This is a genomic window from Bacillus sp. MHSD_36, from assembly GCF_030757775.1.
Taxonomy (GTDB): domain Bacteria; phylum Bacillota; class Bacilli; order Bacillales; family Bacillaceae_G; genus Bacillus_A.
This window is the reverse complement of record NZ_JAVBIS010000010.1, coordinates 1-56,751: the sequence shown is the minus strand read 5'-3', so window position 1 is coordinate 56,751 and position 56,751 is coordinate 1. Positions and strand designations below refer to the sequence as shown.

The following is a 56,751-nucleotide window of genomic DNA, read 5'->3' as shown; positions in this document are numbered from 1 at the left end:
ATTTGGCTGAAAATTTTTATGAAACACTACTAGAAGAGCCAGTAAATCTGCAATTTGAAGAGATAGAGAAGTAAGGAGAAAAAGATATGCTCAAATATGCAAAACTAATAAGTATGAGTTTAGTAATATCGTCTTGTATTATGGGAATTAATTATTTCATTAGCTATCTGTGGTCAGGACATATACCTTCTTTGACATGGAGAACATATTTGATGTTTGTGTTTATATTTATGATGAGTTTTGGTTCAATGCAAAAAGAAGGAAAAGAGGATTATTGACAATTATTAGAAAAGTTATATAATCTATATGTAAGTGATCACTTGCATGAGGAAGAGAGGGTTTTATGGCGCGCTCAAAGACAGCAGAAAAAATTATTCAAGCGGCAATTGAATTAGTGAAAGAAAAAGGATATACAGCAGCGACAACGAAAGAAATTGCAATGCGTGCTGGTGTTAATGAAGTAACGATATTCCGCAATTTTAAAAGTAAGAAGGGTGTTATTGAAGCGGCTGTTGCGGAATTTTCGTATGTACCGCATTTAAAACAGTTTTTGCAAACAGAGATTGTATGGGAATTAGAAACAGATTTAAAAAACTTAGCAAGGCATTATCATAAATTTTTAGATAGTATAAAAGATATTATTGCTATCGGTATACGTGAGGCAAGAGAATTTCCTGAATTAGATGAGGAAATCTCCAAAATTCCAAAAGGATTAAAAGAGGAATTAATAATTTATTTTGCTAAGATGCAGGAGCAGGAAAAGGTTATTCATACAAACATTGAAGCGCAAGTAATGAATTTTATATGGATTAATTTTGGTTACTTTCTATCTAAATTGCGTTTTGAAAACCGACTTATGGAAATCGATGATGAGAAATTTATCGAGAATAATATAGTTTTATATGCTAGGGCTTTGAGACCCTAGTATTTATTTGAAATAAAATGCAAGTAAGCACTTGCTTGCTAAGTGGGAGAGCGGAAAGATGGATAATTTAAAACAGTTTTTAAAAAGACCAGGTACGTATGTAGGAATGGTCGTAGCGTTATCATTCCAACTTATTTTCTTTTGCGTGTGGTTAACGGCGTATGATGGAGTGAATGAAAGAGCTGATCAAATGCGTATCGCTATTGTGAATGAAGATGTAAATATAGGTAGTAAAATAGCGGAAGGATTACAGAGAAATTTACCATTTCAAGTGAAAGCAGAACGGTCTGTGGAAAAAGCAAACAAAGAAATGAATAACCATGTGTACGATATGATCATTGAAATTCCTGCTTCTTTTTCAAAAGATATAAATGAAACAGGAAAATCAAATTTAAACTTCCACATTAATCAAGCGAATGCCATGATGGCAAAGCAAATGATGGAAGGCGCTGCAAAACAAATTCGAGATAATGTAAATAAAGAGGTAGCAAGTTATAAGAAACAAGCGATTGTTGGAAAGCTACAAGCTGTAGGACCTGAGAATGTAGAAGTGATAAAAGGGTTAACTGAAGATTCAATTGGTTTTACAGTTCATAAAGTAAATGATGCAAAAGGATTTTCAGTGAATATGGTACCGCTAATGATCGTATTAGCTTCATTTGTAGGAGCAATGATAATGAGTATGGAATTATCAAAAGTTGCAAAGGAAGTAAGGGACGGTTGGAGTAATTTCTTATCAAGACAAATTATAAACGGTACAGCATCGATTTTACTTGCATGTATTACAATTGGTTTAATGAAAGGATTTCAAATTGAAATGCATGAAACAGTATGGAATGTATGGATATTTCAAGCGATAGTTTTCTTTGCATTTCTTTCATTAACACAAATGTTTCTAGCTGTGTTTGGAAATGCAGGTATGATTTTTAATATTATCTCACTATCGTTACAACTTGTAAGTTCCGGTGTAATTGTCCCACATGAGATGCTTTCTAAAACATATCAAACAATCGGTGAACTATTTCCCGCAACATATGCAGCGAATGGCTATTATACAATAATATTTGGAGGAGTTAGTTTAGAGAGAAGTATTATTTCATTATTAGTTATTGTATTGGTTACACAATCAGTAGCAGTGATGACTTTAGCTATAAAAGGAATGGTAAAGGGAAGAAGCTCTGTAGTTAAAGAAGCATAAAATAAAAAGGTATCCTCAATTGGATACCTTTTTATTAGCACTTATTATTTTGCAACTTCTGTCCACTTGTAGTTAAACTCACCACCGAAGTCAGTTGTTACAAGTCCTTTAATAAATCCGCGTTGTAAGTAAGAACGACCTTGTTGGTATAAAGGAGCGACAGCACCGTCTTGTAATAGAATTTTTTCAGCTTGCTTCATTGCTTCCCAGCGAGCTTTTTCATCACCAGCTAAATCTGTTTTCACTTTATGGATTAGCTCATCGTACTCTTTGTTAGAGTATTTATCGAAGTTATACGCACTATCTGTTGTAAATAAATCTAAGAATGTAATTGGGTCAGCGAAGTCAGGGCCCCAGCCATCAATACCGATTTCATAGTCACCACTTAATAGTAGTTTTAACTGTTGTTTACGTGGTTGTGGTTTTAAATTCACTGTTAATCCATCTAAGTTCTTTTCTAGTTCACCTTTTAAATATTCACCAGTCTTTTTAGCTAAAGCGTTATCACTTGTTAAGAGTTCAATTGTTACTTTGTCAGTACCAAGTTCTTGCTTCGCTTTTTTCCAGTTTTCTTTCGCTGTTTTTACATCATCTTTCACTAGATTTCCATTTTCTTTACGGAAGTCGTTGCCTTCAGGGCTTTTTGCAAATTTCGCAGGAATCATTCCTTCAGCTGGAACAGCGCCGTTATTTAAAATTGTTTCTACGTATGCCTTTTTATTCATTGCACCGTTAATAGCAAGGCGTGCATGTTGATTTTTTAATGTTTCATTTTTTTGATTGAGTCGTAAAAATTGAATGCCAACTTCAGCGCGGTCTTTGAAATTTGGATCGCTCTTATATTTATCAACAAACTCCGCAGTTAAAGCAACGCGATCAATTTGTCCTGAATCATATAAGTTAACTTCTGTAGACTTATCTTTAACGACATTGAAGTTGATTTCTTCTAATTTTACGGTTTTAGCATCCCAATAGTTAGGGTTCTTCTTCAATTGGAAGCCTTGCTCGTGCTTCCAGTTATCCAATGTGAAAGCACCGTTGTAAATTAAATGATTTGTTTCTAAACCATATTTATCGCCTTGAGATTTTAAGTAATCTTCGTTAATTGGTAAGAACGTTGAGAACGTCGTTAAACTTAAGAAGTAGGGAACAGGACGGTCTAGTTGTACTTCTAACGTTTTATCATCAAGAGCTTTGACTCCTAGTTGATCAATTGGCAATTGTTTTTGGTTTATTTGTTTCGCATTCTGTATATCAAAGAATAAGAATGCGTATTCAGCTGCTGTATCTGGATTTACGGCACGTTGCCAAGCAAAGACGAAGTCTTTTGCTGTAACAGGAGTACCGTTTGACCATTTTGAATCACGCAGGTGGAATGTATATTTTGTCTTATCGGGACTAACGTCAACTGACTCAGCAACACCAGGAATCGGTTTATTATCTTCTCCCATCGCATATAAACCTTCAAAAACATTTCGCATTACGTTCATGGATTCCCCATCCGTTGCTTTTGCAACATCCATTGTTGGAATTTCTGAAGCGAATGATAAGTTAATTGCCTGTTTATCAGGTGCTTTATCATTTGCTTTCGCTCCGCTTGCGTTATCTTTATTCCCTCCGCAAGCAGTTAGTAATAGACTTGCCCCTAAAACAGATGCAACAACAGGTACAACTTTTTTCTTCATTGTTCGTTCCTCCCAAAATGTGTTGTTCGTAATGTCATAATATCCATGTCTTGAAGCGTAGCTATAGAAGAAGAGAAAACCTATTATATATGTGCATATAGGTAATCTGGTGTTCTATATGTATATACATGTTGAACTATAATCTATCGTTATATATTCCAACGTAAAAGACATTATATTTTGATGGTTAAATATTTCGTTTCTTTGATTATTTAGAATATTAACACTGGAAAGAACTATATGTCAATAATAAAAATAGATTGTTAATTTCTTAGAATAATATATTAAAAAAGCAGGTTTCCCCATGATGGAGAACCTGCTTTTCATATGTTTTACTAAAAAAACAATTGATGTGAACTAATAATCAGTGGGGATGAAGAAAGCCTCGCTAATTAAAGTTTCACCTTATTTTTCAATTTTTGCCCACTTGAAGTTTAATTGACCCGCAAAGTCTACTTGCACAATTCCTTTCACATAAGAACGTTCTAAATAAGATTCCCCCTTTTGGTAAAGAGGAGCAATAACAGAGTCTTTAAATAATATTTTCTCGGATGCTAGTAATGCCTCCCAACGAGCTTTTTCATCACCGGCTAAAGTTGTTTTTACTTTTGCTATTGTTTCATCGAACTCCTTATTAGAGTAATGATCTAAGTTGTAAGGGTTATTCGTTGTAAATAGCTCAAGGAATGTAATTGGATCAGCAAAGTCAGGGCTCCAGCCGTCAATTCCAATTTCATAGTCACCTTTTAATAAAAGTGAAACTTGTTGTTTACGTGGTTGCGGCTTTATCTTCACTGTTAAGCCATCTAAATTCTTTTCTAGTTGTCCTTTTAAGAATTCACCAGTTTTCTTCTCAAGGTCACCGTCACTTGTTAATAGTTCTAACGTTATTTTTTCAGACCCAAGCTCTTGTTTAGCTTTTTTCCATAGTTCTTGTGCAGATTTTGTATCAACCTTTGTTAAATCGCCATTTGCAGCACGGAAGTCTGTTCCGTCAGGTCCTTTTGCAAAGTTTTTCGGCACGAGACTAGAGGTTGGTGCAGAGCCGTCATTTAATAACGTATTTACAAAGGATTTTCGATCAATTGTTTGATCGATTGCTTGGCGTGCAGAAACGTTTTGGAGTATTTTGTTTTGTTGATTCATACGTAAAAACTGTACCCCTACGTTTGGACGTTCTTTAAAGTTAGCATCCTTTTTATATTTATCAACGAAGTCAGATGTTAGTTTTATACGGTCTAATTGTTTTGACTCGAATAAATTTACTTCTGTAGACTTTTCTTTTACGATGTTAAAGTTGATTTCTTCTAGTTTGACAGTATCTTTATCCCAATAGGTAGGATTTTTCTTGAATTTAAAGCTTTGTTCGTGCTTCCAATCGCTTAGTGTAAAAGCTCCATTGTACAAGATTGTATTGTCTTCTAAGGCATACTTATCACCTTGTGCTTTAAAGAATTCCTCGTTAATTGGTAGAAATGTTGGGAACGCTGTTAAGCTAATAAAGTAAGGAACAGGGCGTTCTAATTCTACCTCAAACGTATGGTCATCAATTGCTTTTACACCAAGTTGATCGGCTGGAAGTTCTTTGTTGTTAATTTTTGTTGCATTTTTAATATCAAAGAATAGAAATGCATATTCAGAGGCTGTTGCTGGATCTACAGCTCTTTGCCAAGCGAAGACAAAATCTTTCGCTGTAACGGGAGTGCCATTTGACCATTTTGAATCTCGCAGGTGGAATGTGTATTTCGTTTTATCACCACTTACTTCATGAGATTTTGCAACACCAGGGACAGGGTTGTTACCTTCACCAAGATTATACAAACCTTCAAATACGTTTCTCATTACTTGACCAGAATCAGTATCTGTAGCACGAGCTGTATCCATTGTTCGTATCTCAGTAGGTGAAGATAAGTTTAAAACCTGTTTACTAGGCGCCTCGTCTTTTGCATTTGCTCCACTTGCTTCGTTTTTATAACTACCGCAACCAGTTAATAAAATACTTACTCCTACAACTGATGCAATACCGGGTACAAACTTCTTTTTCATTTGATTTTCCTCCTAAATAATTAAGTTTGGATGATGATGAGGGAAATGAAAAATAAAAAATCCCTCTTTTCATATTGAGAAAGAGGGATTTTTACGTACAAGTTATGCACCCGTATATAAACGAAGTCCCTCATTCTATCTTTCAAGCATAAAGCTTGCAGGAAGTGGCACAGTATTCAAAATGAACCTGTTGCCGAGGTTTCAAAGGGCCAGTCCCTCCACCTCTCTTGATACAATGAGTAAACGAATAAACTTTATTAATTTTTGTGTTTCTTTGATAATTCAAAATCTTACACCTTTGATAATAAAGTGTCAACCGGATGGTGTATAGTTTAAATTTTCAGTTTTATTAAACGGAAAAACCACTGCTGTATGCAGTGGTTTTTCTATTAGAAGTTAAAGTTATCTGGATCTGGACCAACGCGACGATCCTCATTTAGAGCTTGAATTGCTTTCATGTCATCAGCGCTTAATTCAAAATCAAATATATTTGCATTTTCAATAATGCGATGTTCTTTAATAGATTTAGGGATTGTTACAACTTCATTTTGTAAATCCCAGCGTAAAATAATTTGTGCAGTTGATTTATTATGTTTTGTTGCAATGTCTTGTAATGTTGGGTTGTCTAGCAGTTGGCCTTGCATTAATGGTGACCAAGCTTCAAGTTGGATGTTATGTTCTTTACAGAAAGCATGCAGCTCTTCTTGTGCTAAACGTGGGTGATATTCCACTTGGTTGACCATTGGCTTAATTTCAGCAATTTCAAATACGTCTTGTAAGTGGTGAATGTGGAAATTACTCACGCCAATTGCACGAACACGGCCGTCTTTATAAAGTTTTTCTAACGCTTTCCATGATTCAGTATATTTCCCTTTTACAGGCCAATGTACTAAATATAAATCTAAATACTCTAGGCCTAATTTTTCTAATGTAGTTTCAAATGCTTGAAGTGTTGTTTCATATCCTTGATCGCTATTCCATACTTTTGATGTAATAAATAATTCTTCACGTGAAACACCTGATTCACGGATTGCTTGGCCAACGCCTTCTTCATTTTGATAAATTGCGGCAGTATCAATGCTGCGGTAGCCATTTTTAATTGCTGCTTTTACAGACTCAATTACTTCTGAACCATCTTCTACTTTAAAAACACCTAAACCAAACCAAGGCATTTTTACACCGTTATGTAATGTTGTATAGTCTTTTAAACTTGTTAAACTCATATTAGTTCCCCCTAGCTTTTTTGTTTGTTGCTTCTACTGCTTTTTGAATTGCCTCTGAAAAATTATATTCATATAAAGCTTTGAGACCTTCAGCTGTGGAACCACCTGGTGTTGTTACTTGTTCGCGGAGGTTAGCTGGGTCTTGTATTTGTTCAAGCATAGAAGCAGAGCCAGAAATCATTTGAATGACAAGGTGTTTGGCAGTGGCTTCATCGACCCCATAACTTTTTGTTGCTTCAATTAAGCTTTCAGCAAAGTAATAAAGGAAAGCTGGTGCACTTCCAGTAACGGCAGTAAGCTGATGAACTTCCTCTTCAGTGCAAAGTTGCGAAGTACCAATGCCTCTTAAAAGTAGTTGCAAGGTTTCCTGATGCATCTCGGTTACTGATTGTCCCATTGTATATAAGGAGATAGACTTTCCGATTTCAGCAGCTGTATTTGGCATAATCCAAGCAACAGGTGTCCCCTGAGGAAGTCTTTCTTCTAAATAAGATGGACCAATGCCAGCAGCTACCGTTACGACAAGTTGATTCGATAGTAATGGAGATAATTCTGCTAATAATTCTTCATGTGCAGAAGGCGGCATTGCTAAAACAATCGTATCAACAGATGTAATATGCTGCTTCCAATCCGTTGTAGTAGACACATTATATTGCCCTTGTAATTGCTTTAGCTTTTTTACGTTGCTTCGGTTAGAAATAATAATTTCTTCGATGTATTCTTTGCTTGTTTTAAGTAATCCGGAAAATATAGCTTCTGCCATACGACCAGCACCAATAAATAAAATTCGATGTTTAGTTAGCATATCCTCTATTCCTTTCTAGTGGAGGTATATTATAAAAACGATACCATTTTTAAGAGAATTTTGTAAAAAGAAAAGACTTCCTGTAAGTGGAATGGATAATGAAAATCAGGGAATTCATGGTAAATGTAAGGGCTATTCCTTATACTGGTGATAGGGAATTTATTATACATCTGGGGAGAGATGATCATGATTAGAAGTCCGCTATTTTTAGTTGTTTCTAGTATCATTTGCGTATTGGTTGGATTATATATTCAATCGAGTTATATTGAAATTTTTGCATCGGTTATGGGGATTATTAATGTTTGGTTATTAGCGAGGGAAAAGGTATCTAATTTTTTGTTTGGCATGATTACGGTTGCGGTATTTCTATATATTTTCATTACACAAGGTTTATATGCAATGGCAGTATTAGCAGCCTTTCAATTTATATTTAATATATATGGTTGGTATCATTGGATTGCACGTAGTGGGGAGGAAGAGGTAAAGGCAACAGTTCGTTTAAATATAAAAGGATGGACGATTTATATAATCTTCATGTTATTTGCTTGGGTTGGTTGGGGCTATTATCAAATCCGTTATTTAGAATCAACAAGTCCATATTTAGACGCTTTAAATGCTGTATTAGGATTAGTAGCTCAATTTATGTTAAGTCGAAAAATTTTAGAGAACTGGTATTTATGGATTTTGTATAACGTGATTAGCATTGTGATTTATATTTCCACAGGTTTATACGTCATGCTAATATTAGCTGTTATTAATCTCTTTATATGTATAGCTGGTTTACTAGAGTGGAAGAGCAATTATAAAAGACAAGGGCATGTAAACAATTATATTTAGAAAGTAATTGGACGAGAAAAACCCCTGAAGCATATATGCTTCAGGGGTTTATTAATAGAATATAAGTTTATGCTTTTGTCATACCTAGTAATACAGCGCCGCCGATAATTAAAACACTACCTAGTGCAATAAAGATCAATTGACGTTTTGTTTTCTTTTCACCTAAGAAGACAATCGCACCGAATGTTGAGATAACGATTCCAGTTTGAGATAAGGGGAAGCTTGTTGCTACTCCGACACGTGGTAATGAAAGAAGTAAGAATAAGTTTCCAGTTCCCCATAGTAAACCAGATAAAGCATTACGGATTGCATATTTGTTAAATGGTTTATGTTTAGACGTCAGTACAACCGCACCGACAAACATACCAACTGCTTGTGGTAAAATAGCAGACCAACCATCGATATTATACCAACGAATAATAATTACATATACAAGGTAGCCGAAAGTAGAAACAATTAAAGTAAGAAGTCCTTTTTTCAATTGTCCTGGTGGCTGAGCATTTTCTTTATCATCTAATGATGTGAATACAACACCAACTACGATTAATAGGATTGCAATCGTTCCCAGAATGATTGTTGTTGTAGTAGTCCACTCACGGAAAGCGATAACTCCAAAGATAGAAGTTGCAACAAGTTGCATACCAGTAGAAATCGTTACAGTAGTAGAAACACCTAACTTTTCAACTGTTTTTAATTGGTTTACTTGTCCTAAAGCCCAGAATAAACCTGAAATAAAACCAACAATCAAGATTGTCATTGTTAAAGCTGGTTGAGTAAATACATACATAATTGTTGCGAAGAATAGAGCACCGATTGTCATACCTACCGTTTGGCTATATGCACCACCGCCCATTTTTACGCTTACTAATAAGATGTTTCCCCATGCAATTGCAGGAAGAAGCGCTAATAAAATGTCCATTACAAGACTCCCTTCGGTTTGCTATACCAATATAATTACATATCGTTCTAACGATCGGTAATGCTCCACTGATAGAGTAGAAGATTACCGATCGCTAAAACGGGATGAAGAATTCACGATATAAATGCGTTTTCATTTCTTCCTTTTTTCAAACACCTACATATAATAACAGGAAATTGCCTATTTTAGAAAGTAAATTCAAATAGAATGTATATTTAAATAAAAGATAAAATTCAGTTATTTCCCGATAGCCTATTTTATTTCCTGAGAAATAAAGAAGCAGCTTCGAAAAAAGCTGCTTTAAGAGTTGGTAATTCTTTTGTTAATAAGCTGAATACATAGTAGAAATAGGAGTGACATACTAATAGTGATAACGACAAGTGTCCAGGCGAGCTGCATATTACTTGCATCAATCGCCATATAAATTGCAGTTGGGATTGTTTGTGTTTTACCGGGGATGTTCCCAGCAAACATGAGTGTAGCACCAAACTCACCGAGCGCACGAACAAAACTCAAAATCATTCCGCTTAGTAAAGCAGGAAATGCAAGCGGAAGTGTGACGTGTAGAAAAACTTGATATTCACTTGCGCCAAGGTCACGAGCACTTTCTTCAATTTGTACATTCGTAATAGAAAATCCTGTTTTTGCTGATTGGTACATGAGCGGAAATGCAACAACTGTAGAAGCAATGATCGCAGCAGTAGATGTGAACATAATAGACTGCTGAAATATTGATTCTATCCACGTTCCAATGGGACTATTATTTCCAAAAATGATAATGAGAAAAAAGCCGATTACAGTTGGCGGAAGTACCATTGGTAATAAGAAAATCGTTTCTAGTATTACTTTATATCTCGATGAGGAGCGTGCTAGCGCTCGCCCGATTATCGTTCCTAAAATGGTAACGATAATGGTGGCACATGCGGCTACTCGTAAAGATAGAAAGATTGGTGACAAAATAGCATCAAAGCTCATGGCGATTATGATAGGACTGTAAATCCATATTTCTTAAAGATAGATTGTGCATCTTTTGACTGCAAATACTCATAAAATGAATTCGCCTCTTTCTTATGCTTAGATTCTTTTATAACACCTAAAGGATAGTGAATTGGCTCATGAGAAGTCGTCGCTGCTGTCTCACCAATCTTTACTTTGTCTGAAATAAGAGCATCTGTTTTGTATACAATACCAGCATCTACATTACCTGTTTCTACATATGTTAACACTTGCCGAACATCTTTTGTAAATACGATTTTATTTTGAACGTCATTCCATAGATTTTCATTTGTAAGAGAAGCCTTTGCATATTTTCCTGCAGGTACTGATTCAGGTGTACCAAGTGCGATTTTCTTAATTTTTTCATCTTTTAAATCTTGAATTTTTGTAAGAGAACTATCTTTTGGGACGACTAAAACGAGTTCATTTCCAAGAAGATTCTTCCCTTCCTTTTCATTAATGAATCCTTTTTTTACAAGAGTTTGGAATTTATCTTCGGCTGCTGAGAAGAATAAATCAGCAGGTGCGCCCTGTTCGATTTGTTGTTGAAGTGCACCAGAAGCACCGAAGTTAAAAGAAAGTTTAATATTAGGTTCTTGTTCTTTATATTTTGTTTCAATTTCTTTTAATGCATCTTGTAAGCTTGCAGCTGCGGATATAGTAAGTTCAACTGTTTTTCCTTCTTTAGCAGTTGATTTCTCTTTCTTATCTCCGTTTGTACATGCAACGCTAAATATAAGAAGAAAAGAAAGTATAAGCGCCCCTATGGATCGTAATATAAACTTGTTCATAAGAAAATCCCCTTTCGTTTTGACATATTCAATTATAACTAATTATAACTAAATATAACTAGTTATAATTGAATATAATTTGAACGATGTAGTTGCTCTTAAAATATAGGAGAAATATTCTTTTCTTTGTTACAATGAAGGAAGAAAGTGAGGAATCGTCTATGGATCATCATTCCTACACAACGGAAGAAGTAGCGAAGCGATTAAAAGTATCAAAATTAACAGTATACGATTTAATTAAAAAAGGAGAACTGCCTTCCTATAGAATTGGTAGACAGATGCGCATCGATGCAACGGATTTAGAACAATATATAAAACAAATGAAAACAGGGAAAATACAAGGTACTTCTGTAAAGAGCGAAGATAGTAGAGGCTTGGATACATGTATTATTAGTGGACAAGAACTAACGTTAGATATGTTGGCAAAACGTATAGAAAATCGCCTGCCAAGTTCAAATATATTAAGAGCATATCAAGGTAGTTTAACGAGCTTAGTAAAAATGTATCAAGGAGAAGGAAGTATCGTTAGCTTGCATTTGTTTGATGGCGAAACGGGTACATATAATGTTCCTTACGTAAAACGTATTTTAGTTGGACAACCATGTACGATGATTAATTTATTAGCAAGGAACGTTGGGTTTTATGTGCAAAAGGGAAATCCAAAAAACATAAAAACATGGGCTGATTTATCTCAGTCATCTATACGATTTGTAAATCGAGAAAAGGGCTCTGGTATTAGGGTGTTAGTCGATGAACAATTGCGCATTCAAAAGTTAAATAAAGAACGTATAAGTGGATATGAATGGGAAGAATCAAACCATCTTGGTGTTGCCACGCAGGTCGCAAATGGAAAAGCTGATGTGGGGGTAGGATCAGAAAAGTTTTCGCAAATTGTAAATGTAGACTTTATTCCAATCATGAAAGAACAGTATGATTTAGTGATTTTGAAGAATAAAGAGAATGAAGAGTTGATTGAAGTCGTGAAAGACATTCTGCAATCGGAAGAATTTCATAATGAATTAAAAGTAATTGGCGGATACGATATGACGAAAACAGGTCAAATTATATATGAAATAAAGTGAAACTTTAATCAGTGGGGGTTTTCTTCATCCCTCACTGATTATTAGCCCTCACCAATCGGACTTTTATGGGCAGTTGATCCCCCACCAAACTTCTTTGCTTTCGCTGAATTTTGAGGTGGAGGTCTTACTGCCCATTAAAGCGGGATAAACTAAAAAGCTGCTTGTCTATAAGACGAGCAGCTTTTTCTATATATAAAGGGGTTTGGGGAAACAAAGTGTTAAACAAGACCTTGAGCAAGTGTGTAAATGAAAGCTGTAAGAAGAGTCGCTCCACTTGCAAGTCCGAAGAAATCTGATTTGTTAAATGTAATGTTGTTCATTATAATCTCTCCTTATTTGTTTAATGTAGTTGCAACAGCTTTTGCATCGACAAGTGCGGATAGCACCATGCCCATTGTATTTAAAAATTTGTTTGATTTCATTTTGTTCATCATGCGTATCCGCTCCTTTTCGAATTGTTGTTGCCCTGCTTTATATCTTAATTATAGGAAATATGATTGCCTGCAACTATCGAATTAGCTTACGAAAGACTTACACTTTTGTAAGAAAAAAAGACATCCGTGTAAGAATGTCTTTTAAAGCATGTTGATGTGATGATGCTCTTCAATTGTTTTTAAAAAACTACGCATTGAATTCGTCATATAGCTATCTTTACGGCGTATGAAAACTGTTGAAATACTGCCGTATTTTTCAGGGATTGCATGACAATGTACTTTCCCCGCTTTAGAAAGATGGTGGACAGCAGACTGTGGTACGAGTGTAATTCCAAGGCCAAGTGCCACACTATTTAATATTGTCTCTAATATATTAAACTCCATAATTCTTTTTGGCAGCAAACCTTCGTCTTTCAGCCATCGTTCTAGTTTAGAACGGTATCCACATCCTTGGTTAAAAACGAGTAGAGGCGTTGTTGTAAATTCTTCTATATGAAAAGCTTTATTTTGTGTTACAAGCATTAACTTTTCTGTACTAACATCGTATTGTTCAATTAGTGGATGTTTAATAGGCCCTGATATAAAAGCACCATCTAATTGGTGATCCAGTACTTCTCTAATTAATTCTTCTGTTAGGCCTGCTTGTAATGATAAATCGACATTCGGATAGCTTTTATAGTAAGAAGATAAAATGGTAGGTAATGTACTTACTGTTTCGACAGTACCGATTTTTAATATGCCAGAGGGTGTTTCACTATCTAAAAAAACTTGCTTTAGCTCATCGACATCTTGCAAAATTTTATTAACATAAACAAGCATTTTTCTTCCTTCAGCTGTTAGAGTCATGCCTCGTTTATGACGGTAAAAGAGGGGCGTTTTTAGCTCATTTTCTAGTTGTTTAATGCGTGCTGTTACATTTGATTGTACGTAATTTAATTCCTTTGCTGCGCCGCTTACACTGCCTTGATCGGCAACGCTTTGGAAGATTTGTAAGTCTCTTAATTCCATTTTATGCTCCTCCTTGATGTTAACTATCATTATAAATGATAGTTAACATCATTTTGAATCATTTTACGTGATATATTTTTTCTTTTACAATTCTCTTTGTGCAAATAGAAAGAAGTGGGGGATTGTGGTGAGAAGAGGTCAAATAATCATAGGTGCTTTCGCATGTTTAATAGCAAGTATGTCATGGGGAGCAATGTTTCCAGTTGCTGATCATGCGTTAGAATACATAGATCCATTTTACTTTTCGCTTATTCGCTATGGAGCGGTGGCGATCGTACTGATTGTATTATTGTTAATGAAAGAAGGAAAACAGGCATTTCGTTTAGAGGGAAGAGGAAAGTTACTCGTCTTTTTCGGAACGATGGCGTTTACGGTATATAATGTACTTGTATTTTTAGGTCAAATGTTAATGGGAAAATCAGGCGTCATGGTAGCCTCTATTATGGAAGCACTTATGCCGATGATTTCTATTTGTATTTTATGGGGATATAAGCATGTAAAACCGAAAAAATATATGATAACGAGCATGATTATCGCTTTTGTAGGGGCTGTGTTTGTTATTACAAAGGGCGACATGAGTTTCTTTTTAACATTGAAAGATAACATGTTTTCACTAGCATGTATATTTGTTGGAGTTGTAGGTTGGGTTATTTATACGATGGGTGGTCAAACATGTTGCGATTGGTCGACATTACGTTATTCTACATTGACGTGTGTATTCGGTACGACGGTTACAGGAATTATAACGGTACTTATTACGTCGCTTGGATATGTTTCAGTTCCGAGTATGGGAACGATTTCTGTCGTGAAATATGATTTATTATTTATGATGACATTACCGGGAATTGTAGCATTACTTGCTTGGAATTACGGTGTGAAGATTTTATCATCTATTAATGGGATTTTGTTTATTAACTTTGTACCTATTACAACTTTAATGATTATGATGATGCGAGGATATCAAATAACAATGTTTGATATTATAGGAACTTTACTTGTTATTGCAGCACTTATTCGCAATAATGTTTGTCAGAGAAAAGAAGAAAATATAAATAAGGAAATGTTACAAGAAGAGCAATTACGTCAAGCTGTTTAATAGGCAATTGGAGGATTTCACATGTTAGAAAGTTTATTGTTTTTCTTCGCCGTTGGAGTTGCTTGTGAGCTTGCAGCAATTAATCGAAATGGTCGTAAGAAGATAAAACAACAAGCTGAAATGATACAGCTTTTAAAAGAGTTAAAAGAAAGAAACATTTAAAAAGACGACCGGGCATAGACGGTCGTCTTTTTCTATATAAAGGGGAAAGGGGACACAAAGTTATACAAGCGTAGCAGCGTAAATAAAAGCAGTAAGAAGAAGAGAGCTGCTAGCTAATCCTAAAAAATCTAATTTTTTAAAAGTGATGTTATTCATGATTCATTCTCCTTACTTGTTTAATGTAGAAGCAACAGCTTTTGCATCGATAAGAGCGGAAAATACCATGCCCATTGTATTTAAAAGATTGTTCGTTTTCATCTTGTTCATCATATTGATCCGCTCCTTTTCGAATAGTTGTTGTTTCTTTCTGACTTAATTGTATGAAATATTGGGGAGAGTAACTATCGAATTAGCTTACAAGAAAATTACACTTTTGTAAGAATTGAAATTTAACAATTAATACTTATTTTTATTACCAACTCCTAAAACTTAGTGTTATAATTGTGGTAAGAAAATGACTATACTTCGGATGTTTAGAAAGGAACGAAACAAATGTATAAACCAATTACATTTTTGTTGAAATATATATTTAAAACAGCTGGGAAAGTAGAAGTGCAAGGAAGAGAAAAATTACCAGAAGGCGGTCCGTATGTTGTTGCGTGTACACATACAAGCTTTATGGATGTGTTAATGTTAGCGACAGGGATGTATCCGACCGAAATTCATTACATGGCCAAAAAAGAATTATTTGAAGGGAAATTCAAAAATTGGTTCTTTAAAAATGTAAATGCATTCCCTGTAGATCGTGCAAATCCAGGACCGAGTACACTTAAAATTCCATCACGCTTATTAAAAGAAGGAAAAGTCGTAGGGATTTTCCCAAGTGGAACGAGATCAACAGAAGACGTTTCATTAAAAGCTGGTGCTGTGACAATTGCGATGCGTTCTAACGTTCCATTAATACCGGCAGCTTATATTGGCCCATCAAGTGTAAAGGAATTAATAAAAGGGAAAAAGGCGCAATTGATTTTTGGAGACCCAATTCAAATTGATGCTGAAGAACAAATAGATCGAAAAACAGCTATGAAAATGATGACAGATCAATTAAATGAGAAGTTTGAGGAGCTAAAGGAAGCTTTGCAATCAAATCAAAAGTAAGAAAAGACGACCGGGCATAGACGGTCGTCTTTTCTATTACTATTTATAATAAAGGGGAAAGGGGACACAAAAGTTATACAAGCGTAGCGGCGTAAATAAAAGCAGTAAGAAGAACTGATCCGCTAGCTAGTCCTAAAAAATCTAATTTGTTGAAAGTAATGTTATTCATCAGACATTCTCCTTACTTGTTTAATGTAGAAGCAACAGCTTTTGCATCGATAAGAGCGGAAAATACCATGCCCATTGTATGTAAAAAATTGTTTGATTTCATTTTGTTCATCATATAAATCTGCTCCTTTTCGAATAATTGTTGCCCTGTTTCTGACTTAATTGTATGAAAAAAAGCAGAGAGTAACTATCGAATTAGCTTACAGGAAAATTACACTTTTGTAAGAAAAACGAATGGGGGTGTAATGATGAGAAGGTTTGACATATGTTTATGGAATTTATTAATTTAAAAGTAGAGGTGAGTGTATGGCTAATATTAAAGATATTGCAAAGATGGCGGGAGTTTCAGTTACGACTGTTTCGAGAGTATTGAATGATCATCCGTATGTAAGTGAAGAAAAAAGGAAAGCGGTTATGGAGATAGTTGAGAAGTTGAATTACTCACAAAACGCAAATGCTGTTCATTTATCAAAAGGAAAGACGAATATTGTTGGTGTGATTCTCCCTTACATTAATCACCCGAGCTTCGATGCAATGGTAGGGGGAATGATGGAGGGAGCGTTAACTCATAACTACAGGGTACTGCTTTGCCAAACGAATTATAATAAAAAAGAAGAAATGAAAAGTTTACATATGTTAAAAACGAAACAATTGGATGGTCTTATTATTTGTTCACGTGCGAATGATTGGGAAATGATAGAACCGTATGCTTCTTACGGCACAATCATTGCTTGTGAAGATAATGATATTTCAAATATCTCAAGTGTATATACAAATCATTCGGCAGCTTTCCAGCTAGGAATGAACCACCTTATTGAAAAAGGTTATAAAAAAATTGGTTATTGTACGGGGAGAAAGCTAGGACCGAGTAGTCAAAAGCGTTTTGATGTGTATAAACATCAATTGCAATCTATAGATGGAGAAGTGAATGAAGAATGGATTTTCACAGAATGTTTTACATTAGAAGATGGTGTGAGAGTGGCTCATAAATTAAAGGAGATGCAGCATCTTCCTGAAGCATTAATAGTAGCAGGAGATGAAGTTGCGATTGGGGTTATGACGGAAGTTGGGAAATTGGGTATTCAAGTTCCTGAGGATTTAGCGATTATTGGTTTAGATAACCAACCTATTTCGCAAGTGTTGCAACTTACAACCATTGATCAAAATTTGAAGGGGATAGGGAAAGCGGCTTTTGAAATGTTTTACCAGCAAATAAGTGACGAGAGTTCTAAACAAGAAAAGGTGGAAATTCCATATGAACTTGTGGAGCGATCTACAGTGTAATTTTAATCCGTTATGTGCATAAGTGCATAACGGATTATTTTTTTGAAATATCTTTGACAAGAAACGCGTTTCATACTTTATAAAGGAGTTAAACCGGTTTGTAACAATCCATGGATCCTTTTCAAGAATAGTATTTGGAGGGATATGCATGAATGAATTTTTATTAAGTATAAAAAAGTATTTAGAGAATGACGAAAATATTTTAGCCTTTGTGGTGGGGATCTTTGAGAAGGATAATTTCACGTTATGTTATCAACATGGAATTTTTGTTGTCACTACTAGACGTCTCCTGTTTTACGGGAAATTTCCTTACTATCCTTCAACATTTAAAGAGTACTCATATTTGCATATAGATAGCATAGATTTCCGTCCGTATTTTGAATTTACTTGTAATCATGAAACGGTTAGAGCTAAGTATATTCAGCAAGGGAATGTGGAGCGATTTGTCCATACAGTGAGAACAAATATGAATAATTAATCACCCCTTCGTTTAAACATAATATCTCAATTTTCAAGAGGTGAAATGCGCAATAAAAACAACTTCTAAACCTCTAGGAGATAGTGATACAATGTCAAATGGGGGGAGGGTATGAACTATGGTTAATCAACGTATAAAGGAAATAACACTAATTACAATTGGTTCATTATTATTCGCAATTGGTATTAATTACTTTGCAATTCCAAACCGTCTATCAGAGGGTGGAATTATTGGTTTAACGGTTGTTACGTACTATTTATTTGATTGGTCGCCTGGGATTGTGAACTTTGCTATAAATGCAATTTTACTAGCTGTTGGTTATAAATTTTTTGATAAGAAAACGATGGTTTATACAATTTTAGGGATTGTAGAAACATCCTTGTTTTTATATGTTACAGAACATATTGAGTATCATGTAAATAGTGATACGTTATTAGCGGCACTATTTGCTGGTGTATTTGTCGGTATCGGATTAGGCTGTATGTTCAAAGCTGGAGGTACATCAGGGGGATCGGCAATTTTAGCGCGGTTAGCAAATCAATATTTAGGTTGGAGCGTCGGTAAGGGTGTACTTATTATTGATATCGTTGTAATTGCTGGTTCCGTATTTATAATAGGGCAGGAAAAAGCGATGTACACACTTGTTGCGGTATTTATCGGAGCGAAAGTGATTGATTTCATTGTAGAAGGAATGGATACAAAAACGGCTGTTACAATTATTTCAAATCAACCAGAGTTAATACGTGAGGCTATTACGAAAAACATGACACGCGGTGTCACTGTATTAGAGGGGCGCGGCGGATATACTGGTAAAAATAAAGAAGTTTTATATGTTGTTATTAATAAACAAGAGCTTGTTAAGCTAAAGCAAGTTATTAGTCGAGTGGATGAAGATGCTTTCGTTGTTATCCATGATGTACGTGATGTACTTGGTGGAGGCTTTAAAGCGAGTTAAAAGGTGAACGAGTAAATTCGTTCACCTTTTTTTTAATTCTTACAAAAGTGTAAGTGTAATGTAATGAGATTCAATAGTAGATTGTATTCCTTCTTTTTAAAATGGATGTATATATATCCTGCAGAGGAGGAATGTTTATTATGAAGAAAAAAATGATCACTACTATAATAGCGATGATAGTCATAGTAATAATGTTACTACCTACGAAACTTGGACCGGTTATCGATAAATATAATCCGCTTTATAAGACGAAAGAATACTATACGGTTGTGAATACAATTGGTCAGCATATTGGTGATGAGTGGTATGAATATGAATTTATTGCATTTGACGAACGTGGAAGAGAACAAAAAATAAAGAAGACTGTTAAGCATATGTTAAAGAGAGATGAAACATTAAAGGTGTATGCAAAAGGACGTTACGGCGAGGCAATTGAAGAAATTGAAGCGATAAATATTCCTATTAATGCAAAGAGTAAACTTTTAGCGATGAGATAGCGCAATATACCCCTACCTATTTTTTGTCGAAAATAAAAATACTAGGTAGGGGTATATTATAGGTTCGTAAAAAAGCCTTAGTCCCTAAGGACTAAGGCTTTTTTTATTATATAAAGGGGAAGGGGGTACATTGTAGTAGCATGAGTGAAAAGTATAAGAAGGGTAGCTACTAACAATGTAATTTGGTTATTTAAGTGTTCTTCTTATTTGGCTTACTTGTTAACTTTATTGTACGAGATATAAGTAAGAGAAACTATCGAATTACATTACACATAGCTTACAAACATGTAAGTCTTCTGTAATGTAATTCGATGGTTAAAAGATAGCGAATTTTATATAGTGTAATTAGAAAGGCTCACTGTATTACTTTCTGTTTATAATGTTAATGAAGAATGAAAAACCAACTACTTTTTAATAAGCCTCATCTGTTATGTAGATGGGGCTGTTCTTTTAAACCTTACAACATTGTAAGGTTTACGTAAGTTAATTCGATAGTAAATTTGTCATATTTTTTGCATAATAGATACAAATAGATAAAAATAATTAGGGATATAGTAAGAAGGGAGAAGAATGGGATGCGTAAAGAAGAAGTAGTGAAGTTTCCAATTAAAGATTTCTGTAGCTACTTTACTGTTGCCGTAGTATGTATTGGATTATTTGATATCATAACAAACTTAATTGTTAAATAATATAGATGACAAAACAAGAAGGGAGATCCTTTCTTGTTTTTTTTATGGGGGAATAAAAATGAAGTGGATTGATAGTCATATACATGTTGACCAATATAAGGATGAAGAGAAAAGTAAATTACTTAAAGATGTGGAAAATAGTAAAGAGATAGAGGGGCTTATTGCAGTATCTATGAATTATCAATCATGTAAAGAAACTTTATCTTTAGCAAAGCGATATCCCTTTGTTCATCCAGCAATAGGTTTTCACCCAGAGCAATTGATTCATAAAGAAGAATGTGAGCAAATTTATAAATTAATTGAAGATCATGTAGAGGACATAGTTGCGATCGGTGAGGTAGGTTTGCCGTATTATGTAAGAAAAGAAGATGAGCGCATTGCTATCAATTCATATATTTCGGTGTTACAACGGTTTGTTGAACTAGCTAGTAAATATGATTTACCAATTATATTGCATGCAGTGTATGAAGACGCTGATATTGTATGTGATTTACTGGAGAAATATAAAGTTTCACGTGCACACTTTCATTGGTTTAAAGGAAGTGAAACAACAATGAAACGGATGATGAGGAATGGTTATTACATTTCTATCACGCCAGATGTTTTACATAAGGAGAAAATTAGAAAAATCGTTTCGTATTATCCACTTGAATATATGATGGTAGAAACGGATGGACCGTGGGAATTTCAAGACGATGTTATGACGCATCCGAGAATGATTAGAGAGGTACTAAAGGAAATTAGTGTTATAAAAAACATGTCTGTTGATAAGGTTACGAAAACGATATATGAAAATACGATTCAATGTTATCCCGCTATTCGCCGGGCGGTAAGACTCCCACCTCAAAATTCAGTGTAAGTAGAGAAGTTAGGTGAGGGTTGATAATCAAATGGTATATTCATAATATGCCACATTTTAATTTAAATTACAAAACCACCAAGCATTCTGCTTGGTGGTTTTGTATTAGGATTCTAATTTTTTCCCACGTTTTAATAAGAAAAGAAAGACAATGACAAAGAGGCCAAGTATAAGGAAGAATCCATATTGTTTTATATAATCCATTATGTCATTTGCGCTTGTTGGTTTTTCAACGTGAATGCCGTCTTTATTAGTAGTAATATGAATATCTTTCATTTTCACTTCATTTGTTTCTTTTTGTAAATCAATCCATTCTATATTTGGAATGCTCTCTAGTTCCTTTAATACTTCTTTTAATGGTTTCACACCTAAGTAAGGATGATAGAATGCACCAATAACTCCATCGGATAATTTAGCAACAGATACAGCACGTTCCTTCATCTTTGCAATAGTATGTGGCTTATCTTCTTCAATAAATCCGACTGTTTCAGGAATTAATTTCATCCCGTGTAAAAATGATGGAGTACTTGTATAAAATGGTGAGTGCATAGATTTCCAAGTTGTGTCACTTAACTGTAGTTGTCCTACATAAGTTGAAAAGTACCTTGATAATATTGCATATCCTTTTTGAGACATCGTGTAATGAGGTGCTTCAAATGCGACAGGATATAGTTTTGTATCTACAAGTTCTTGAATACCTTTTTCAATATGATCAGTCGTATATTTTTCTTCAAATTCTTCCCCTTTTTTTACATATGCATTATATGCTTCTATATTAGGGAAATCATCTTTTGTTTTTGGTTTTTCATGATTTGGTTGACGAATTGGTTGATCTGTTTTGACATCCCAAAATTCAAAACCTTCACCAGTTTCACTATCATAAAATTGGTGCGTATAACCATGCATAATAATTGCTGCACCATCATTTTGCATAGAGCGTAAAAGATCGACTAGTTCGGGTTTCTCTTTTAAATGTATTGTTTTTCCTGTGTCTGGATCTTTATATACCGGTATGACCGTAATCATGTAAGAAATTTTTTTCTCTTTTAGTAATGTAGCAATTTCTTTTAATTGATTTATATCTGCGGCTGGATGGACGTCCTCAAGACGTAAATAAGCCTCTACTTTAGTTGTCGTTGGCTTTTTTCCGAAATAAGAAAATAACATTTCACCTATGTAATGGGATATCCAGTCGAAGAGATTTGGCGTTGCAACGTAATAAGATGTTTCATGCTGAACGATTAGTGGGTTCTTACTATTTGAGCTTAAAGCGTTAGCAAGAACAGTTCCATTTGTATCAAAAGATTGAATCAATCGTTCTTCTTCTAACGTGTTCTTTAGTTTATTACTTGGATATTCGATTTCATTCACTCGTACATCATTATCCTTTAGAGTAATGAAAGAAAAGCGATTAGATAGTTGTTCAACATTTTGCCCTAGCACTAATACTGGGCCTGAGAAATTTTCTATAAGTTGTTTTGCTTCAGTAGGAAACTCTTCTTTTTGTTCACCGATATAAACAATATGTGTATAAGAAGATGAATTAGTAATTTCATTAGCTTTTTTTAAACTTTTTGTAGTTATATCGTTTGTAAAATGTCCTAATTGAGTATTAAGGATTTGAATATTATTTGTAATTTTATCGTCTTTTGTACTATATAAAACAAGTACTTTTGGCTTTGATGACGTTTGTGCAGAGGTGTGGATAGGGATAAGAAGTAAAATACTGAACAAGAGTATTATGCACTTTTTCATTTGGTCTGCTCCTATTCTATATGTAGAGTTCAATTTACAATTATATACAAGAAATACGTTGTAGTCTATGAAAGTTACATTTTTGCACGTATTTACCAGCTGTTTTTTCACAAAATCGGTCTGAAGCATGATGATAATATGTATAGTTATTTGCTATGATAAAAGGGTAAGAGAATGATAGAATGTGGGTAATTGTAAAGGGAAGAAGGCTGAAAGGGGACAAATTTCAGCGGAGAAAGAGGTAGAGGTAGTGAAGAAATTCTTTGTAGGATTTTTAGTTGTTCTTGGGGTGTACTTATATTTCCAAGGAAAGTCTGAAGGAATGGGCAAATTAGTAAATGAGACAAGCTATGTTGATTCAGAAGAAGCAAAACAGATGAAACAAATTATTATAGAGGAAGCAAAGAAAGTCAATCTTCCAGAATGGATACCTCTTACAATTGCCGAACATGAAAGCCGGTTAAATCCGAGAAGTGTTGGAGATAACGGAACTTCATTCGGATTATTTCAATTGCATCGCGGTGGTGGGCTTGCACCAGAGCATTTAACTGATGAAGAGTTGAAAGATCCACGTATAAATGCGCAAATTGCAATGCCGCATTTAATGAAAGGATATAAGCGCGGGGTGCAAAAAGGTTTGACTGATTTTGCATTACTAAAATATATAGCAAATACATCTGGATGGCCAGGGAATTTAGGGCCGGAGTGGACGGATAATAATATGAAGTATAACGTCGGATTAGAGGATGTGTACTATCGAAATAAAGGTGTAATTAAAGAGTAGGTTTTTGAGACCTACTCTATTTTTTGTGGATAATCGCGTTGTTTTGTGAAATACTCTGCTAGTTGTATTTTCACCTCTTCTAGCTTTGTAGAAACTTGCGGTATTTTATATCCTACATACAATGGTGAAACGACAAATCTAGGAACAACTTTACAAATGATTTTTCCGTTTACGTGATAGAAGAATAAGTTATAACTACTACATCCTTTATGGAAATCTGTCAGTATGTAACGTACAGTTTGCTGAATGTAATTTGCCAATTCATCGATGAATTCAACATCTTCAATGATGATATTAAATTCAGTAAAACCGATAATAGGGCGATCTGAAATATTGAGTTCAATGCGCTCGTTTTTTTGTACAATGACTCCTTGGAAATTGTCCTGTTCAACGTTATCGAGATAGTCTACATATTTCATTCCGATAATCTGCATGTGTGCATGATGCAAACTTCCACCGGAGAATGGACCATGATTTTTGTATAAAATCACAGATGTGAATTCTTCATTCTTCTGCAAATCTAACCAATGTTTAATGGAAAAATGAATTAGCGATTTCATATGTTCTTCTGTATATGTCGCAATATGATCTTCACAATTATCTGTTTCTATTAGCACCGTTTGAAATGTATCTTTTAATGTAGGGAATTTGTTTTTTAGCCAAATAATTGATCCTTCAGTTGCTAAAATATCCGTTAAATTTTCTCTGTCACAAAAAGGACATGCCGCGCTTCTATTCCGGATGCTTTCTGGTTTTTGTTTACCGATATCGTTTAAAAAGTATAGTTGTTGTGTATCCATTTGTATATATGCCCCTTTAAAATATGTGTAAAAATCCCGCTTAATACATTCGGGAAAAGGAGAAGAAAATCCTTTAAAGGGAATCGGAAAAATAAAAGACAAGATATCCTCATTAAGATAGGGTACCTTGTCTTTTATTTTTTCTTTAATAATGTGTATGGATAGTATAGATCGTTTGTATTGTACTTCTTTTTTCTATTTTTTATTGTGTATAAGGCAATTGCTGTACTTGCGATTACAATAATGGCTTTCTTCATATTCGGTTACCCCTTTTTTATTGTTGGTTTAATTCTTGGCTAACTGCTTTTGCATCAACTAGAGCGTGTAAAATCATTTTTACCATGTTCATCATATTCTCTCACTCCTTTTTATAGTTCGTTTAGTTCTTTTACAACTGCTTGTCCGTTCACTAATACCTCAAAGATTGCTTTTACGATTTCTTTCATCATGGTTGTTTCCTCCTTTTGTTGTCTCTCTTGTTTACATCTTTATTGTATAGGGAGGCATCTTTTCGTACTATCGCTTTCCATTACGTGAACATAACAGTTTTGTAAGATTTGATGTCACTTATTGAAATGTTTAGTCTATCTTCATTATTTTCAGAAAAATGACTATTCAAACATGAAATGGGAAAGTATAATAAAGAAGTAAGTATTAAATTCCGTACGAAAGAGGTGAATGAGATGAAACGTTCTTTAGCTGCACGTGCCAAATTTTTAGATTTTATCTATTTTTGTCGTGCGATTTTTCATGATGTAGTTGTTAACGGGATACGTCTGTCCTTTTTTAACAATTGCATAGTAGCTATTGAACGATAGAAATCTCTTCACCCATTTTTAATAAACGTGTGAAAAGGGAGCTATTTGGCTTCCTTTTTCTATGTCGAAAACCATGGGGAATGTTTCTTTCCCATGGTTTTTTATATTGAAAGGAGTACGGAAAATGACAATTTGTAGTGTAAATAATGTAACGAAATCTTTTGGTGGAAACATCATATTTGAAAATATATCGCTTGAAATAAAGAACGGTGAACGTGTTGGATTAGTTGGTCGAAACGGTAGTGGGAAGACTACAATCTTTCAACTTCTAACTGGAATGGAAAGTTTGGATGCAGGAGCCATTCATATGAAGAAAGGTACACGTATTGGTCATGTGGCGCAAATTCCGAAATTTGATGAAGGTATGACTGTATATGATGTATTGAGTTCTGCTTTTAAAATAGAAAAGGAATTAGAAAGGGAAATGCATGCTTTAGAAAAACATATGGCGGAAGAACAGGAATCGTCTGCTTTACAAAGATTAATGGAGAGGTACGGAGTAATCCAAGAAAAGTTTGCATTCCTTGGTGGTTATGAAATAGAAGCGAATATTATGAAGGTAGCAAATGGTCTACAGGTGACAGAACTATTTCCTCGATCATTTCTGGAGTTAAGTGGCGGGGAGCAAACAAAAGTCAGCCTTGCATACATGCTGTTGCAGAAACCAGATTTACTTTTATTAGATGAGCCAACCAATCATTTAGATTTATTTGCGGTAGAATGGTTAGAGCAATTTTTGAAAGAATACAATGGAACGGTTATGGTCATTTCACATGATCGTTATTTCCTTGATGAAGTTGTAACGAAGATTTTTGATTTAGAAGATGGAGAGATTCACGTGTACCATACCAACTATTCTCAGTTTGTTGAGGAAAAGGAAGAACGGTTGCTTCAGGAGTTTCAAGCTTATCAAGAACAGCAAAAGAAAATAAAGAAAATGAAAGAAGCAATTAAGCGACTACGTGAATGGGCAAATCAGGCGAATCCTCCGAATGAAGGATTGCATAAGAGAGCGAGAAGTATGGAACGTGCACTCGAACGTATGGAAAAACTAAAGAAACCTATTTTAGAGCGAAAACAAATGGGACTTCAGTTTGAAGGGCAAGAGAGAAGTGGGAAAGATGTTGTTGTAATGAAAGAAGTGAGTAAGGGATTTGCTGACCACCCCTTATTTAACGAAGCGAATTTACATGTTCGTTTTCAAGAGCGTGCGGCCATCGTTGGTCGTAATGGTACAGGAAAGACAACGCTACTAAAATTATTATTAGAAGAAATAGAACCAGACGCGGGAGAAATTCGAATTGGTAGTAGTGTGAAAATCGGTTATTTATCACAGCATGCGTACGGAAATATGAAGAGTAATGTATTAGAGGCTTTTAGAGAATATGTAGCTGTAACAGAGGGAGAAGCGAGACATATATTAGCTAAGTTTTTATTTTATGGTCCAGCGGTGTTTAAGAAAGTAACGCAACTGAGTGGTGGAGAAAAAATGAGGTTAAGACTTGCGCAACTTATGTATCAAGATATCAATTTTTTGATTTTAGATGAGCCGACAAACCATCTCGACATTGAATCAAGGGAAGTTTTAGAGGAAGCTCTTGAACAATATAATGGAACGATTTTAGCTGTTTCACATGATCGTTATTTTTTAAATAAGTTATTTGAAAAGACGTATTGGATTGATGAGCGTAAATTATTTGAGTTTGCAGGGAACTATGCATGGACTCGTCAAAAGTGGGAGGAAAAGCTCGAGAAACAAGTAACAAAGCAGAAGCACCAAGGAAGAAAAGGTATGGAAACAGCTCCTGTAAAAAAGAAAGAATCTAGGAATGTTGAAGAGATTGAAACAGAGTTAATGCATGTAGAAGAAGATATATATACACTTGAGTGTAAGATGGAACAAGTAGTTGATGTTGAAATGCTTGAACAATTGTATGAGGAAAAAATGAAGAAAGAGTTGTTACGAGCGGAGTTATATAATGAGTTAGAGAATATTGTGGAGTGAAAAGTAGAAAGCGAATTCCTTTCAGTTTTGCTGAAGGAATTCGCTTTTTTATCTCGATATTTTACTGTAAAAGAAAAAGAAAATATGTGTTTCACGTGAAACAGTACATTTCATAAATCTTTGTTTCGTAATTTGTATAAATTTTAAAACATAAATGGTATTAGGAGATTTTTGCATCGATTAATTATTTCCCGAGACATAAGTATGTGAAACAGAGGCTCATAATTGGAAATAAAAAAATAGAGTTACAGCTTCACACGCTGAACTCTGTTTTCTTTTTGTGTGGCATCTTCCCTTGTTGAAATGATAATAGCGATCCCGAGCATAATAAAAAAAGCTAAAAAGAGGACGAACTTTGGGAAGAATGGGAATAGTAATAGCGCCCCGGCTATCATCATTGTTAATAATACGTAGTGCAGGACGTATTGGAATAGGTTGTCCATGTTTTCGCCCCCTTTTTGGTAATTGGTTATTAGTTATTAGTATTCTATGTCTCATACTGAACGAATAGAAGTGAATTTTTAATTTTTTAATACGAAATAAAAGAGAATGATTGAAGAGTTTGTTTCAACAAGTAAACGAAATTATGATGGATACTATAATCCGAAAGTAGATGAATTAGCTAAGCAGGCACTAGAAACATTAGATATTGAAAAACGAAAAGAAATTTATAAAAAGTTGTACCAAGAGTTGAGTGAAGATCAGCCTGTAATCTTCTTAAATAATAGCAAAGTTGTGTCTGCACATAATGCGCGCATTCAAGGATTACAAGAAGATAACTATAACGGTATCTTGGTTAAGTTTTAACTAAATTAAAGATAGAATAATAATTTTTAAAAAATTCTCAAAATATTTATTTAGAAAGAATTGACAAAATATAACGGACGATATAAGCTAATAACCATAAAGTCTACCGGAAAGGTCGGAATAGGATTGTTACCCCTCAAAAACATCTATTTTTTTACGATTAAAACCGACTTTTCCGATTGGCTATAAAATGTTGCTGTGGGAGGCATACATAAGGCAAGCAGTTCATAAGGTTTAATTATTAAAAAAAGAAAAGTTAGGGTGGGGACAATGAGAAAAAAGACAAAAAAATGGGCTGGTGTATTTTCGGTATTACTGAGTAGTTCGCTTGTGTTATCTGCTTGTGGGGGACAGGAAGATACGGCTTCTACAGAACCAGTAAAAAAGCAAGACTTAAAAGATGCTAAGATCGAATCAATTCCAGCTACAGATAAAAAGAAAAGTCCAGAGAAAGCAAATCAGCGAAAGGATACTTTTATTACAGCCATTTCTAAGCCAGGGGGAGTTTTCCTTCCATATTTCCAAGAGAATGGTTGGGATGGAAATGTAACGTCTGTAATTTTTGCGTCACTAGTAACAACAGACAAACAAAGTAAACCTGTTCCGGATCTTGCAGAAAAATGGGATATTTCTGCTGATCAGTTAACATATACATTCCACTTACGTAAAAATTTAAAATTTAGTGATGGGTCACCTTTAACAGCGGATGACGTAGCATTTACACTAACACTTCTTCATGATAAAGCGTATGAAGGTGGATTGGATATTGCTCAGTATGCTGTTAAAGGCGGGAAAGAATATAAAGAAGGAAAAGCAACTTCTATTGAAGGAATTCAAGTTGTTGATCCGCAGACAATTAAAATTACAACTGAAAAAGTTAATTCACAGGCGCTAACGAATTTAGGTGGCCCAGTGCTATCAAAAGCTTACTATGGAAAAGATTATAAACAAAATACAAGTTTAGACTATTTAAAAGCATTATATGGGCAACCAATTGCAGCGGGTCCATATAAATTTGAAAAATATGTTCCAGGTCAAGAAGTACGCTTCGTTGCTAACGAACACTATTATGCAGGAAAACCAAAAATTAAAAACTTTATTTATAAAATTACATCAGGTGATACTGGATTCCAATTATTCCAAACGGGTGAACTGGACTATAGTGGATTTAGAGCGAACCCTGAAAATATAGACCAATTAAAAGGATTAGAGTTTGCAAATATTAATCTTGAATCATCAAGTGATATTGCTTATATCTATGTAAATAATAAGAAACCGTATTTGAAAGATAAGAAGGTACGTCAAGCACTTACTTATGGATTAGATCGTAAGAAGTATGTGGATACAGCTTTACAAGGATATGGATCGGTTGCTAACGTACCAATTGCGCCAGTTTCATGGGCATATACAGAAGAAGGTATTAATAAATATCCACACGACGTAGAAAAGGCTAAAAAATTATTGGATGAGGCTGGTTGGAAAGTAGGTTCTGACGGGGTTCGTGAAAAAGATGGTCAAAAATTAAAATTAACATACTACGCATCAAATACAAGTAAAACAAATGATATCTTTATTCCAATTGCAAAAGAAAGTTATAAAGAAATTGGTGTTGAATTAAATCCAGAGTTGATGGACTTTAATACGATGCTTTCAAAAGTAGGGAAAGGTGACTACGATTTAGCGGCAGTTTCAACACCAGGAATTAGTGATCCAAGTGAAGTTGTAAGTGATTACTTATCAACTAATCCAAAAAGTGATACGGGTTATAACAATCCGAAAGTAGATGACTTGATTGTAAAAGGTATAGGGACGACAGATATTGAAAAACGTAAAGCAATTTATAAAGAACTGTATAAAGAGTTAAGTGATGATCCACCAGTTATTTTATTAAACTATCGTAAACTACTTTATGCTCATAATGCACGTATAAAAGGAATTGATCCAGAAAAGTACGATAGCATTAGTTCCAACTTACCAGTGTTATCTATTGAACAATAAGGGGTGACCTAAATAATAGAAGGCGTTTTTTCATACAGCGATGGAATAGTAGCTGTTTTGAAAAAATGTTCTTCTATTTTTAAGTAAATAGGATTGGAGAGACAAAAGGTGAAAACATATATCATTCGTAGGTTCCTTCAAATGATCCCTACATTGTTTGGTACATCTATTATTATTTTTTTCTTATTTGCACTTTTGCCAGGGGATTATATTGATTCAAATCCAAAGTTAACACCAGAGAGAGCTCAAGAGTTAAGGGAATTATACGGCTTAAACAAACCAATTATTGAAAGATATTTTCATTGGTTAGTGAATGCTTTGCATGGTGATTTTGGATTTTCTTTACAGTATCAAGAATCGGTAACTTCATTACTTAATAAATTCATTTGGAATACATTTATTGTTGCTGTTGCAGCTTTATTTTTCACTTGGATTATTGCTCTTATTATTGGGGTTATTTCTGCAACAAAGCAGCACTCTTGGTTTGATAGATTGGTAACAATCGGTGTCTTTGCAGCAATGTCATTTCCATCATTCTTTATCGGACTATTTTTAATTAAATTATTAGCAGTTGATTTAAAGTTACTACCTATTGGTGGCATGATTGATATTGGGAGTAATTCAACAGGGATAGCATACATATTAGAAGTATTACGTCATATGATTCTACCTGTATTTATTTTAACGCTTCTTGGCGTAGGATCGTTAACACGATATTTTAGAACCGGCATGTTGGATGTTATTAGGCAAGATTATATTCGTACTGCTCGTGCAAAAGGTTTAAAAGAAAGAACCGTTATTTATAAACATGCATTGAAAAATGCCATTTTGCCAGCGATTACATTACTCGCTTTTGAATTACCGGGTTTATTTTCAGGAGCTATTATTATTGAACAAATTTTTAATTGGCCAGGGATTGGGAGTATTCAATTAGAAGCATTAAACTTCCGTGATTATACGGTATTAATGGCTTTTACAATGTTTCTTTCTTGTTTAACAATTATGGCTAATTTCTTAGCTGACATTGTATATGCGTTTGTTGATCCAAGAATTCGATTGAAGTAAGGGGGGAAAGATATGGAGACCATTACACCAATAATAGAGAAAAAGAAAGAACGAAAAAAGCGAAATGAATCATCACCATGGCGCCAAGCGTATAAAAAAATCAAGAAAAACAAGATGGCACTCTGTGGCTTATACGTTTTAATATTTATGTTTTTATTTAGTTTTATCGGTCCAGTCTTTTCACCGTATGCTGATGGGAAAGTACAAGTAACACAAATTAATAAACCACCCAGCCTGTCACATTGGCTTGGAACAGACCAGTTGGGACGAGATATTTTAACTAGACTTATGCAAGCAGGGCGTATTTCATTAACAATTGGTTTAGCGTCCATGCTACTATCCGTTATACTAGGAGCTTTATTAGGAGCAATTGCTGGTTTTTATCGGGGGGTTATAGATCATTTAATTATGCGTGTTGCGGATGTGTTAATGTCCATTCCGGGATTACCGCTACTTATTATAATGGGAGCAATTTTATCAGAATGGAAATTACCATCGGAATATCGTTTATATGTTGTAATGATTATTTTAAGTTTAGTAGGATGGCCAGGACTTGCCCGTCTTGTGAGGGGACAAATTTTAACTTTGCGGGAGCAAGCCTTTATGCAAGCGGCAGATGTATTAGGATTAAAGGATTCTCGAAAAATTATTCATCATCTAATTCCTAACGTCTTTCCGTTGCTTATTGTTGTAGCAACTTTGGGTGTGGCTGGATCTATTTTAAGTGAGTCCGCACTAAGCTACTTAGGTCTCGGCGTCGTCCCACCTACACCATCATGGGGGAATATGATTAGCGCAGCTAACTCATTAATCGATTTCCAAAAGCGTCCGTGGTTATGGATTCCGCCTGGTTTTGCAATCTTTATAACAGTTGTATCCATTAATTTACTGGGTGATGCACTTCGTGATGCGTTAGATCCAAAGATGAGACGGTAGGTGAGGGAATATGAGTAAAGCGGTAGTAGAGCTAAAAGACTTACAAACACACTTTCAAACGGAGGAAGGAACAGTAAAGGCTGTAAATCATGTTAGTTTTGCTGTTCGAGAGGGTGAAACGGTTTGTGTTGTAGGTGAATCAGGTTGTGGGAAAAGTGTAACAGCTTTATCTATTATGGGACTTATTGCTGAATCAGGCAGTGTAGTAGGTGGAGATATTCTATATGAAGGAAAAAGTCTTTTAGGAATGAAAGAGAAAGAGCTTCGTAGTTTACGAGGTAATGATATTGCGATGATTTTCCAAGAACCGATGACATCGCTGAATCCGGTCTTCACTGTAGGAGAACAAATTGTAGAGACGTTAAGGGAGCATGAACTGCTTAGTAAAAATGAAGCATATAAGAAGGCTATTGAATTAATTCGTAAAGTTGGCATAGCTCGTGCGGATGAAATTGTCCATTCTTATCCACATGAACTGAGTGGTGGTATGTTACAACGTATTATGATTGCTGTTGCGCTTAGTTGTAATCCTAAGTTATTAATTGCTGATGAACCGACAACGGCTCTTGATGTTACGATTCAAGCTCAAATATTAGACTTATTAAGACAAGTAAAAGAAGAATTTAAAACATCCATTTTACTAATTACACATGATTTAGGTGTTGTAGCTGAGATGGCTGATTACGTTGTCGTTATGTATGGCGGGAAAGTTATTGAGGAAGCCCCAGTACTAGAAATATTCCAAAATCCGAAACACCCGTATACGAAAGGCTTGTTGAAATCAAAACCAGTGATGGGAAAACGAATAGATAAACTATATTCTATTCCAGGGCAAGTTCCTAATTTAGTTGGTTTGGATGAGTTTTGCTACTTTAGTGGTCGTTGTGAGCATTGTATGGAAATATGTAAAGAAGAAGCGCCAAATCTGAATGTACATGATGAGAATCATAAAGTAGCTTGCTGGTTATATGAGGAGCGTGCGGGACAATGAGTGAACCATTATTAGAAGTAAAAAACTTAAAAACATATTTTCCAATTAAAGGCGGAATATTTAGTAGAACGGTTGGACATGTAAAAGCAGTTGATGGAGTAAGTTTTACTATTAATAAAGGCGAAGTGTTCGGTCTTGTTGGTGAATCGGGAAGCGGAAAAACGACGATAGGAAAAACAATTTTACGTCTCGTCCAAAAAACGGAAGGGGAAGTGAAGTTTAAAGGGCAGGATGTTCACTCTTTATCTAAGGAAGAATTGAGAAAACATCGACCTAATATGCAGCTTGTGTTTCAAGATCCGTTTAGCTCATTAAATCCGAGAATGAGAATTGGAGAAGCACTTGGCGAGCCAATGTTGGCCCACGGATTAGCGACGAAAGAAAATGTTCGTGAAAAAGTGATAGAAGTATTAGAGTTATGTGGCTTAGCCCCATATCATATTGACCGGTATCCTCATGAATTTTCTGGTGGACAACGTCAACGTATCGTTATCGCAAGAGCTATGGTATTAAACCCAGAATTTATTGTAGCTGACGAACCTGTGGCAGCACTAGATGTATCTATTCAAGCACAGATCATTAATTTATTTAGTAAGTTACAGGAGAAAAAGGGACTATCTTATTTGTTCATTTCACATGATTTAAGTGTAGTCGAACATTTATGTACGAAGATCGGGATTATGTATTTAGGAACGATCGTGGAGACAGCGCCGCGTGATGAGTTATTTACGAACCCACTTCATCCATATACAAAAGCATTGTTATCGGCAGTGCCAATACCAGATCCAACAGTGAAGCGAGAGAGAATTATACTAGAGGGTGACATTCCGAGTCCAGCAAATCCACCTTCAGGCTGTCGCTTTCATACACGTTGCCCGTTTGCAACAGATATTTGTAAACAAACGGTACCAGAATTCCGTAATGTTGGTGAGGAGCATTTTGTTGCTTGTCATCATGTATAAAAAAAGACTCTTTCAAATTGAAAGAGTCTTTTTTTATTTACTAGATGAAGTTTGTTTCAATACAAATTGCTCGATTGCATGAGCAACACCATGTTCATTGTTTGTTAATGTTACAACATCACATAGTTTTTTTACATCTTCTTCGGCATTTCCCATTGCAACTGATAAACCAGCTACTTGTAACATTGGTACATCATTAAAGTTGTCCCCGATTGCAATAGTATCTTCAATTGGTATATTGAAATAAGCAGCCATCTCTTGTAGACCGTTCCCTTTATGACCATGCTTATCCATAATTTCTACATTAGTAGGAGCTGATGCTGTAACTGAAATACCAGTGTCTTCTTGTAACATACTTAATAGCTGTGCACGATGCGCTGCATTAAATGTCAAAATGAAGAATTTAGATATTTCTAATTCTGGATTATTTACAACATCTTCTATTTTTTGGAAATCAGTAATTAAGTTTGATTTCTTTTGTTTTTCTGTAATTCTCTCAAGTTCCTCAAGTGTAACATCTAGTGCATTCTTGTTCTCTTCAAACGCTTGCATGACTTGATCTTGCCATGTATATGGAGAATAAACTCCCTTATTCGTATATAGCTTATAAGGAAAACCTTCAGATTCCAGTAATTTTGCAAGTTTGTATACTTTATCGTTTTGTAAACAACGCGAGTTAATTACTTTTCCATCCACATAAACAATTGCCCCATTGCTCGCTCCAACTGGAAGAGATAGTTTATATTCTTCCAATAATTTTAAAGCATCCTCTTTTGCACGGCCAGAACAAATCATAACGATATGACCAGCCTCTTTTGCAGCTTGGATAGCTTGTAAGTTCTCTTTGGAGATTTCAAGATTAGATGATAGTAGTGTACCATCCATATCTAATGCGATTAATTTCAAAATGACCACCTCTTTGCTTTTATTATACATAGTTATATAGAGGAAACATATAAACTTATCTTGGAAAAATTGTATTTTATCTCGCATGAATCGTTAGTAAAAATTTGATAGATTCCAACGTATTCATTTGAATATGCGTTTTAGTTTGTAACAAAAGTAGAGGTGAGTATGGAAATGTTTCGTTATATGACTGTAATATTACAAAATCATTACAAATATAAAATTAGTAGAAAGTGCATTGAAATAGAGTTTTTAAAGGTTTTTATAAAAAAACGTAAAAAAAGTGTAATAAATTTTACGTAATTATATTGCAACGTAACGATAGTTATGTTACATTAATGTTACAAACGTTACGTTATTAAATTTAATATAACGACAACATAAAAACTATGAAATAAACATTTCTTAGAAATTACATATAGATAACTTATTAAAAAGGAGGATACATAAAATGAAAGAGCAAGTATTACAAGTAACAAAAGGTGACTTTGTAGGATCAGCAAGTGGAGCAGTAGTATTAACAGCATTAATCGTATTTCTATCAAGCGTATTAGTATAATAGAAGTTTTGTAACAAAAGAAAAAGAGAGGAGAATGGAAAATGAAAGAGCAAGTATTACAAGTAACAAAAGGTGACTTTGTAGGATCAGCAAGTGGAGCAGTAGTATTAACAGCATTAATCGTATTTCTATCAAGTGTATTAGTATAATAGAAGTTTTGTAACAAAAGAAAAAGAGAGGAGAATGGGAAATGAAAGAGCAAGTATTACAAGTAACAAAAGGTGACTTTGTAGGATCAGCAAGTGGAGCAGTAGTATTAACAGCATTAATCGTATTTCTATCAAGCGTATTAGTATAATAGAAGTTTTGTAACAAAAGAAAAAGAGAGGAGAATGGGAAATGAAAGAGCAAGTATTACAAGTAACAAAAGGTGACTTTGTAGGATCAGCAAGTGGAGCAGTAGTATTAACAGCATTAATCGTATTTCTATCAAGTGTATTAGTATAATAGAAGTTTTAAAACATACAAAATGAAAGGAGAATGAGGAATATGAACATTGAACAAGTGTTACAAGTAACAAAAACAGATTTATTAGGATCATTAGGTGGAGCGGTAGTATTAACATCATTTATTCTATTCCTTGCAAAGGCATTAGTATGAGACATATAAATACAATCATTCAAAAAAAATAAAGACTCTAGCATATTAGTAAGTAGTTAATATGTTGGGGTCTTTTTTGTTTTCTTCTATATATATCTCCAAGTATGAATAGCCTCCCTTTATTTTAAAGAGAAAAAAGTCGAATTTTATATGTAAGAAAAAAAGAGGAATTTGACAGAAAAGATAGAAAATTTTAAAGGTCAGAATTTGTTAGCTTGCTAACTAATTTCTATTAATTGATGTTGGAAGCGTTTTCGGTTGGTTTTAAGTATGAACTATTTAATCTATTTACAGGGGGATGAGGATTTTATGAAACAAAAATCTATGGATACGCTAGCTGCACAAATGGAGGACTTTTTTCCAGTACGTGATGTAGATCATTTGGAATTTTACGTAGGAAATGCAAAGCAATCAAGTTATTACCTTGCGAGAGCATTTGGATTCAAAATTGTGGCTTACTCCGGATTGGAAACTGGTAACCGTGAAAAGGTATCTTATGTTCTTGTACAAAAAAATATGCGTTTCGTTGTGTCTGGAGCTTTGAGTAGCGACAATCGTATTGCAGAGTTTGTAAAGACTCATGGTGATGGTGTGAAAGATGTGGCATTACTTGTTGACGATGTTGATAAAGCATACTCAGAAGCTGTGAAACGTGGTGCCGTCGCAATTGCTCCACCTGTAGAGTTAACAGACGAGAACGGTACATTGAAAAAAGCAGTTATTGGTACGTATGGTGATACAATTCACACGCTTATAGAGCGTAAAAATTATAAAGGAACATTTATGCCAGGATTCCAAAAGGTTGAGTTTAATATTCCATTTGAAGAGTCAGGTTTAATTGCTGTGGACCATGTAGTTGGTAATGTTGAAAAGATGGAAGAGTGGGTTAGTTATTACGAGAACGTTATGGGCTTTAAACAAATGATCCATTTCGATGATGATGATATTAGTACAGAGTATTCAGCATTAATGTCAAAAGTAATGACGAATGGAAGTCGTATTAAGTTCCCTATTAATGAGCCAGCAGATGGAAAGAGAAAATCACAAATTCAAGAATATCTAGAGTTCTATAATGGAGCAGGTGTACAACATCTTGCTTTATTAACGAATGACATTGTTAAAACAGTAGAAGCGCTGCGTGAAAATGGTGTGGAGTTTTTAGATACACCAGATACTTATTATGATGAGTTAACTGCGCGAGTTGGGAAAATTGATGAAGAAATTGATAGGTTAAAAGAATTAAAGATTTTAGTAGATCGCGATGATGAAGGTTATTTACTACAAATCTTTACGAAACCAATTGTAGATCGTCCAACTCTATTTATCGAAATCATTCAACGTAAAGGTTCTCGTGGATTTGGAGAAGGGAACTTTAAAGCGTTGTTCGAATCGATTGAAAGAGAACAAGAGCGTCGCGGAAATTTATAAAATTTATATCCACCAGCAAAAATTCTTTTGTTGGTGGAAATTTCATTTTCATAGGGAGGAATCAGGATGAAATTTGTTACATTTCGTCTTCCTTCGAAAGAAATGCGAGCTGGATGGCTTGAAGGTGATAAGGTAATTGATATGAATCTTGCTAGTGGTGGGAAATTACCTTCTTCTATGTTCGCCTTTTTAGAGAAAGCGGATGAGTATGTAGAAGTATTGCGTAATATTAAGAATCCGGAAAAGGGTATATATTCCTTAGAAGAAGTACAATTGGCAGCGGCAATTCCTAATCCGAGTAGTATTCGAGATTTTTACGCATTTGAACAGCATGTAAAAACAGCTCGCGGCCGAAGAGGGCTAGATGTTGTACCTGAATGGTACGATATCCCGGTTTTTTATTTTACGAACCATCGTGCTGTAATTGGTCCGAATGATTTTGTAATTGGTCCGAAGAAATCTAAAAAACTTGATTATGAGTTAGAGATTGCTTGCGTAATTGGGAAAGAAGGAAGAAATATTTCTCGTGAGCAGGCAGAGGAATACATTTTTGGTTATTGTATTATGAATGACTGGAGTGCAAGGGACTTACAAGCAACAGAAATGAAGGTAGGACTCGGTCCAGCGAAAGGAAAAGATTTTGCAACAGCATTAGGAGCGCACCTTGTTACGAAAGAGGAGTTAGATGTTTATCGTAATGGTGACCGTTATGAGTTAGAGATGACTGCTCATGTAAATGGAAAGTTATTATCAAAGGGGAACTTCCGAGATATTTACTATACATTTGCTGAAATGATCGAACGTGCTTCGGAAGACGTTACGTTATATCCAGGCGATGTGATTGGTTCTGGGACAGTAGGAACAGGTTGTATTTTAGAACTGGGTACGGAAGAGTGGCTACAAGATGGAGATGTTGTAGAACTTACGATTACTGGTTTAGGTACATTACGTAATACGGTCAAAAAAGAAATGGAAGCAGGTGATGGGCATGTTTTATCGTCACATGGGGGAGCTACCTCATAAACGACATGTACAATTCCGTAAAAAAGATGGATCGCTTTATCGCGAACAGGTAATGGGAACGAAAGGTTTTTCTGGCACGCAATCTATTTTGTATCATCATTATATGCCAACGGAAGTATCGCATTCGGCTTTATCGCATTCTTGTCAGTTGCAGTATGAAGAAGATGTAGCTCTTGCTCATCGCCACTTCCGCACGAAAGAAAATAAAAAAAGTGGTGATGCAATAAGTGGAAGAAACTTCATACTTGGGAATGAAGATTTGTTAATCGGAGTAGTGAGTCCAACAGAAAAAATGGATTATTTCTACCGTAATGGTGATGGAGATGAAATGTTGTTTGTTCATTACGGAACAGGAAAAATTGAAACGATGTTTGGGACGATTCACTATAGAAAAGGTGATTATGTAACGATTCCAATTGGAACAATCTATCGTGTTATTCCAGATGAAGGAGAGACTAAGTTTCTTGTTGTAGAGGCAAATAGCCAAATTACAACGCCGCGTCGCTATCGTAATGAATACGGACAGTTGTTAGAGCATAGTCCGTTTTGTGAGAGAGATATTCGTGGGCCGGAGAAATTAGAGACATATGACGACAAAGGTGAGTTTGTTGTAATGACAAAGTCGAGAGGATATATGCATAAGCATGTTTTAGGGCATCATCCGTTAGATGTTGTTGGATGGGATGGTTATTTATATCCATGGGTCTTTAATATAGAGGACTTTGAACCAATCACAGGCCGTATTCATCAGCCACCTCCAGTACATCAAACGTTCGAGGGTCACAATTTCGTTATTTGCTCTTTCGTGCCACGTTTATACGATTATCATCCAGAATCTATTCCAGCACCATATTATCATAGTAACGTGAATAGTGATGAAGTACTGTACTACGTAGAAGGAAACTTTATGAGTCGGAAAGGCGTGGAAGAAGGTTCTATTACACTTCATCCGAGTGGAATTCCGCATGGGCCGCATCCTGGGAAAACAGAGGGAAGTATAGGGAAGAAAGAAACGCTTGAACTGGCTGTTATGATAGATACATTCCGTCCACTTCGTATTGTAAAACAAGCACATGAAACAGAAGATGAAAAATATATGTATAGCTGGATTGAAGAAGGTTCATATATTGTGAAATAGGAAAAAGAGGCATGCTCAATAAGGGAGCATGCCTCTTTTATGGAATCGACATGTATAATAATACCAAAAAAAATTATAGAAAGATATATGGAAAGAATGATAAAGGTATTGCAAATTCATAATAATTTCTACTTATTTCGACAAAAGTATTGACTGAGAAAAGTACTATAGGTAAAATGAAAAAGCGAATTAAAAATTTTCAGAAAATTTAAAACTTGGAGGAGCATGCTATGAAGCAAATTTTTCAAAAGAAGCCTATTGCAAAGTTAATGCAAGAGAGTAAACAAAAGACGTTAGCAAGAACATTGGGCGCATTGGATTTAACGATGCTTGGAATCGGGGCGATTGTTGGAACTGGTATTTTTGTTCTAACGGGCGTGGTAGCAGCAAAACATTCTGGACCAGCTATTATATTATCATTTGCGATAGCCGCGTTAGCTTGTGCCTTTGCTGCATTTTGTTATGCTGAATTTGCTTCTTCAGTTCCTGTATCAGGCAGTGTGTATACGTACACATATGCGACGATGGGGGAAGTATTCGCATTTTTAATTGGATGGGACTTAATGCTTGAATATTTACTTGCTACATCTGCTGTGGCAAACGGTTGGTCCGCTTATTTCCAATCTTTATTAAAGGGATTTGGAATTCATATCCCTACCATTCTCTCCTCAGCACCTGGTACAGGTAAGGGTGGAATAATTGATTTACCTGCAGTTCTAATTATTTTAGTGATGACAGTTCTTTTATCTAGAGGTGTTCGTGAAAGTGCACGTGTAAATAATGTTATGGTGTTTATTAAAATAGCAGTCGTTCTTATTTTTATCTTTGCTGGTTTTAATTATGTGAAACCTGAAAACTGGACGCCTTTTATGCCATTTGGTTTAGATGGTATCATGGCTGGAGCTGCTACAGTGTTCTTTGCATTCATAGGGTTTGATGCAGTTTCAACGGCAGCAGAAGAAGTGAAACGTCCACAACGTGATTTACCAATTGGCATTATCGCATCTTTATTAATTTGTACGGTTCTTTATATTGTTGTTTCACTTATTTTGACAGGAATCGTTCCATACAGTCAGCTAAATATATCAGATCCAGTCGCTTTTGCACTTCAATTTATTGGACAAGATGGTTTAGCGGGAGTAATTTCAGTAGGAGCGATTACAGGGATCACAACAGTAATGTTAGTTATGATGTATGGGCAAGTACGTGTTTCGTATGCAATGAGTAGAGATGGATTATTGCCGAAGCGTCTTGCTAAAGTTCACCCTAAATTTAAAACACCGTTTTTAAATACATGGACAACGGGAATTATTGCAGCACTTATTTCAGGATTAATAGATTTAAATGTATTGGCCCATCTTGTAAATATGGGGACTTTATCAGCCTTTGCACTTGTAGCCGTTGCTGTTATTGTAATGAGAAGAACTCATCCTGATTTACCAAGAGCATTTAAGGCGCCGCTTGTACCATTTTTACCAGCGTTAACGGTAATTTTTTGTTTATACTTAATGCTTCAATTATCCGGAACGGCTTGGACTAGTTTTGGTATATGGATGGTTATCGGTATTGCGGTTTACTTCTTATATAGCCGAAAACATAGTGCTTTAAATAATAGTAAAGACGAAGACGATGTAGCAAATCTATAAGTAGAAAAATCCATCCTAATTCTGTTAGGGTGGATTTTTTATTCTGAAAATTTACATTTTTCTGAATGTGTTATAAGATAATTGGTGGTGAACAAAGGGGTGGAATGATGAAAAACACGTGGCGTGAGTTAAGGGAGATGGACCGTAACGTATGGATACGGTTTATTGGTGAGACGTTAAATGGAATTGCAATGATGATGTTGATGCCTTTTTTTGCATTATATTTAAAAGATAAAGTAGATTCATTATTACAGGTTGGGGTTATTATGGCGCTTTCTCCAATTGCTGCAAGCTTTGGATCAATTATAGGGGGGAGAATTGCTGATATATATGGAAGAAAGCCGATTATGATATTTTCGATGACGAGTAATGCGGTATTCATGCTCGGTTTTTTATTTATAGAAGGATTTATTCCTTATGCGATTTTATCTGTTTTTTTAGGATTAAGTAATTCTTTATTTCATCCAGCTGCATCAGCGATGGTTGCAGATGTAACAGCGCCAGAAAAAAGAACAGAAGCATATGGTTTATTGCGAATGGGGCACAATATAGGTGCTGCAATTGGCCCGATAATGGGGGCTTCGGTAGTTATGTTGTCGAAGAACCTAGTGTTTATTATTGCTTCATCTACGATGTTATTTTATGCATTACTTGTATTCATCCTTATTCAAGAGACGATGCCAAAGAGTGCGAATAAAGAAGAGGATAAAGAAAAGGAATCAGGAGCAGTGTGGAAAATTGTATTGCGAGATAAGGCACTGATGATTTATTTATTAGCAGGTATCATTATTTCAATGGGATTTTCTCAAACAGAAGGCATGTTGCCACTGCATTTTGATAATGAAATGAGGGATATTTTTGGAAATAATAATCCATACCCATATTTAATGGCGCTAAACGGATTATTAGTTGTGTTGTTCCAATTTCAAGTTTCAAAATGGGCCACAGATAAACCGGTCGGAAAGACGATGTTATATGGTGCATGTTTGTTTGGGATTGGATTATTTTTTATAGGGTGGTTACCGAAGTGGTTTGGGGAATTTGATGCAAATGTTACAGTTATTTTAATAACACTAATGCTTGTGTATGCCATATATACGTTAGGTGAGATGATTATGTCGCCTGTACAGATGACGTTTGTAGCAAATTTGGCTCCTGAGCATTTGAGAGGGACGTATATGGGAGCTGCGAGTTTGCAGTGGATTACAGGAAGCGCATTCGGTCCACTTCTTGGAGGTTTTTTATTAGATCAATTACTTGGCCACTTGCTATTTACAATTTTAGCTGTAGGATGTGTAGTTGCAGGTATTGTATATGTTTCTTTAGATCGTCTCGTTGAACAAAGGCAAAAAAGCACACTGACCAAACGATCTTCTTAATAAGTAGATGACATACACAAAAAGGAGATTTCTACATATTTTAGGTACATAACTAGATTGGGTTGTGATTTTATATATTTACGAAGAAGGTTAAGTGGAAAAGTGTAGAAAACCAATAAGTGGTGTCATTTAATTATTTGTGGAAGTTACATTTTATTTCAAATAGGAACTACCTATTTTTATAAAAAGTGCTAAAATAGAAAAATGAAAACAATTGGTTAGGGTGATTTCAGTGACAAAAATTAAATTAGGTTTATTATATGGTGGAAAATCAGCTGAGCATCAAGTTTCGCTACAAACGGCTCTTGCTGCTATTAAAGCATTAAATCAAGATAAATTCGAGATTCATCCAATTTATATTACGGAACAAGGTCAATGGGTGCGCGGTGAGCGTATTGAAGGTGAAGTAACGGATGTTGAAGTTCTAAAAATGAGCGGTGCAGAAAATGCAATTTCTCCGTTATCATTAAGTACAGAAATCATTCCATCTGCAACTTCTGAGGAAAATGCTATCGATGTTATTTTCCCGTTACTACATGGACCAAATGGTGAAGATGGAACGGTTCAAGGATTATTAGAATTGATGAACATTCCTTATGTAGGAAACGGTGTTCTAGCGTCTGCTGCTGGTATGGATAAAGTTGTTATGAAAAACATCTTTGCAGAAGCTGGATTGAAACAAGCAAAATATGCATCATTCATTCGTAGCACATGGGAAAAAGATCGTGAAACAGCATATGAAAAAGTAGAAGAAGTATTAGGATATCCTTGCTTCGTAAAACCAGCAAACCTTGGTTCAAGTGTTGGTATTAATAAGTGTAAAAATCGTGAAGAACTTGAGAATGCATTTGAAGAGGCATTCCAATTTGACCGTAAAATTATTGTAGAAGAAAATATCGTTGGACGTGAAGTAGAAGTTGGTGTACTAGGTAATGATGAACCGAAATGTTCAGTTGTAGGTGAAATTGTACCGAAAAAAGACTTCTATGATTATAAATCGAAATACATCGATGGTGATACAGCGTTAATTATTCCAGCTGAAATGACAGAAGAAGAGTCTAATGTTATTAAGCGAGATGCGATTATTGCATTCCAATCGTTAGATGGTGCTGGCTTAACACGAGCTGATTTCTTCTTAACGAAAGATGGAGAAGTATATATTAACGAAGTAAATACAATGCCAGGATTTACACCGTTTAGTATGTTCCCTCTATTATGGCAACATACTGGATTACCATATCCGGAATTAATTGAAGAGCTAATTCGTTTAGCGATTGAGCGTCACGAAGAAAAACAAAAAATTAAATATACAATCTAACAAAAAAGGAGGAGGCACTATTCAAAGGAATAGTGCTTCCTCTATGTAAGGAGTGTTTTTTTATGATAAATCGAACGTTAAAACAAGTAGAGCAAATGGTAAATGGTACGGGATTAGCAGAGCAGTATGAGGGAATTACTATACAAGGAGTGTCTATTGATACGAGAAAAATCGAAAAAGGAAACTTATATGTTCCGATTCAAGGCGAACGTTTCGATGGACATGCTTTTGTGGATAAAGCTGTTGAAAACGGGGCTGTGGCAACATTATGGATGAAAGATGTAGCAAATCCACCTGAGAATCTTCCGGTTATTTTTGTAGAAGACACATTATCAGCATTACAAATGTTAGCGAAAAACTATCGCGATCAATTGGATGTGAAAGTGATTGGTGTGACAGGTAGTAACGGTAAAACATCTACAAAAGATATTGTAACAAGTCTTCTGGCGACTAAATTTAAAGTTCAAAAAACAGAAGGAAACTTCAATAATCATATTGGGCTACCTCTTACTATTTTAAACTTAGAAGAAAATACAGAAGTAGCTGTATTAGAAATGGGTATGTCAAGCCGAGGAGAAATTGAATTCTTATCTAAATTAGCTCGTCCAAATGCAGCCATCATTACGAACATTGGTGAGGCGCATTTAATGGATTTAGGATCTCGTGAGGCAATTGCTGAAGCAAAATTAGAAATTGTGACAGGATTACAAGAAGGCGGAGTATTCGTATATAACGGAGATGAGCCGTTATTAACGAATCGTGTTCCTGAAATGAATTTAATAGCTGAAACAGTTACGTTTGGTGATGCTAGAGCAAATGATTACTACCCAACGACTGTAACGTTACAAGCAACTGGGACACACTTTAAAATGAATAGAGAAGAAAACATTTCATTCTATCTACCTGTATTAGGAAAACACAATGTATATAATACGCTTGCTTCCATGGCAATTGCGAAACACTTTGGTGTAACGTGGGAAGAGATGAAAGAAGGTTTAGTAACACTTCAAATGACAGGTATGCGTATGGAAATTGTAAAAACAAATAGTGGATTAACAATTATCAATGATGCTTATAATGCAAGTCCGACAGCTATGGAAGCAGCATTCCACCTAATGAATGGTTTAGATGGATTCTCTAAAAAAATTGTCGTGCTAGGTGACATGTTAGAGCTTGGGGATCAAGAAGTACAGTTTCATTATGAAGTAGGTAAATTAATCGATCCCGCAAAGATTTCATACGTATTCACATATGGTAAATTAGGGGCTCAAATTGCTGAAGGAGCGAAAATTAATTTCCCTAATGAACGTGTAAAGGCGTATGATAATAAAGAAGAGTTAGTAAAAGAGTTGCAAGCAGTAGTTGACGCGAAAGATGTTGTATTAGTAAAAGCATCTCGTGGTATGAAATTAGAAGAAGTAATTACGATGTTGAAATAATTGGTGTATATAAACAGGGATGATAGCTACGAAAATAGAAGAAACTTATAATAAGCGCTTACAGTAAATATAAAAAAAATAAAAGTGAAGAAAAAAACTCTGAATATGAAAATAAGGTAACAGTTGGGTTTGCTTTTTACACATACAAAACTTATAATTGATAAAGTGTAATAACGTTTAGAAGTATTTTCGCGAAGAATATACGCCCGTTTATATACGTGAGCATTCAGGAAAAGGGCTTTTCCGCAAATTCGGAAAACGCCTTTTTTTAAATGATAAGTATAGGATAGAAAAGGAGAAGTAACATTGACAACATTTCGAGAATTAGGATTAAGTGAGTCTTTACTGCAATCTGTTGAAAGTATGGGCTTTGAAGAGGCTACGCCGATTCAAGCTGAAACAATTCCACATGCATTGCAAGGTAAAGATATTATTGGGCAAGCACAAACAGGTACAGGGAAAACAGCAGCATTCGGATTACCACTATTAGACAAAGTGGATACAAATAAAGAAGCAGTTCAAGGTATTGTTATCGCGCCAACGCGTGAATTAGCAATTCAAGTTGGAGAAGAGCTATACAAAATTGGTAAACATAAACGCGTTCGTATTTTACCAATTTACGGTGGTCAAGATATTAACCGCCAAATTCGTGCTCTAAAAAAACACCCACACATTATTGTTGGTACGCCGGGTCGTATTTTAGATCATATTAACCGTAAAACACTTCGCCTACAAAACGTAGAGACAGTTGTTCTTGATGAAGCGGATGAAATGTTAAACATGGGCTTCATTGAAGATATTGAAGCGATTTTAACAGATGTGCCAGAAACACATCAAACATTATTATTCTCAGCGACAATGCCAGATCCAATCCGTCGTATTGCTGAGCGTTTCATGACTGAGCCTCAACACATTAAAGTAAAAGCAAAAGAAGTAACAATGCCAAACATTCAGCAGTTCTATTTAGAAGTGCAAGAAAAGAAAAAGTTTGACGTGTTAACACGCTTACTAGATATTCAATCTCCAGAGCTTGCAATCGTATTCGGTCGTACAAAGCGTCGTGTTGATGAATTATCAGAAGCATTAAACTTACGTGGTTATGCAGCAGAAGGTATTCATGGTGACTTAACACAGGCGAAACGTATGTCTGTATTACGTAAATTTAAAGAAGGTGCTATTGAAGTTCTTGTTGCAACAGACGTTGCTGCACGTGGTCTTGATATTTCAGGCGTAACACACGTATACAACTTCGATATCCCACAAGATCCAGAATCATATGTTCACCGTATCGGTCGTACTGGTCGTGCAGGTAAAAAAGGTATTGCAATGCTATTTGTAACACCACGTGAATCAGGACAATTAAAAAATATCGAGCGTACAACAAAACGTAAAGTTGACCGTATGGAAGCACCGACACTTGACGAGGCATTAGAAGGTCAACAACGTTTAATCGCTGAAAAGCTTCAAAACACAATCCAAAATGAGAACTTATCATACTACAAGCGTATTGCAGAAGAAATGTTAGAAGAGAACGACTCTGTAACAGTAGTAGCTGCTGCTTTAAAAATGATGACTAAAGAGCCGGATACAACTCCAATCGCTTTAACATCAGAACCACCAGTTGTTTCAAGAGGTGGCGGTTCTAAAAAACGCGGTGGTAACGGAGGCGGATACCGTGATGGTAACCGTAATCGTAGTCGTGACGGACGCGGAGGCGATGGCCGTAACCGTGATCGTAACCGTGATCGCAATCGTGATGGTGGTAACCGTGATCGTAATCGTGATGGCGGTAGCCGTGGTCGTAAAGGTGAAGGTCAAGGTCGCCCTGGATCTTCAAATGGACGCGGCGAAAGAAAACATCATAGCCGTCCACAAGCTTAATAAAAAAGAGAATGCCCTTTGCCGGCATTCTCTTTTTTTATTTCTGTAATTGTACATACTACATAATAACTTGTGTAGAAATGAGGTGCTACATGCTTGTAAGACTTGGGTATGTTGCAATGAGTGTACATTTGAAAAGCGCATCTCCATCTCAAACGATGACGTACGCGCAGTTTCAAAAAATAGATGATCGAGAAGCGGCGATTCGTAAACTTGAAAGAATTGCTAATTCGAATTTGGAAAACTGTTTACGATTATTAAAGCATAATAGAGGACATGACATATCGTTCTTTCGACTTAGTTCCAAGCTCATTCCTCTGGCGAATCATGAGGAGTTGTTAGATTGGAACTATATTCGTCCTTTAAAAGAGAAATTGAAAGAGTTAGGTGAATATGCAATTCGTATGAACATGCGTATCGATTTCCATCCAGATCATTTTGTTGTACTCAATTCTCCTGAGGAGAGTATTTTTAAACAATCTGTAAAGACATTACAAATGCATAAAAAGTTGTTAAAAGGCATGGGGATTGAACATAAGCAACGATGTGTAATGCATGTTGGTGGCGGATATAAAGATAAAGAGCTCGCATTAGAGCGTTTTATAGAGAATTGGTCTAACGTCCCAAGAGGTATTCAGGAAATGATTATGTTAGAAAATGACGATACGACCTTTACGCTGGAAGAAACATTATATTTAGGAGAAAAATTGGACATTCCTGTTGTATTTGATTTGCATCATCATATGATGAATCATGATCGAGAAGATTGGCATGAAGATTGGGCGCGTGTTGTACATACGTGGGAATCGTCTTTGTTACCAGTGAAAATGCATATTTCTAGTCCTAGAGAGGGAAAAGACCCGAGAGCACATGCGGACTTTATTGATGTAGATACTTTTTTATCTTTTTTAAAAAAGATAAAGGGAAGTGTTCCGCAAATTGATTGTATGATTGAAGCGAAGAAGAAGGATGAGTCTTTATTTCAACTCATGAGAGATTTAAGTGAACAAACAGATGTGGAAATTATCGATGGTGCGAGCTTTTATATTAAATGAGCTCTGCACCATCGAGTTTTTTAACCCCGCTATTAACGGGCAGCCATACTCCCACCTTGAAATTTGGTGAATACGAGGGGGAGGTGGGAGTATGGCTGCCCGTAAAACCCCGATTGGTGTGGGCTAATAATCAGTGGGGGATGGACACCCCCCGCTGATTAAAGTTTCACTTTATCAATAAAGGAGTGCAAATACCACCAATGATCAATCCTGTTAAATGGCTGATAGGATTGGCAGAGGGATTGAAGAAAGTGAATAGTAGTAATATACATATCATAATTGAAAAAATAGCGATGTCTCTCGGATTGGAAGAACGATATCGGCTATACAATAGAAATAAATGTGCACCTAGTAATCCGAAAATACCGCCAGATGCCCCGGCATGAATATATTCAAGAGGCATAATAAGATAAGAAGAAATATTTCCAAGGATGCCGGAAAGGAAAAAAATAATGATAAAAGAAAAATGCCCTAGTTGTTTCTCAATAGAAGAGCCAAGAACGAATAAACAAATACTATTAGAAAGAAAATGTTGTAAGTCTACATGTACAAGCAGGGAAGTTATGAGACGCCACCATTCTCCTTTAGCGATATATTCATTATAAGCTGCCATAGGAAAGAGAAAAAAGTCGCCTAACATAATCATGGATAATTGTATGAGAAGTAAAGCGATGACAATTGGTTGTAAGGAAATGCGGGCGGATGGTATTAGCATGTTGTGAGTATCACTCCTTTTGCATCAGAAAGATTCTCTGTTATTCTTACAATATGAAAAAAGAAAGCTAAATAGAAGAAGGGGATTTTGAAATGATTGTAGGGATTGGAATCGATATAATTGAATTGAATCGAATTGAAAAAATGCTAGATGGAAAGCTTAAATTTATGGAACGTATTTTAACTGAAAGCGAACGTAATGTTGCTAAGGGGCTGAAGGGAAGCCGTCTTATAGAGTTTGTAGCTGGAAGATTTGCAGCAAAAGAGGCGTATTCAAAGGCGGTAGGCACTGGTATCGGGAAAGAAGTAAGTTTTTTAGATATCGAAGTAAGAAATGATGATAGAGGGAAGCCAATTCTTATTACAAGTACAGAGCATATTGTTCATTTATCAATTAGTCATAGTAAGGAATTTGCTGTTGCTCAAGTGATTTTAGAAAGCTCGTCAAGCTAGTCTGCATATTTTATATCTTTGTCTCATATATTTGTGGTAGCGATAAGGAAGGCACATCTTCCACTCATTTATAGGGGCAAAGGGGCTGAAGTGATGAAAAGGCGTCTGTTTTTAGTTCTTGTCGGTTTATTAACCGTTTTTGTGTTGGCCGGTTGTATGGAAAAGAAACAAGATGATGTTGTGAGAGATTTAGAGTCGAAAGTAAAAGGGATGAAAAGTTATCAAGCTGAAGCAAAACTATCTATTAAAACAGGGAATGAGCCTCAGGAGTATAAGGTAGAAATATGGCATAAAGAACCTTCTTTTTATCGTGTGAATTTGCAAAATGCGAAAAAAGATCAAAGTCAAATTATTTTAAGAAATGAAGAAGGTGTATTTGTATTAACGCCAGCGCTTAATAAGAGTTTCCGTTTCCAAAGTGATTGGCCGCAAAATAGTAGCCAGGCTTACTTATATGAATCCCTTGTGAGAGATATTTTGCAGGATAAGAAAAACCTTACTTTTGAAAAAACAGATAAGTATTATATTTTTAAAACAAAAACAAACTATCAACATCAAAACATGTTGCCGAAACAAGAGATTACATTGAAGAAAAGTGATTTAACGCCAGTTTCGGTGAAGTTAATGGATAATGATCAAAATGTTCTTGTGAAAGTAGATTTCTCAAAAGTGAAATTTGATGCGAAATTTGATAAAGGTGCATTTGATACGAAACAAAATATGTCTAGAGCGCAAGTAGATGTTCAAACGACAGCGAAAGAAGACAAACCATTTGCTATTTTGTATCCGCGTGATACACCACAAGGTATGGTCTTGAAAGACGAAAAAGAGTTGAAGACAGACAGTGGCAAGCGTGCGATACTCACATACACTGGAAGTAAGAAATCCTTTACTTTAATACAAGAAAAGGCAAAAGTTGCAGAGGCTTCGTCAGCAATAAGTGTGAGCGGAGAATTGGTTGACCTTGGCTTTACAATTGGAGCATTGACGAAAGACTCTTTAACGTGGTCGCATAACGGAGTAGAATATATGCTCGTGTCTAAAGGTTTAGAGCCGAAGGAGCAATTAATGGTTGCTCGTTCAGTTACAGAGAAGCAAGTGAAGTAAACTTCTTAGACGTGGTGATATATGTGCACCACGTCTTTTCTTAGTTTGAAGAGTGGATTTCATAAAAGAAGCATATAAAAGAATAAGCTTCGCATATCGTGTATAAGGAAGTGTATTTATGGAAGAAGCACCATTTTACCGTGACACTTGGGTGGAAGTCGATTTAGATGCAATCTATAACAATATTACACATATTAAAAATTTCATTCCAAGTAATGTAGAGATTTTTGCTGTAGTTAAAGCCAATGCATATGGACACGATTATGTACCGGTAGCCAAAACGGCATTAGAAGCAGGGGCAACAAGGTTAGCGGTTGCCTTTTTAGATGAAGCTTTAGTGCTTCGGAGGGCTGGTATTACTGTGCCGATTTTAGTGTTAGGTCCTTCCCCGCCTCGTGATGTCAATGTAGCTGCCGAAAATGATGTGGCGTTAACCGTTTTTCAAAAAGAATGGGTGGATGAAGCAATCAAACTTTGGGATGGTTCGTCTACAATGAAGTACCATATTAATTTTGATAGTGGCATGGGGAGAATTGGAATACGCGAACGTAAAGAATTAAAAGGATTTTTAAAGAGTTTAGAAGGTGCACCATTTTTACAATTAGAAGGAGTTTATACACATTTTGCAACAGCGGATGAGGTGGAGACTTCTTACTTCGATAAGCAATATAACACATTTTTGGAGCAGTTAAGTTGGTTGAAAGAATTCGGAGTGGATCCTAAGTTTGTTCATACAGCTAATAGTGCTGCAACGCTACGTTTTCAAGGGATTACATTTAATGCAGTACGAATTGGTATAGCGATGTATGGGTTATCCCCGTCTGTAGAAATACGCCCTTTTTTACCGTTTCAATTAGAACCAGCGCTATCACTGCATACGAAGGTTGCTCATATTAAACAGGTAATTAAAGGGGATGGAATTAGTTATAACGTCACTTATCGAACGAAAACGGAAGAATGGATTGCAACCGTTGCAATTGGATATGCAGATGGATGGCTTAGAAGATTACAAGGGTTTGAAGTGCTTGTAAATGGTAAAAGAGTACCGATTGTAGGTCGAGTAACGATGGATCAATTCATGATACACCTTCCTTGTGAAGTGCCTCTTGGTACGAAAGTTACACTCATTGGAAGACAAGGTGATGAGTATATTAGTGCTACTGAGGTTGCTGAATATTCGGGGACTATTAATTATGAAATTATTTCAACGATAAGCTTCCGGGTACCGAGAATATTTATACGGAATGGCAAGGTTGTAGAAGTAATTAATTACTTGAACAATATATAGAAGGTAGTATGATTTGCTTCTTGTCATTTGAGAGGACTGTTCATTAGTTAAGAATAAGTTCATTTTTTGACGAGAAGCTTTTTACTTATCAGTACTTTTAACATAATTTAATGCAGAAATTCTTCAGTGTTTTGTTGTACCGAGATAAAAAATAAAAGAATATGAATGTTTTGTTTGTGAATTGGAAAACATAAGCAAGGAATAAGGAAGTCTTTGCAACAGGCTCCATACAATGGTATTATTACAATAGGTGTCATATATATATTTGGGTGTGTAGTTGACGGTGGAGGTGTATTTTTGTGTCCGAATCAAGTGTAACTACTGAAATCGTGGTTCGGTTGCCAAAGCAAATGGTAACGGAATTGGACGGAATTGGAAAACAAGAGAATAAGAATCGCCATGAACTAATTTGCCAGGCAACACAACTGTTATTGCGTCAACATAAGACGAAGAAACGCTACCAACATGAATCAATGCGACGTGGGTACATTGAAATGGGAAAAATTAATCTTGGTATTGCATCTGAAGCTTTCTTAGCAGAGTATGAAGCAGCTCATACAGTAGAACGCTTAGTTAGCGGGGGGTAATATTTTGATTGTAAAACGCGGCGACGTGTATTTTGCAGACCTTTCCCCAGTTGTTGGTTCTGAGCAAGGAGGCGTTCGTCCGGTTCTTGTCATTCAAAATGACATCGGAAATCGTTTTAGTCCAACGGTGATTGTAGCGGCTATTACTGCACAGATTCAAAAAGCGAAATTACCTACTCATGTGGAAATTGATGCGAAAAAGTACGGTTTTGAGAGAGATTCTGTTATTTTACTTGAGCAGATTCGAACAATCGATAAGCAGCGCTTAACGGACAAAATCACTCACTTAGATGAAGTGATGATGATTCGTGTAGATGAAGCGCTACAAATTAGTTTAGGACTAATAGATTTTTAAATCGGCAGTTTAAGTTGCTCTCTTTGCAGGGCAACTTTTTTTATTATAGAGGAGGTTACGGTTGTATATGGAAATGGTAGATAATCGACAAGCGTTAATGAAAATGTTAGTGAAGGAATTAGGCTTTACCGAAAAGCAAGTTCGTCATGTTATTCAATTAACAGAAGAAGGTAACACAGTTCCATTTATTGCTCGTTACCGAAAAGAATGGACAGGCTCTTTAGATGAAGTACAAATTCGTACGATTTTAGAGAGATGGCAATATATGATGCAACTTGAAGATAGGAAAGAAGAGGTTCTTCGTCTTATTGATGAGAAGGGGAAACTGACAGGAGAATTACGTCAGCAAATTGTGAAAGCTGCCAAGTTGCAAGAAGTAGAAGATTTATATCGTCCATATAAAGAGAAAAGAAGAACGAAAGCAACGATTGCAAAAGAAAAAGGGTTAGAGCCATTAGCTGAATGGTTATTGTTATATACGAAAGAAGATCCAAATCAGAAGGCAATGGAGTTTATGAATGCCGAGAAAGAGGTGCAATCTGCAGAAGAAGCATTACAAGGTGCTCAAGATATTATTGCAGAAATTGTTTCAGATGAAGCGTCGTATCGTAGTTGGATTCGGAATGTTACTTTTAGAAAAGGTGTTATGTCTTCGGTTGTAAAAGATGAAGAGAAAGATGAAAAGAATATATATGAAATGTATTATAGCTATGAAGAACCGTTGCAGAAAGTGGTGCCGCATCGTGTATTAGCGATGAATCGTGGTGAGAAAGAAGATATATTGAGAGTTTCTCTTGTTCCACCAGTAGATGAGATAGTAGCTTTCTTATATAAGAAAGTAATTCGTGATAACGATTCAAAAAGTGCACAGTATGTAAAATTGGCAATTGAGGATGGTTATAAACGTTTAATTCAATCCTCTATTGAAAGAGAGATTCGAAAAGAATTAACAGAAACAGCTGAGGAACAAGCGATACATATTTTCTCTGAGAACTTACGTAATTTGTTATTACAACCTCCAATGAAAGGAAAGGTTGTGTTAGCTGTAGACCCTGCATATAGAACGGGTTGTAAATTAGCTATTGTAGACGATACTGGGAAAGTTCTATATATTGATGTTATTTATCCGCATCCACCGGTGCGTAAATATGAAGATGCAAAAACGAAAGTTCTTTCTATTATAGATAAGTATCAAGTTGAAATGATTGCGATTGGGAATGGTACAGCTTCTAGAGAATCGGAAGAATTTATAGTTGATGTATTACAAAATGTGAAACGAGAAGTCTTCTATATTATTGTGAACGAAGCTGGTGCGAGTGTGTATTCGGCTTCTGATTTAGCCCGTGAGGAGTTCCCGGATTTACAGGTTGAAGAAAGAAGTGCTGTTTCTATTGGAAGACGTCTGCAAGATCCGCTTGCTGAACTTGTAAAGATTGATCCTAAATCAGTTGGGGTTGGACAATACCAACATGATGTATCTCAAAAGAGGTTAAATGAATCATTAACGTTTGTAGTAGAGACGGCAGTTAACCAAGTCGGTGTGAATGTAAATACAGCTTCAGTTGCGTTATTGCAATATGTTTCGGGTTTATCGAAAACTGTTGCGAAAAATATTGTAGCAAAGCGTGAAGAAGAAGGGAAATTTACAAAACGAACAGACTTAAAGAAAATCCCACGTCTAGGTGCGAAGACGTATGAACAATGTATAGGTTTCCTACGTATATTAGAAGGGGCGAATCCATTAGACCGAACGGGTATTCATCCAGAACAATATAAAAATGTTGAATTGTTATTGAAAAATCTGGGATTATCAAAAGATGATGTAGGGCAACCGCAATTACAAAAGAGTTTAGAGGAAGTGGAGATTGCTAAGTTGTCGCAAGAAACGGGAGTTGGAGAGCCTACATTAGTTGATATTATAGATGCACTCATTAGTCCAGAGCGAGATATGAGGGATGAGTTGCCTAAACCACTTCTGAAAAAAGGGATTTTGAAATTAGAAGATTTAAAACGTGGTATGGAATTAGAAGGAACAGTTCGTAACGTTGTTGATTTTGGTGCTTTTGTCGATGTAGGTGTAAAACAAGATGGTTTAGTACATATTTCTAAATTAAGCAAACAATACGTGAAGCATCCGTTAGATATTGTATCTGTCGGACAAATCGTTAAAGTATGGGTAGATGATATTGATACGAAAAAAGGTCGCGTTGCACTATCTATGTTGCCGATTGAATAGTAAAAGAAGAGAGCAGATGAAACTGCTCTTTTTTTAATAGGATAGAAAGTGTAATGAAATTATGAGCTTTGATGTATTTTGCTATAATAAAACCAGCATTCATTTAGTAATTTAATTTGATACCGGTTTTTTTCGAAATATGCGCGTTGCATTTGTTTTTTGAGCCATGTAGGCATAGGAATCCCTCCTTGTTTAATCCTACTCTCAAAAATGTAAGGTACTATTGATGAGAGGTTGGTGAGTGGATTTCTACTTTTGCTATGTTTTTAGAAACCACGCTTCTTGAATGAGGATGGGTATATGTACTATTTAATATATGTATAAGAGAGGAGAAAAGTGTAAAAATATTTTTTTGTTTGGGAGGAATGAAAGTGGATGAGCAAGAAATACAACGGCTAGTGGAAGAAGTATCGCTACAATATTTCGGAATGCCGTTTTTACATAAGGCGATGTTTAATAGTAGATTGCGTACAACTGGTGGACGTTATCTATTGAATACACACAATATTGAACTGAATTATCGATATTACGAAATGTATGGAAAAGAAGAATTAGTTGGAATCGTTAAACATGAACTTTGTCATTATCACTTACATATTACAGGAAGAGGGTATAAGCACAGGGATAAGGATTTTCGTGAACTATTAAAGGCAGTTGGTGCACCACGCTTTTGTAAACGAATGGTAAATGAAGAGAAAGAAAAAAAGGTTTATATGTATGAATGTATGGAGTGTTTACTTCAATATGTAAGAAGACGTCAAATAAATACAAAAAAATATGTCTGCGGAAAGTGTAAAGGGAAACTAATTCTCATAAAGAAAACATCTTGACAGTGAAAACGCAATCCAGTATATTATAAACATGTCACGTTTGTACAAGATGTTGTAAAAAACCTCTTGACTTACAATGAGAAATTTTATAAGATACAAATTGTCTTCATTATTCCGCAGTAGCTCAGTGGTAGAGCTATCGGCTGTTAACCGATCGGTCGTAGGTTCGAGTCCTACCTGCGGAGCCATACAGAGAAGTACCCAAGTGGCTCAAGGGGCTCCCCTGCTAAGGGAGTAGATCGCGAACGCGGTGCGAGGGTTCGAATCCCTTCTTCTCTGCCATTCATATTGGCCCGTTGGTCAAGTGGTTAAGACACCGCCCTTTCACGGCGGTAACACGGGTTCGAATCCCGTACGGGTCACCACTTCGGAGGATTAGCTCAGCTGGGAGAGCACCTGCCTTACAAGCAGGGGGTCGGCGGTTCGATCCCGTCATCCTCCACCATAATATTATATTGAAAATTAAAATGACATTAATTTAAAGATTAAATGGTCCCGTGGTGTAGTGGTTAACATGCCTGCCTGTCACGCAGGAGATCGCCGGTTCGACCCCGGTCGGGACCGCCATTTTAACTTCTGCTAATTGGCAGTTGTTTTTTATTGGTCATTATGGTACAATAACATTTGTCTTTGAAAAAAATATAAGTATTTCG

General features: G+C 35.6%; 61 protein-coding genes, 5 tRNA genes, 1 pseudogene and 1 riboswitch (1 of these 68 only partly in view). Of the genes and pseudogenes, 49 read left to right on the top strand and 18 right to left on the bottom strand.

Features of this window, described 5'->3' with window-relative positions; all coding sequences use genetic code 11:
• The 4 genes from Q9B79_RS24370 to Q9B79_RS24355 form a co-directional block, all read left to right on the top strand.
• Positions 1-74, top strand: partial view of a helix-turn-helix transcriptional regulator gene (locus Q9B79_RS24370; RefSeq protein ID WP_306188349.1) — the final stretch only. The gene continues 826 nt to the left of window position 1, outside the view; the window shows 74 of its 900 coding nt (coding positions 827-900); its start codon lies off the left edge, out of view; the stop codon is at positions 72-74.
• A gap of 12 nt (positions 75-86) precedes the next feature.
• Positions 87-278 carry a hypothetical protein gene (locus Q9B79_RS24365; RefSeq protein ID WP_306188347.1) on the top strand — a complete coding sequence of 64 codons (192 nt, stop codon included), beginning with the start codon at positions 87-89 and terminating at the stop codon, positions 276-278.
• A 65-nt stretch (positions 279-343) separates the two neighbouring features.
• Positions 344-925 carry a TetR/AcrR family transcriptional regulator gene (locus Q9B79_RS24360; RefSeq protein ID WP_306188345.1) on the top strand — a complete coding sequence of 194 codons (582 nt, stop codon included), beginning with the start codon at positions 344-346 and terminating at the stop codon, positions 923-925.
• Positions 926-983: 58 nt separating this feature from the next.
• On the top strand, positions 984-2,123 hold the full coding sequence (locus Q9B79_RS24355; protein ID WP_306188343.1) for a YhgE/Pip domain-containing protein: 1,140 nt from the start codon (positions 984-986) through the stop codon (positions 2,121-2,123).
• Between the two features lie 44 nt (positions 2,124-2,167).
• On the opposite strand, the gene Q9B79_RS24350 is transcribed toward Q9B79_RS24355, so the two are convergent.
• The 4 genes from Q9B79_RS24350 to proC all read right to left on the bottom strand — a co-directional run bounded on the left by Q9B79_RS24350 (position 2,168) and on the right by proC (position 7,882).
• A complete protein-coding gene (locus Q9B79_RS24350; protein ID WP_306188342.1) occupies positions 2,168-3,808 on the bottom strand; it encodes a peptide ABC transporter substrate-binding protein in 1,641 nt (546 codons plus the stop codon).
• Positions 3,809-4,213: 405 nt separating this feature from the next.
• Positions 4,214-5,854, bottom strand: coding sequence for a peptide ABC transporter substrate-binding protein (locus Q9B79_RS24345; protein ID WP_306188340.1), 1,641 nt, complete (start codon positions 5,852-5,854; stop codon positions 4,214-4,216).
• Positions 5,855-5,986: 132 nt separating this feature from the next.
• Positions 5,987-6,091, bottom strand: a riboswitch (SAM riboswitch).
• A gap of 152 nt (positions 6,092-6,243) precedes the next feature.
• Complete coding sequence (locus tag Q9B79_RS24340) at positions 6,244-7,077, bottom strand: aldo/keto reductase (RefSeq protein ID WP_306188339.1); 834 nt, start codon at positions 7,075-7,077, stop codon at positions 6,244-6,246.
• Position 7,078: 1 nt separating this feature from the next.
• On the bottom strand, positions 7,079-7,882 hold the full coding sequence (proC, locus tag Q9B79_RS24335; RefSeq protein WP_306188338.1) for a pyrroline-5-carboxylate reductase: 804 nt from the start codon (positions 7,880-7,882) through the stop codon (positions 7,079-7,081).
• A gap of 186 nt (positions 7,883-8,068) precedes the next feature.
• On the opposite strand from proC, the gene pnuC reads away from it, so the two are divergent.
• The gene (gene pnuC / locus Q9B79_RS24330) at positions 8,069-8,719 is read left to right on the top strand and encodes a nicotinamide riboside transporter PnuC (protein WP_306188336.1); all 651 of its coding nucleotides are present in this window, start codon (positions 8,069-8,071) and stop codon (positions 8,717-8,719) included.
• 67 nt (positions 8,720-8,786) lie between these two features.
• Here pnuC and Q9B79_RS24325 read toward each other — a convergent pair whose 3' ends face one another.
• The 3 genes from Q9B79_RS24325 to modA all read right to left on the bottom strand — a co-directional run bounded on the left by Q9B79_RS24325 (position 8,787) and on the right by modA (position 11,425).
• Positions 8,787-9,638 (bottom strand): GRP family sugar transporter, encoded by an 852-nt coding sequence (locus tag Q9B79_RS24325; RefSeq protein WP_000353544.1) that lies wholly within the window; start codon positions 9,636-9,638, stop codon positions 8,787-8,789.
• Positions 9,639-9,938: 300 nt separating this feature from the next.
• Positions 9,939-10,613: a molybdate ABC transporter permease subunit gene (gene modB, locus Q9B79_RS24320; protein ID WP_306188331.1), complete on the bottom strand. Its 675-nt coding sequence runs from the start codon at positions 10,611-10,613 to the stop codon at positions 9,939-9,941.
• Positions 10,614-10,618: 5 nt separating this feature from the next.
• The gene (modA, locus tag Q9B79_RS24315; RefSeq protein ID WP_306188329.1) at positions 10,619-11,425 is read right to left on the bottom strand and encodes a molybdate ABC transporter substrate-binding protein; all 807 of its coding nucleotides are present in this window, start codon (positions 11,423-11,425) and stop codon (positions 10,619-10,621) included.
• A 134-nt stretch (positions 11,426-11,559) separates the two neighbouring features.
• Here modA and Q9B79_RS24310 point away from each other — a divergent pair, with 134 nt between their 5' ends.
• Positions 11,560-12,507, top strand: a complete 948-nt coding sequence (locus tag Q9B79_RS24310; RefSeq protein ID WP_306188405.1) for a helix-turn-helix transcriptional regulator — start codon at positions 11,560-11,562, stop codon at positions 12,505-12,507.
• 218 nt (positions 12,508-12,725) lie between these two features.
• Here Q9B79_RS24310 and Q9B79_RS24305 read toward each other — a convergent pair whose 3' ends face one another.
• Together Q9B79_RS24305 and Q9B79_RS24300 are read right to left on the bottom strand one after the other, a co-directional pair.
• Positions 12,726-12,827, bottom strand: a complete 102-nt coding sequence (locus tag Q9B79_RS24305) for a DUF3948 family protein (RefSeq protein ID WP_001060013.1) — start codon at positions 12,825-12,827, stop codon at positions 12,726-12,728.
• Positions 12,828-13,082: 255 nt separating this feature from the next.
• Positions 13,083-13,949: a LysR family transcriptional regulator gene (locus Q9B79_RS24300; protein ID WP_000423049.1), complete on the bottom strand. Its 867-nt coding sequence runs from the start codon at positions 13,947-13,949 to the stop codon at positions 13,083-13,085.
• Between the two features lie 127 nt (positions 13,950-14,076).
• On the opposite strand from Q9B79_RS24300, the gene Q9B79_RS24295 reads away from it, so the two are divergent.
• Both Q9B79_RS24295 and Q9B79_RS24290 read left to right on the top strand, forming a co-directional pair.
• Positions 14,077-15,045 (top strand): DMT family transporter, encoded by a 969-nt coding sequence (locus tag Q9B79_RS24295; protein WP_306188326.1) that lies wholly within the window; start codon positions 14,077-14,079, stop codon positions 15,043-15,045.
• Between the two features lie 21 nt (positions 15,046-15,066).
• Positions 15,067-15,207, top strand: a complete 141-nt coding sequence (locus tag Q9B79_RS24290) for a YrzO family protein (RefSeq protein ID WP_000894069.1) — start codon at positions 15,067-15,069, stop codon at positions 15,205-15,207.
• Between the two features lie 60 nt (positions 15,208-15,267).
• On the opposite strand, the gene Q9B79_RS24285 is transcribed toward Q9B79_RS24290, so the two are convergent.
• On the bottom strand, positions 15,268-15,363 hold the full coding sequence (locus tag Q9B79_RS24285; RefSeq protein ID WP_306188324.1) for a DUF3948 family protein: 96 nt from the start codon (positions 15,361-15,363) through the stop codon (positions 15,268-15,270).
• Positions 15,364-15,699: 336 nt separating this feature from the next.
• Here Q9B79_RS24285 and Q9B79_RS24280 point away from each other — a divergent pair, with 336 nt between their 5' ends.
• Positions 15,700-16,305, top strand: a complete 606-nt coding sequence (locus tag Q9B79_RS24280; protein WP_098669214.1) for a lysophospholipid acyltransferase family protein — start codon at positions 15,700-15,702, stop codon at positions 16,303-16,305.
• 73 nt (positions 16,306-16,378) lie between these two features.
• Here Q9B79_RS24280 and Q9B79_RS24275 read toward each other — a convergent pair whose 3' ends face one another.
• A complete protein-coding gene (locus Q9B79_RS24275) occupies positions 16,379-16,474 on the bottom strand; it encodes a DUF3948 family protein (RefSeq protein ID WP_001060010.1) in 96 nt (31 codons plus the stop codon).
• A gap of 305 nt (positions 16,475-16,779) precedes the next feature.
• Between Q9B79_RS24275 and Q9B79_RS24270 the strand changes: the two genes are divergently transcribed.
• The 5 genes from Q9B79_RS24270 (at position 16,780) to Q9B79_RS24250 (ending at position 21,235) form a co-directional block, all read left to right on the top strand.
• Positions 16,780-17,757: a LacI family DNA-binding transcriptional regulator gene (locus tag Q9B79_RS24270; protein ID WP_306188320.1), complete on the top strand. Its 978-nt coding sequence runs from the start codon at positions 16,780-16,782 to the stop codon at positions 17,755-17,757.
• Between the two features lie 148 nt (positions 17,758-17,905).
• Complete coding sequence (locus Q9B79_RS24265) at positions 17,906-18,235, top strand: PH domain-containing protein (RefSeq protein ID WP_098669216.1); 330 nt, start codon at positions 17,906-17,908, stop codon at positions 18,233-18,235.
• 118 nt (positions 18,236-18,353) lie between these two features.
• Entirely contained in the window at positions 18,354-19,190 is an 837-nt protein-coding gene (locus tag Q9B79_RS24260) for a YitT family protein (RefSeq protein ID WP_044790585.1), read from the top strand.
• Between the two features lie 140 nt (positions 19,191-19,330).
• The gene (locus Q9B79_RS24255) at positions 19,331-19,687 is read left to right on the top strand and encodes a YxeA family protein (protein WP_098669217.1); all 357 of its coding nucleotides are present in this window, start codon (positions 19,331-19,333) and stop codon (positions 19,685-19,687) included.
• A 747-nt stretch (positions 19,688-20,434) separates the two neighbouring features.
• Positions 20,435-21,235: a TatD family hydrolase gene (locus tag Q9B79_RS24250; RefSeq protein WP_306188316.1), complete on the top strand. Its 801-nt coding sequence runs from the start codon at positions 20,435-20,437 to the stop codon at positions 21,233-21,235.
• 105 nt (positions 21,236-21,340) lie between these two features.
• Here the strand turns inward: Q9B79_RS24250 and Q9B79_RS24245 are convergent, their stop codons facing one another.
• The gene (locus Q9B79_RS24245; protein WP_306188314.1) at positions 21,341-22,990 is read right to left on the bottom strand and encodes a polysaccharide deacetylase family protein; all 1,650 of its coding nucleotides are present in this window, start codon (positions 22,988-22,990) and stop codon (positions 21,341-21,343) included.
• Positions 22,991-23,240: 250 nt separating this feature from the next.
• On the opposite strand from Q9B79_RS24245, the gene Q9B79_RS24240 reads away from it, so the two are divergent.
• Positions 23,241-23,774 carry a transglycosylase SLT domain-containing protein gene (locus Q9B79_RS24240; RefSeq protein WP_098669246.1) on the top strand — a complete coding sequence of 178 codons (534 nt, stop codon included), beginning with the start codon at positions 23,241-23,243 and terminating at the stop codon, positions 23,772-23,774.
• Positions 23,775-23,785: 11 nt separating this feature from the next.
• Here the strand turns inward: Q9B79_RS24240 and Q9B79_RS24235 are convergent, their stop codons facing one another.
• Both Q9B79_RS24235 and Q9B79_RS24230 read right to left on the bottom strand, forming a co-directional pair.
• On the bottom strand, positions 23,786-24,574 hold the full coding sequence (locus Q9B79_RS24235) for a DUF4931 domain-containing protein (RefSeq protein ID WP_306188312.1): 789 nt from the start codon (positions 24,572-24,574) through the stop codon (positions 23,786-23,788).
• Positions 24,575-24,708: 134 nt separating this feature from the next.
• Complete coding sequence (locus tag Q9B79_RS24230) at positions 24,709-24,831, bottom strand: hypothetical protein (protein WP_001975396.1); 123 nt, start codon at positions 24,829-24,831, stop codon at positions 24,709-24,711.
• 426 nt (positions 24,832-25,257) lie between these two features.
• Here Q9B79_RS24230 and Q9B79_RS24225 point away from each other — a divergent pair, with 426 nt between their 5' ends.
• A complete protein-coding gene (locus Q9B79_RS24225; protein WP_000830642.1) occupies positions 25,258-25,392 on the top strand; it encodes an RAxF-45 family protein in 135 nt (44 codons plus the stop codon).
• Between the two features lie 124 nt (positions 25,393-25,516).
• On the top strand, positions 25,517-27,397 hold the full coding sequence (gene abc-f, locus Q9B79_RS24220; protein WP_306188308.1) for a ribosomal protection-like ABC-F family protein: 1,881 nt from the start codon (positions 25,517-25,519) through the stop codon (positions 27,395-27,397).
• Positions 27,398-27,642: 245 nt separating this feature from the next.
• On the opposite strand, the gene Q9B79_RS24215 is transcribed toward abc-f, so the two are convergent.
• Positions 27,643-27,840 carry a hypothetical protein gene (locus Q9B79_RS24215; protein WP_306188307.1) on the bottom strand — a complete coding sequence of 66 codons (198 nt, stop codon included), beginning with the start codon at positions 27,838-27,840 and terminating at the stop codon, positions 27,643-27,645.
• A 109-nt stretch (positions 27,841-27,949) separates the two neighbouring features.
• Between Q9B79_RS24215 and Q9B79_RS24210 the strand changes: the two are divergent.
• The 6 genes and pseudogenes from Q9B79_RS24210 to Q9B79_RS24185 all read left to right on the top strand — a co-directional run.
• Positions 27,950-28,224 (top strand): annotated as a pseudogene (locus Q9B79_RS24210) (ABC transporter substrate-binding protein); the annotation flags it as partial.
• Between the two features lie 250 nt (positions 28,225-28,474).
• Entirely contained in the window at positions 28,475-30,202 is a 1,728-nt protein-coding gene (locus Q9B79_RS24205; RefSeq protein WP_306188304.1) for an ABC transporter substrate-binding protein, read from the top strand.
• Positions 30,203-30,310: 108 nt separating this feature from the next.
• Entirely contained in the window at positions 30,311-31,267 is a 957-nt protein-coding gene (locus Q9B79_RS24200) for an ABC transporter permease (RefSeq protein WP_306188302.1), read from the top strand.
• Positions 31,268-31,279: 12 nt separating this feature from the next.
• Positions 31,280-32,203, top strand: coding sequence for an oligopeptide ABC transporter permease (gene opp4C, locus Q9B79_RS24195; protein ID WP_306188300.1), 924 nt, complete (start codon positions 31,280-31,282; stop codon positions 32,201-32,203).
• Positions 32,204-32,213: 10 nt separating this feature from the next.
• Positions 32,214-33,194: an ABC transporter ATP-binding protein gene (locus Q9B79_RS24190; protein ID WP_048525606.1), complete on the top strand. Its 981-nt coding sequence runs from the start codon at positions 32,214-32,216 to the stop codon at positions 33,192-33,194.
• Positions 33,191-34,156 (top strand): ABC transporter ATP-binding protein, encoded by a 966-nt coding sequence (locus tag Q9B79_RS24185; RefSeq protein WP_306188297.1) that lies wholly within the window; start codon positions 33,191-33,193, stop codon positions 34,154-34,156. Before Q9B79_RS24190 ends, Q9B79_RS24185 begins: the two co-directional genes overlap by 4 nt.
• Positions 34,157-34,189: 33 nt before the next feature.
• On the opposite strand, the gene Q9B79_RS24180 is transcribed toward Q9B79_RS24185, so the two are convergent.
• A complete protein-coding gene (locus Q9B79_RS24180) occupies positions 34,190-35,062 on the bottom strand; it encodes a Cof-type HAD-IIB family hydrolase (protein ID WP_306188295.1) in 873 nt (290 codons plus the stop codon).
• Positions 35,063-35,513: 451 nt separating this feature from the next.
• On the opposite strand from Q9B79_RS24180, the gene Q9B79_RS24175 reads away from it, so the two are divergent.
• The 14 genes from Q9B79_RS24175 to uvsE all read left to right on the top strand — a co-directional run bounded on the left by Q9B79_RS24175 (position 35,514) and on the right by uvsE (position 48,528).
• Complete coding sequence (locus Q9B79_RS24175) at positions 35,514-35,621, top strand: DUF3948 family protein (RefSeq protein WP_000664237.1); 108 nt, start codon at positions 35,514-35,516, stop codon at positions 35,619-35,621.
• Between the two features lie 41 nt (positions 35,622-35,662).
• Positions 35,663-35,770: a DUF3948 family protein gene (locus tag Q9B79_RS24170; RefSeq protein WP_000664237.1), complete on the top strand. Its 108-nt coding sequence runs from the start codon at positions 35,663-35,665 to the stop codon at positions 35,768-35,770.
• Between the two features lie 41 nt (positions 35,771-35,811).
• Positions 35,812-35,919 (top strand): DUF3948 family protein, encoded by a 108-nt coding sequence (locus Q9B79_RS24165; RefSeq protein ID WP_000664237.1) that lies wholly within the window; start codon positions 35,812-35,814, stop codon positions 35,917-35,919.
• 41 nt (positions 35,920-35,960) lie between these two features.
• Positions 35,961-36,068, top strand: a complete 108-nt coding sequence (locus tag Q9B79_RS24160) for a DUF3948 family protein (protein ID WP_000664237.1) — start codon at positions 35,961-35,963, stop codon at positions 36,066-36,068.
• A 33-nt stretch (positions 36,069-36,101) separates the two neighbouring features.
• On the top strand, positions 36,102-36,221 hold the full coding sequence (locus Q9B79_RS24155) for a DUF3948 family protein (RefSeq protein WP_306188292.1): 120 nt from the start codon (positions 36,102-36,104) through the stop codon (positions 36,219-36,221).
• Between the two features lie 309 nt (positions 36,222-36,530).
• On the top strand, positions 36,531-37,649 hold the full coding sequence (hppD, locus tag Q9B79_RS24150) for a 4-hydroxyphenylpyruvate dioxygenase (protein WP_306188290.1): 1,119 nt from the start codon (positions 36,531-36,533) through the stop codon (positions 37,647-37,649).
• A gap of 66 nt (positions 37,650-37,715) precedes the next feature.
• Entirely contained in the window at positions 37,716-38,672 is a 957-nt protein-coding gene (locus Q9B79_RS24145) for a fumarylacetoacetate hydrolase family protein (RefSeq protein WP_306188289.1), read from the top strand.
• A complete protein-coding gene (locus Q9B79_RS24140) occupies positions 38,638-39,810 on the top strand; it encodes a homogentisate 1,2-dioxygenase (protein WP_306188288.1) in 1,173 nt (390 codons plus the stop codon). The genes Q9B79_RS24145 and Q9B79_RS24140 overlap by 35 nt, the downstream gene beginning before the upstream one ends.
• Before the next feature lie 230 nt (positions 39,811-40,040).
• Entirely contained in the window at positions 40,041-41,456 is a 1,416-nt protein-coding gene (bcaP, locus tag Q9B79_RS24135; RefSeq protein ID WP_306188287.1) for a branched-chain amino acid transporter BcaP, read from the top strand.
• Positions 41,457-41,563: 107 nt separating this feature from the next.
• Entirely contained in the window at positions 41,564-42,835 is a 1,272-nt protein-coding gene (locus Q9B79_RS24130; RefSeq protein WP_306188285.1) for an MDR family MFS transporter, read from the top strand.
• Between the two features lie 232 nt (positions 42,836-43,067).
• Entirely contained in the window at positions 43,068-44,153 is a 1,086-nt protein-coding gene (locus Q9B79_RS24125) for a D-alanine--D-alanine ligase (RefSeq protein ID WP_306188284.1), read from the top strand.
• A 62-nt stretch (positions 44,154-44,215) separates the two neighbouring features.
• On the top strand, positions 44,216-45,592 hold the full coding sequence (gene murF / locus Q9B79_RS24120) for a UDP-N-acetylmuramoyl-tripeptide--D-alanyl-D-alanine ligase (RefSeq protein WP_306188283.1): 1,377 nt from the start codon (positions 44,216-44,218) through the stop codon (positions 45,590-45,592).
• Between the two features lie 306 nt (positions 45,593-45,898).
• Entirely contained in the window at positions 45,899-47,473 is a 1,575-nt protein-coding gene (cshA, locus tag Q9B79_RS24115) for a degradosome RNA helicase CshA (protein WP_306188282.1), read from the top strand.
• A gap of 92 nt (positions 47,474-47,565) precedes the next feature.
• Entirely contained in the window at positions 47,566-48,528 is a 963-nt protein-coding gene (uvsE, locus tag Q9B79_RS24110) for a UV DNA damage repair endonuclease UvsE (RefSeq protein ID WP_306188281.1), read from the top strand.
• Positions 48,529-48,694: 166 nt separating this feature from the next.
• Here uvsE and Q9B79_RS24105 read toward each other — a convergent pair whose 3' ends face one another.
• Positions 48,695-49,243, bottom strand: a complete 549-nt coding sequence (locus Q9B79_RS24105) for a rhomboid family intramembrane serine protease (RefSeq protein WP_306188280.1) — start codon at positions 49,241-49,243, stop codon at positions 48,695-48,697.
• A 92-nt stretch (positions 49,244-49,335) separates the two neighbouring features.
• On the opposite strand from Q9B79_RS24105, the gene acpS reads away from it, so the two are divergent.
• From acpS to Q9B79_RS24075, 6 genes are all read left to right on the top strand, one after another.
• Complete coding sequence (gene acpS / locus Q9B79_RS24100; RefSeq protein ID WP_306188279.1) at positions 49,336-49,695, top strand: holo-ACP synthase; 360 nt, start codon at positions 49,336-49,338, stop codon at positions 49,693-49,695.
• Between the two features lie 156 nt (positions 49,696-49,851).
• Positions 49,852-50,802, top strand: coding sequence for a LolA family protein (locus tag Q9B79_RS24095; RefSeq protein WP_306188402.1), 951 nt, complete (start codon positions 49,852-49,854; stop codon positions 50,800-50,802).
• 118 nt (positions 50,803-50,920) lie between these two features.
• On the top strand, positions 50,921-52,090 hold the full coding sequence (gene alr, locus Q9B79_RS24090) for an alanine racemase (protein ID WP_306188278.1): 1,170 nt from the start codon (positions 50,921-50,923) through the stop codon (positions 52,088-52,090).
• 299 nt (positions 52,091-52,389) lie between these two features.
• On the top strand, positions 52,390-52,677 hold the full coding sequence (locus Q9B79_RS24085; RefSeq protein WP_000004570.1) for an antitoxin EndoAI: 288 nt from the start codon (positions 52,390-52,392) through the stop codon (positions 52,675-52,677).
• 4 nt (positions 52,678-52,681) lie between these two features.
• Positions 52,682-53,032: a type II toxin-antitoxin system endoribonuclease NdoA gene (gene ndoA / locus Q9B79_RS24080; protein WP_000635963.1), complete on the top strand. Its 351-nt coding sequence runs from the start codon at positions 52,682-52,684 to the stop codon at positions 53,030-53,032.
• Positions 53,033-53,099: 67 nt separating this feature from the next.
• Complete coding sequence (locus Q9B79_RS24075; protein ID WP_306188277.1) at positions 53,100-55,268, top strand: Tex family protein; 2,169 nt, start codon at positions 53,100-53,102, stop codon at positions 55,266-55,268.
• Positions 55,269-55,327: 59 nt separating this feature from the next.
• On the opposite strand, the gene cmpA is transcribed toward Q9B79_RS24075, so the two are convergent.
• Positions 55,328-55,444 (bottom strand): cortex morphogenetic protein CmpA, encoded by a 117-nt coding sequence (gene cmpA / locus Q9B79_RS24070; RefSeq protein WP_001143642.1) that lies wholly within the window; start codon positions 55,442-55,444, stop codon positions 55,328-55,330.
• A 195-nt stretch (positions 55,445-55,639) separates the two neighbouring features.
• Here cmpA and Q9B79_RS24065 point away from each other — a divergent pair, with 195 nt between their 5' ends.
• The 6 genes from Q9B79_RS24065 (at position 55,640) to Q9B79_RS24040 (ending at position 56,665) form a co-directional block, all read left to right on the top strand.
• On the top strand, positions 55,640-56,098 hold the full coding sequence (locus Q9B79_RS24065; RefSeq protein WP_306188276.1) for a SprT family protein: 459 nt from the start codon (positions 55,640-55,642) through the stop codon (positions 56,096-56,098).
• Between the two features lie 113 nt (positions 56,099-56,211).
• Positions 56,212-56,286, top strand: a tRNA-Asn gene (locus tag Q9B79_RS24060).
• A 3-nt stretch (positions 56,287-56,289) separates the two neighbouring features.
• Positions 56,290-56,380: transfer RNA gene (locus Q9B79_RS24055), tRNA-Ser, on the top strand.
• A gap of 8 nt (positions 56,381-56,388) precedes the next feature.
• Positions 56,389-56,463, top strand: a tRNA-Glu gene (locus Q9B79_RS24050).
• A 4-nt stretch (positions 56,464-56,467) separates the two neighbouring features.
• Positions 56,468-56,543: transfer RNA gene (locus tag Q9B79_RS24045), tRNA-Val, on the top strand.
• Positions 56,544-56,589: 46 nt separating this feature from the next.
• Positions 56,590-56,665: transfer RNA gene (locus tag Q9B79_RS24040), tRNA-Asp, on the top strand.
• Positions 56,666-56,751: the final 86 nt, after the last annotated feature.

What these genes read in the sequence shown, in the direction of transcription:
- Q9B79_RS24365 (WP_306188347.1), top strand. Translation starts at nt 87, where the DNA reads ATGCTCAAATATGCAAAACTAATAAGTATGAGTTTAGTAATATCGTCT.
- Q9B79_RS24325 (WP_000353544.1), bottom strand. Translation starts at nt 9,638, where the DNA reads ATGGACATTTTATTAGCGCTTCTTCCTGCAATTGCATGGGGAAACATC.
- pnuC (WP_306188336.1), top strand. Translation starts at nt 8,069, where the DNA reads ATGATTAGAAGTCCGCTATTTTTAGTTGTTTCTAGTATCATTTGCGTA.
- Q9B79_RS24075 (WP_306188277.1), top strand. Translation starts at nt 53,100, where the DNA reads ATGGAAATGGTAGATAATCGACAAGCGTTAATGAAAATGTTAGTGAAG.
- hppD (WP_306188290.1), top strand. Translation starts at nt 36,531, where the DNA reads ATGAAACAAAAATCTATGGATACGCTAGCTGCACAAATGGAGGACTTT.
- alr (WP_306188278.1), top strand. Translation starts at nt 50,921, where the DNA reads ATGGAAGAAGCACCATTTTACCGTGACACTTGGGTGGAAGTCGATTTA.
- Q9B79_RS24250 (WP_306188316.1), top strand. Translation starts at nt 20,435, where the DNA reads ATGAAGTGGATTGATAGTCATATACATGTTGACCAATATAAGGATGAA.
- modB (WP_306188331.1), bottom strand. Translation starts at nt 10,613, where the DNA reads ATGAGCTTTGATGCTATTTTGTCACCAATCTTTCTATCTTTACGAGTA.
- acpS (WP_306188279.1), top strand. Translation starts at nt 49,336, where the DNA reads ATGATTGTAGGGATTGGAATCGATATAATTGAATTGAATCGAATTGAA.
- Q9B79_RS24145 (WP_306188289.1), top strand. Translation starts at nt 37,716, where the DNA reads ATGAAATTTGTTACATTTCGTCTTCCTTCGAAAGAAATGCGAGCTGGA.
- Q9B79_RS24270 (WP_306188320.1), top strand. Translation starts at nt 16,780, where the DNA reads ATGGCTAATATTAAAGATATTGCAAAGATGGCGGGAGTTTCAGTTACG.
- Q9B79_RS24265 (WP_098669216.1), top strand. Translation starts at nt 17,906, where the DNA reads ATGAATGAATTTTTATTAAGTATAAAAAAGTATTTAGAGAATGACGAA.
- Q9B79_RS24155 (WP_306188292.1), top strand. Translation starts at nt 36,102, where the DNA reads ATGAGGAATATGAACATTGAACAAGTGTTACAAGTAACAAAAACAGAT.
- Q9B79_RS24345 (WP_306188340.1), bottom strand. Translation starts at nt 5,854, where the DNA reads ATGAAAAAGAAGTTTGTACCCGGTATTGCATCAGTTGTAGGAGTAAGT.
- Q9B79_RS24350 (WP_306188342.1), bottom strand. Translation starts at nt 3,808, where the DNA reads ATGAAGAAAAAAGTTGTACCTGTTGTTGCATCTGTTTTAGGGGCAAGT.
- Q9B79_RS24095 (WP_306188402.1), top strand. Translation starts at nt 49,852, where the DNA reads ATGGAAAAGAAACAAGATGATGTTGTGAGAGATTTAGAGTCGAAAGTA.
- Q9B79_RS24285 (WP_306188324.1), bottom strand. Translation starts at nt 15,363, where the DNA reads ATGAATAACATCACTTTTAAAAAATTAGATTTTTTAGGATTAGCTAGC.
- Q9B79_RS24130 (WP_306188285.1), top strand. Translation starts at nt 41,564, where the DNA reads ATGAAAAACACGTGGCGTGAGTTAAGGGAGATGGACCGTAACGTATGG.
- Q9B79_RS24255 (WP_098669217.1), top strand. Translation starts at nt 19,331, where the DNA reads ATGAAGAAAAAAATGATCACTACTATAATAGCGATGATAGTCATAGTA.
- Q9B79_RS24310 (WP_306188405.1), top strand. Translation starts at nt 11,560, where the DNA reads ATGAAGGAAGAAAGTGAGGAATCGTCTATGGATCATCATTCCTACACA.
- uvsE (WP_306188281.1), top strand. Translation starts at nt 47,566, where the DNA reads ATGCTTGTAAGACTTGGGTATGTTGCAATGAGTGTACATTTGAAAAGC.
- Q9B79_RS24205 (WP_306188304.1), top strand. Translation starts at nt 28,475, where the DNA reads ATGAGAAAAAAGACAAAAAAATGGGCTGGTGTATTTTCGGTATTACTG.
- Q9B79_RS24305 (WP_001060013.1), bottom strand. Translation starts at nt 12,827, where the DNA reads ATGAACAACATTACATTTAACAAATCAGATTTCTTCGGACTTGCAAGT.
- Q9B79_RS24360 (WP_306188345.1), top strand. Translation starts at nt 344, where the DNA reads ATGGCGCGCTCAAAGACAGCAGAAAAAATTATTCAAGCGGCAATTGAA.
- opp4C (WP_306188300.1), top strand. Translation starts at nt 31,280, where the DNA reads ATGGAGACCATTACACCAATAATAGAGAAAAAGAAAGAACGAAAAAAG.
- Q9B79_RS24230 (WP_001975396.1), bottom strand. Translation starts at nt 24,831, where the DNA reads ATGAAGAAAGCCATTATTGTAATCGCAAGTACAGCAATTGCCTTATAC.
- Q9B79_RS24260 (WP_044790585.1), top strand. Translation starts at nt 18,354, where the DNA reads ATGGTTAATCAACGTATAAAGGAAATAACACTAATTACAATTGGTTCA.
- modA (WP_306188329.1), bottom strand. Translation starts at nt 11,425, where the DNA reads ATGAACAAGTTTATATTACGATCCATAGGGGCGCTTATACTTTCTTTT.
- proC (WP_306188338.1), bottom strand. Translation starts at nt 7,882, where the DNA reads ATGCTAACTAAACATCGAATTTTATTTATTGGTGCTGGTCGTATGGCA.
- Q9B79_RS24215 (WP_306188307.1), bottom strand. Translation starts at nt 27,840, where the DNA reads ATGGACAACCTATTCCAATACGTCCTGCACTACGTATTATTAACAATG.
- Q9B79_RS24170 (WP_000664237.1), top strand. Translation starts at nt 35,663, where the DNA reads ATGAAAGAGCAAGTATTACAAGTAACAAAAGGTGACTTTGTAGGATCA.
- Q9B79_RS24140 (WP_306188288.1), top strand. Translation starts at nt 38,638, where the DNA reads ATGTTTTATCGTCACATGGGGGAGCTACCTCATAAACGACATGTACAA.
- Q9B79_RS24190 (WP_048525606.1), top strand. Translation starts at nt 32,214, where the DNA reads ATGAGTAAAGCGGTAGTAGAGCTAAAAGACTTACAAACACACTTTCAA.
- Q9B79_RS24355 (WP_306188343.1), top strand. Translation starts at nt 984, where the DNA reads ATGGATAATTTAAAACAGTTTTTAAAAAGACCAGGTACGTATGTAGGA.
- Q9B79_RS24165 (WP_000664237.1), top strand. Translation starts at nt 35,812, where the DNA reads ATGAAAGAGCAAGTATTACAAGTAACAAAAGGTGACTTTGTAGGATCA.
- abc-f (WP_306188308.1), top strand. Translation starts at nt 25,517, where the DNA reads ATGACAATTTGTAGTGTAAATAATGTAACGAAATCTTTTGGTGGAAAC.
- Q9B79_RS24175 (WP_000664237.1), top strand. Translation starts at nt 35,514, where the DNA reads ATGAAAGAGCAAGTATTACAAGTAACAAAAGGTGACTTTGTAGGATCA.
- Q9B79_RS24290 (WP_000894069.1), top strand. Translation starts at nt 15,067, where the DNA reads ATGTTAGAAAGTTTATTGTTTTTCTTCGCCGTTGGAGTTGCTTGTGAG.
- Q9B79_RS24340 (WP_306188339.1), bottom strand. Translation starts at nt 7,077, where the DNA reads ATGAGTTTAACAAGTTTAAAAGACTATACAACATTACATAACGGTGTA.
- bcaP (WP_306188287.1), top strand. Translation starts at nt 40,041, where the DNA reads ATGAAGCAAATTTTTCAAAAGAAGCCTATTGCAAAGTTAATGCAAGAG.
- Q9B79_RS24280 (WP_098669214.1), top strand. Translation starts at nt 15,700, where the DNA reads ATGTATAAACCAATTACATTTTTGTTGAAATATATATTTAAAACAGCT.
- Q9B79_RS24275 (WP_001060010.1), bottom strand. Translation starts at nt 16,474, where the DNA reads ATGAATAACATTACTTTCAACAAATTAGATTTTTTAGGACTAGCTAGC.
- Q9B79_RS24185 (WP_306188297.1), top strand. Translation starts at nt 33,191, where the DNA reads ATGAGTGAACCATTATTAGAAGTAAAAAACTTAAAAACATATTTTCCA.
- Q9B79_RS24235 (WP_306188312.1), bottom strand. Translation starts at nt 24,574, where the DNA reads ATGGATACACAACAACTATACTTTTTAAACGATATCGGTAAACAAAAA.
- murF (WP_306188283.1), top strand. Translation starts at nt 44,216, where the DNA reads ATGATAAATCGAACGTTAAAACAAGTAGAGCAAATGGTAAATGGTACG.
- Q9B79_RS24160 (WP_000664237.1), top strand. Translation starts at nt 35,961, where the DNA reads ATGAAAGAGCAAGTATTACAAGTAACAAAAGGTGACTTTGTAGGATCA.
- cmpA (WP_001143642.1), bottom strand. Translation starts at nt 55,444, where the DNA reads ATGCCTACATGGCTCAAAAAACAAATGCAACGCGCATATTTCGAAAAA.
- Q9B79_RS24300 (WP_000423049.1), bottom strand. Translation starts at nt 13,949, where the DNA reads ATGGAATTAAGAGACTTACAAATCTTCCAAAGCGTTGCCGATCAAGGC.
- Q9B79_RS24105 (WP_306188280.1), bottom strand. Translation starts at nt 49,243, where the DNA reads ATGCTAATACCATCCGCCCGCATTTCCTTACAACCAATTGTCATCGCT.
- Q9B79_RS24225 (WP_000830642.1), top strand. Translation starts at nt 25,258, where the DNA reads ATGAAACGTTCTTTAGCTGCACGTGCCAAATTTTTAGATTTTATCTAT.
- Q9B79_RS24245 (WP_306188314.1), bottom strand. Translation starts at nt 22,990, where the DNA reads ATGAAAAAGTGCATAATACTCTTGTTCAGTATTTTACTTCTTATCCCT.